The organism is Lentzea sp. NBRC 105346 (assembly GCF_030269605.1).
Classification (GTDB): Bacteria; Actinomycetota; Actinomycetes; order Mycobacteriales; family Pseudonocardiaceae; genus Lentzea.
The window spans coordinates 1-57032 of record NZ_BSTQ01000014.1; the positions used below are offsets into that span (position 1 = coordinate 1).

Below are 57032 nucleotides of genomic sequence, written 5' to 3' on the forward strand. Positions count from 1 at the left end.
AAACAACGCAGGCCCAGCAAACCCAAGACAGCAAACAACAAAACGGGCCGCCGCTCACGCGACGGCCCGTTAGGGAACTCACCCCTGGTTAAAACACCAGCGCTTGGAAAGCTCCCCCCATAGCAACCCTCAGTGCGTGAGCACCGGCACGTGCTCGCCGAAGATCAGCGCCAGCTCGGCGTCCAGGTCGACGACGGGTTCCGGCCGCGGTTCGGGTATGACGGCGTGCGTCGCGACGAACGACCCGTTGATGAACTGCCAGATCTCGTCGCCGGTCCGCTGCGGCGGCGCGACCACCCGGCGTTGCTGCACGGGTTCACCGGTCGGAATCGTTGCCACGAAACGGATCCCGCGGAAGTCGGCGGTGTCGGCGGCCTCCAGCGTGCCCCGATGCCGGGAGGCGATGCGGCGGGCGATGGCGAGGCCGAGGCCCGCGCCGCCCGCGTCGCGCGTGCGGGCGTCGTCGAGGCGGGTGAAGCGTTCGAAGACGCGTTCGCGGTCCGGCTGCGCGATGCCCGGTCCGTCGTCGGTCACCTCCAGCACCGCGAGCGGACCACCGCGCAGCCGCACGGTCACCGTCGACGAGGCGTGGCGTTCGGCGTTGTCCAGCAGGTTGCCGAGCAGCCGCGACAACTGTGCGCGGCGGCCGGCGACGTGCACCGGGCGTGCCTCGACATCCGCGATGAGCTCCACATCGGACACCCGCCGGCGCAGGATCTCGCGCTGCACCACGGCGGTCAGGTCGACGGCGTCCTGTTTCTCGGTCGCGTCGGCGTCGAGCCGGGCCAGCAGCAACAGGTCCGTGGTCAGCTCCTGCAGCCGTTCGGTGTCCTCCAGCGCGTTGCCGACGACGGTCGGCCAGTCCGCGAGCTGCGGGTGCGACACCGCGATCTCCAGCTCGGCGCGCAACGCCGCCAGCGGGCTGCGCAGCTCGTGCGACGCGTCCGCGACGAACCGGCGGGTGTCCTCGACCGCTTTGTGAACCCGGTCGAGCGTCTCGTTCATGGTGGTGGCCAGCCGCGTGATCTCGTTGTCACCGCTGGGAACCCGGATGCGGCGCGTCAGGTTCTGCTCGTTGATGTCGGCCATCTCGCCGCGCATCTCCTCGACCGGTGCGAGCACGCGGACCGCCGCCGCCCACGTCATGAAGCCGACCAGCGTCGTGACCGACAGGGCGATGCCCGCGACGAGCAGGATCGAGCCGTTCAGGGTCTGCTGCGCCCGCTCGACACCAGGGCGGGCGTTTGTGAGCCGTGGCCGGCCGTGCACCTCGTACGTGACGTTCTCCGGGGAGGAGAACGGCCAGGCCGACAGTGCGGGCCGGACTTCGCCGGTCTCGTAGCCGATGAAGCTGATGCTGTGATTCGGCGTGAACCTCTTGCCGTCCTCGACCTCCGTGCAGCCGTCGACCGTGCACACGTAGGAGATCCGCGACTCGTCGATGCTCCGGCGCTCGGCCTGGTCCCGCAACGAGATCGCGACAAGCACGGTCGCGCAGCCCAGCAGCAGTGCCGTCACGAGCGTCGCCCACGCGGTCACCTTGAACTGCAACGACCTCATCGGTCCACCAACCGGTAGCCGACGCCGCGGACCGTGGTGATCGACCGCCGCTCGAACGGCGTGTCGATCTTGCGGCGCAGCGCGCTGATGTAGACCTCGACGAGGTTCGGGTCCGGGTCCTGCGCGGCGTCCCAGACCCCGTCGATGATCTCGTTCTTCGTCACGACCTCGTTCGTGTGCCGCAACAGGAAGGTGAGCACGGCGAACTCCTTCGCCTTCAGGTCGATCGCGGTGGTGCCCCGGCGGCACTCCCGGCTGACCGGGTCCACCACGAGGTCGCCCGCCCTCAGCAGGACGGGCTGACTCGTTCGGCTGCGCCGGGCCAGCGCGCGCAGCCGGGCCACGAGGACGACGTAGGAGAACGGCTTGGTCAGGTAGTCGTCCGCGCCGGTGTCCAGCCCTTCGGCCTCGTCGAACTCGCCGTCCTTCGCGGTGAGCATCAGGATCGGTGTCCACACGCCGGCCTCCCGCAGCTCACGGCACACGTGGTAGCCGTTGAGACCGGGCAGCATGATGTCCAGGACGATCACGTCGTACGGGTGCTCGCGCGCACGCCAGAGCCCGTCCGTGCCGGTCCGCTCCACGTCGACCGCGAACCCCTCCGCGGTCAGCCCGCGCACCAGCAGGTCCGCGAGGCGGCGGTCGTCCTCCACCACGAGCACACGCATGTACAGCAGAGTGCCGTATTCGCCATGATCGAGTCCTGAAATCCGTTTCAGGAACGTTCAGCGTCACTTCAGGTACGGGCTGCCAAGCTTCCGGCCGTGGATGGGGGATCCACGACCGGGGGAAAGAGAGTGCCGGCGCCTGCTTGGGGGAGAGGCGCCGGCGCCCTCTCCGCCGAGGCCTCCGCAAAGATCAAAGTGGCTTGACCCGCCACGTGCCGTGCTCACAGACTGTCGCGGTGTCGCCGACAGAGGACGAACTCGACAAGGACCAGCTCGACCAGCTGCACGCCGCCACGTTGAAGGCCTCGGACGCGTGCTTCGAGATGAAGAAGCTGTGTGCGACGGTCCTGGTGCCCACGGGGACGCTGGTCGCTCTGCTCAGCGACCGGATCCTGAACGCGGCGGTGTTCGTGGCCGCGATCGCGGTGGTCATCACTTTCTGGATGGCCGATTCGGTCGCGTACTACTACCAGCGCAGACTGCGCAACGTCATGGACACCATCTGGTCGCGGCGGGCACAGCGGTGCAACGACTACCCGCACGTCCCGGCCGCGAAGCACATTCGTCCGCTGCGCGCCCTGTTCAACGGGTCGATGTCCTACTACTTCGTGTTGCTGCTGGTCCTGGCGGTCGCCTTCGCGCTGTACGGCATGGGTGTGATCGCACCCGTCGGACGGATCAGCCCGTGAAGGTCTTCGTCAGCTACATCCGGCGCGAGAACCCGATGGACCGGCTGAAATGGGTCGCGGAGATCGCCGCGAGCCTCGGCAGCCCGCATGTGGACGACCTGGTGGACCACCGGGGCGCGGACAGGCACTCGAACGTTGTCGCGGCGCTGCGGACCGCTGACGCCTTCGTCGCGGTCGTTACCCCGAGCTATCCGGCAACGGTGTGGACGTCATGGGAGTTCGGCGTCGCGAAAGCGCGAGGTATACCGCGGTTCGCGCTGCTGCCCGACGGCGAGCTCGTGGCATCCGGCACGTCGCGCTGGCCGTGGACGGAGGCCGAAGAGGCGGCGATGCTCGGGTCGGCGGACGTGACCGAGCCGCCACTCCCCAACCTCTGTGGAAACGCACCTGCGGGCGTTGGCTAGCCTTGACCGCAACACCAGCTATGAACTAAGAGGAGCCACCACCGTGTTGCGCACGCACGAGGCCGGGTCACTCCGGGCCGAGCACGCCGGGCAGTCCGTCACCCTGACCGGGTGGGTCGCTCGCCGGCGTGATCACGGCGGTGTCATCTTCATCGACCTCCGCGATGCCTCCGGCGTGGCCCAGGTCGTGTTCCGCGAGGGCGAGATGGCCGAACGGGCGCACAAGCTGCGCTCCGAGTTCGTCATCAAGGTCGTCGGTGACGTGAGCAAGCGGCCCGAGGGCAGCGAGAACCCGGACCTCGCCACCGGCGCGATCGAGGTCTACGCGACCGAGCTCGAGGTGCTCAACGAGGCGGCGCCGCTGCCGTTCCAGGTCGAGGGCGACCTCGAGGTCGGCGAGGAGGCCCGCCTCAAGCACCGCTACCTGGACCTGCGCCGCAGCGGCCCGGCGAAGGCCATCCGGCTGCGCAGCGAGGTCAGCCGGATCACCCGCGAGGTGCTGCACGGCGAGAAGTTCGTCGAGGTCGAGACGCCGACGCTGACGCGGAGCACGCCTGAGGGCGCGCGCGACTTCCTGGTGCCGGCCCGCCTGCGGCCCGGTTCCTGGTACGCGCTGCCGCAGTCGCCGCAGCTGTTCAAGCAGCTGCTCATGGTCGGTGGCCTGGAGCGGTACTACCAGATCGCCCGCTGCTACCGCGACGAGGACTTCCGCGCCGACCGGCAGCCCGAGTTCACCCAGCTCGACATCGAGATGAGCTTCGTCGAGCAGGACGACGTCATCGCGCTCACCGAGAAGATCCTCTCCACCATCTGGAAGGAGCTGGCGGACGTCGAGCTGCCGCTGCCCTTCCGTCGCATCTCGTACGCGGACGCGATGGCGAAGTACGGCTCGGACAAGCCGGACCTGCGCTTCGACCTCGAGCTCACCGAGCTGACCGAGTACTTCAAGGAGACGCCGTTCCGCGTCTTCCAGGCGCCGTACGTCGGCGCGGTCGTCATGCCCGGTGGCGCCTCGCAGCCGCGCCGCACGCTCGACGGCTGGCAGGAGTTCGCCAAGCAGCGCGGCCACAAGGGCCTGGCGTACGTGCTGGTCCAGGAGGACGGCACGCTCGGCGGACCGGTCGCCAAGAACCTCACCGACTCCGAGCGCGAGGACCTGGCGAAGGCCGTCGGCGCGAACGCCGGTGACTGCATCTTCTTCGCCGCGGGCGACCCGCGGGACGCGCGGGCGCTGCTCGGCGCGGCCCGCGTCGAGATCGCGCACCGCGTCGGCCTGATCGACGAGAACGCCTGGGCGTTCGCGTGGGTCGTGGACTTCCCGATGTTCGAGTCGGTCGAGAAGCTCGAGGCCGGTGACGTCGCCGTCGGCGGCGGCAAGTGGACCGCGCTGCACCACGCGTTCACCTCGCCGACCCCGGAGTGGATCGACCGGTTCGAGGAGGACCCCGGCAACGCGCTGGCGTACGCCTACGACGTGATCCTCAACGGCAACGAGCTGGGCGGTGGCTCGATTCGTATCCACCGCGCGGACGTGCAGCAGCGGGCGTTCAACGTGATGGGCATCGGCGCCGAGGAGGCGCAGGAGAAGTTCGGCTTCCTGCTCGACGCGTTCAAGTACGGCGCCCCGCCGCACGGCGGCATCGCGCTCGGCTGGGACCGCCTCTGCATGCTGCTCGCCGGCGTGGACTCGATCCGCGAGGTCATCGCGTTCCCGAAGAGCGGCGGCGGCTTCGACCCGCTGACCGCGGCCCCGGCGCCGATCACCGCGCAGCAGCGCAAGGAAGCCGGCGTCGACGCGAAGCCCGACCAGAAGTAATGCTGCGGCTGCGGGTCGCCTGTCCGGAGGGGCAGACGGACGCCGCGCTGCGGATCCTCCGGGACCACGTGGGAGCGACGCACGTCGTGCTCCTGCGTGGTGCCGTGGTGGAGCCGCCCGGCGACCTGATCACGGCCGACATCGCGCGCGAGGCCGTCGACGAGATCCTCTGGCGGCTGTGCGAGCTGGACATCGACCACGAGGGCGGCATCACCCTCGAACAGATCGACACGTCGCTGTCCGACGCCGCCGACCGCGCCGAGGAGGCCGCGCCCGGTGACGGGTCCGACGCCATCGTGTGGGAGGAGCTGATCTCCCGCACCGGCGAGGAGTCCAAGCCGAGCTGGACCTTCCAGGCGTTTCTCACCATCGCGTGCCTGCTGGCCGCGGTCGGCGTCGCGACCGACTCACCGGTGACGATCGTCGGCGCCATGGTCGTCGGCCCGGAGTTCGGGCCGCTCGCCGCGATCGCGGTCGGGCTCGTCGCGCGGCGGTGGGAGCTGGTGAAACGGGCCGCGATCGCGTTGGGCATCGGCTTCCCGGTCGCCATGGTGATCACCGCGGTGCTCAGCAAGGTGGGCGACCTGACCGGCCTGTTCGACGCGGACACGTTGTTCACGAAGAACCACCAGGTCGACTTCGTCTACCAGGTCGGGATCTACTCGCTGATCGTCGCGCTGCTCGCCGGAGCGGCGGGCATGCTGTCGATGACGTCCGCGAAGTCCGCGGCACTGGTGGGCGTGTTCATCTCGGTCACCACGGTGCCCGCCGCCGGGTACGCGGCGCTCGCCGCCGTTCTCGGGAAGTGGGACAGGGCGGGCTACTCGCTGCTCCAGTTGCTCATCAACTTGATCGGTATTGTCGTCGCGGCCGCCCTGGTCCTGTTGATACGACGCCGCAAGACAACGGATGGTGTGACCACGCGTCCACTGTCCAGTGGGTGAACGTGCAAATCGAGATACGGAACGAGCCGTTATCAACAAGTGGTCGTGATCGCCGCCTCGGTTGGTTAGCGTCGGCGGGACTCACAAGCAAGGGGAGTAGGGTCGGAGGGGATGAGCGTCGTGGAGATCACCGCTGGCTCCCCTGACGTCGACGGCACCGCTTCCCCCGAGGTCATCGAAGCGGTCGTCGCCGCCGAACAGGTGTTGAGCAGGCGGCTCGGAGCCCAGGTCCGGCTCGCCGATCCCGAGGAGCTCGGCGGAGCAGGACGTTCCGTCGTCATCCGCGTGAGAGTCGCGCAGTCACCGTTCTCGATGCCCCGCACGCTCGTGGTGAAGCGATATCCGCCCGCGACGCACGACCGCGACCCGTGGGCGCACGAGGCGGTCAGCCACCAGCTGCTCACCGCGCTGCCTGCGGAGGAACGGGCGACGCCCGAGCTGTACGCGCACGACGTCGGCTCGCGGCTCGTCGTGCTGGAGGACCTCGGTCGCGCGCCCCGGTTGTCGGAGAAGCTCAACGGCACGGACGCCCGCGCCGCCGAACGCGGGCTGCTGTCGTGGGCGCACGCCATGGGCCGCCTGCACGCGACGACCGCCGGCCGTGACGCGGACTTCGACGCACTCATGCGCCGGGCGGGCGGCCAGTGCTGTCAGGACCCGGTCGCGTTCGACGTGCACGGCGCCATCGCCGGGCTGCCCGACCTGCTGGAGTCCGAGCTGGGCGTGAAGATCCCGTCGTCGGCGCTGGAGTTCGCGCAACAGGCGGCGAAGGCGTTCAGCACCTCGCGCCGCCGCGCGTTCAGCCCGTCCTCGTCGTGCCCGGACAACCAGCTCGTGACCAGCCGCGGCGTGCGGTTCGTCGACTTCGAGGGCGGCTGCGTCCGCGACATCGTGTTCGACGCGGCGTGCCTGCGGGTGCCGTTCCCGTCGTGCTGGTGCGCGTGGGGCCTGCCGCCGGGCATGTCCGAGGCGATGGTCGCCGCGTGGCGCGCCGAGGTCGGCTCGGTGTGGCCCGAGATCGACGACGACGCGGTGCTGTTACCGCGTCTGCTCGAGGCGCAGCTGCTGTGGGTGTGGCTGGCGACGTGGCGGGTGCTGCCCAAGCTGGACGACCATCGTGACCTGGACGCTCCACCGAGGTCCGTCGTGCTCGCCGGCCGGTGGGTGCGGCTGAAGGCGGACGCGATCACGTTGGGCGAGAAGGCGGTTGTGGCGCACGCCGACTGTGTGATTGACGCACTGGTGGAGCGGTACGGTTCGGAGGTCCTCGAACTCCCGCTTTACCCAGCTTTCCGCTGACGCAGCTCGGTGGTGCCGTTAAGGCCACCATCACTGCGTCCAGCGCAGCAAAGGTGGCCATAACGGCACAGGCGGGTACGTTTCGCGGGTCTGCGAAGTTCCTGTTTACCCAGCATTTCGCTGAACCGTTCCCGTGTGGCCATTCGTGGATCACCGGGAAACCCGATGCTGGGCACGTGTTGGTGCTACTCGGAGATTCGACGGCGGTCGGCATCGGTGACCCGGTCCCCGGTGGCTGGCGCGGCTTCGGCCCGCTGCTGGCCGACGCCTTCGGCGGGGACTACCGCAACCTGGCGTTGTCCGGAGCCCGCATCGCGGATCTGCGGCGTTCACAGTTGCCCACAGCCCTGGAGCTGCGCCCCAAGGCGGCCGTCGTGATCGCGGGGGTGAACGACACGCTGCGGTCGGACTTCTCCCCGGCGCAGCTGCATTCCGACCTCGACCACATCGTGGGGTCACTGTCGTCGTCGGGCGCGTCCGTAGTCACCGTGCGGTTCCACGACCAGGGCCGCGTGTTCAAGCTGCCAGGCCGGCTGCGCCGCGTGCTCGGTGAGCGCATCGCGGCGTTGAACTCGGTGATCGACGTCGTCGTCGCCCGGCACGGCGCGCGGTGCGTGGACCTGCACCTTCTGCCTGGGGCGTATGAACTTCCGACGTGGGCGGTCGACCGTCTGCACCCGTCCGAACGCGGACATCGCATGCTGGCCAGGGCATTCGCCGCCGAGCTGCGCGCCGTCGGGCACACCGTGCGGCCCGTGTCGCTGGAGTGCGGCGGCGGCCGTGAACTGACCGTCGCGCACCACATCGCGTGGCTGCTCGTGAAGGGGGTGCCGTGGCTGTGGCGTCGTGGCCGCGACCTGCTGCCTCTACTGTGGAGCCATGACATTCCGGGAGAGGCACGTACGGCCGTTACCGGTGGCAGTGGCGGCGCGGTGGCAGGTGAAGCGCTACGAGCTGACACTGGACGGTGAGGAGCTTCCTCCATCGCTGCGCGCGGCCGCGGACCAGATGATGGAGACGATGGTCGCGCCGTTCGAGCCGGACGGGCCCGAAGGAGCGTTCTCCGTCCTGCACTCCGGCGAGGACGCCGTGTGGCTCAACGTGTACATGTGGTGCCAGGAAGCGATCGTCCGGTGTGTCATGGCCTCCGCGCCCCAGGACGATCCGGAGTCTTTCGAACCGTTGAAAGAACCGCTGATCGGGTGCGTGTGGGAGCTGCCGATCCTGGAGTTCGAGCGGTCTTCGTGGGTGCGCAACATGTTGCTGATCGAGCCTTCGCTCGGCGCTTACCTGCGGGACCGCCGACCGGCCGGGTTGGTCGGCGGTCCCTGACCAGGGTCAGGGCGTGAAGCTGACGATCTTGTCCACACCGCCGCCGTTGGTCGACGAGAACCAGAGGGTGCCGTCCGGCGCCAGCTCGACCGCGCGCAGCTTGCCGTACTTGCCGGTGAACAGCGCCTCGGGCGTGCCGGCCTTGCCGCTCTTCACCGGGATCTTCCACAGGCGCTTGCCGATGTTGCCCGCCATGTACAGGTTGCCCTTGAAGTAACCGAGGTCGCTCGGCGTCGCCTCGGAAGTGCTCCACTGCACGATCGGGTCGACGAAACCGGGCTTGCCGCACTTGCCCTCGCACACCGGCCACCCGTAGTTGCGGCCGTGCTCCACGCGGTTGAGCTCGTCGAACGTGCTCTCACCGGACTCGGACACGAACATCCGGCCTTGCGGATCCCACGTGATGCCCTGCGGGTCGCGGTGCCCGAGCGAGTACACCAGGGTGGAACCGACGGGCTTGCCGGACGGGCGCATGCGCAACACCTTGCCCGCCAACGACTTCGGGTCCTGCGCCAGGGCCGGTTGCTGCGCGTCGCCGGTCGTCGCGTACAGCAGGCCGTCCGGGCCGAACGCCAGGCGGCCACCGACCCGCTTCTGCCCCAACGGAATTCCGGTGACGATGGGACGAACAGTGCCACCGAGCTGCAGCGAGGCGATGCGGTTGTCCGTCTCGGTGGAGTAGTAGATGAAGACGGTCTTGTCCACGACGTACTTCGGGGACACCGCGATGCCGAGCAGCCCGCTCTGCACGCCGTTGGGCTTCGCCTCGGCGATCTTCTGCACCTCGCGGACCACACCGTCGCGCACGGACATGATGCGGGCGCTGTCCCGTTCCGTGAACAGCGCCGAACCGTCCGGCAGGAAACCGATCGCCCACGGATGGGTCAGACCGGTCGCTATCTCGCGTTCGGCCGCGGGTGCCGGTGTGCACACGGACACCGACAACACCGCGGCCAGAACCACATTTGTCACCATGCGGCAGGAGCGAACTCCCGCTCAGGAACCCGCGTCAAGGTCGTAAACCATCTGCCCACCAACAGAAACCGCCTTGAAGTGGGCGGATACCCAATCGGCTATGTCCGAACCGCCGCGACCTGAAACGAAGTATCCGATTTTCCCTTCTGAGACGTAACGCTGGAACTCCTCCAATGTGGGCGCGGGGTCGCCACCGTTCCAGCCGCCGATCGCGATCACCGGCCGGCCCGAACCGAGCTGCAACGCGGCGGCGCTCTGCGCGCCGGTCGTCGCGGCGGCCCACTGGGTGTCCGTCTGCGCCAGCAACGCGTTCAGCTCGCTGCTGGAAACGGCGCCGCCCGGACCGCCCCGCATACCCATGCCGCTCTGCACCGGCCCGGACATCGGGATCGAGCCCGCGTGCGTCTGAGCCGCGGTCGCGAACGAATAGGCGGACGTGCCGAACAGAGCCGCCGCCACGATCGCACCGATGAACGCACTTCGCTTGACACCGAACAACAATGCGAACGTGACCAGGGCCGTCAGCACCAGCAGCGTCCAGCGCACCCACGGCTGCCAGTCCGGCACACGGGCCAGCAGGATGAAGCCCCAGACGCCGGTGAAAGCGACCATCACGGTCAGCGCCACCCGAGCCGGGAAGTGCGCCCGGCCGCGCCACAGCTCCCGTCCGGAGATCGCGACCAGCGCGCTGATCGCGGGTGCGAGCGCCACCGTGTAGTAGGGGTGCGTGATGCCGCTCATGAAGCTGAACACCACGCCGCTCACGACGAGCCAGCCGCCCCACAACACCAAGGCCGCACGTGTGCGGTCAATTCTTCCTCCGCGACGCGTGAACCACAGGCCGGCGATGAGACCGATCAGTGCGGCGGGCAACAGCCACGAGATCTCCGCGCCCATGCTGGCGCCGAAGAGTCGCGTGATGCCCGTGGCGCCACCGAAACCGATGTTCCCGTTGCCGCCCATGCCACCGCCGGGTCCACCGCCACCGAAGATGCGGCCGAGTCCGTTGTAGCCGACGGCGAGTTCCCACAGGCCGTTGTTGTTCGAGCCGCCGATGTACGGGCGCGACGACGCCGGCCACAGGTCGACCAGCGCGATGAACCACCCGGCGGACACGATCACCGCGATGCCCGCGCCCAGCAGGTGCAGGAACCGCTTGCCCAGACCCGTTGGGGCCGCGAGCAGGTACACCGCGGCGAGGCCCGGCAGCACGAGGAACGCCTGCATCATCTTCGTCAGGAACCCGAAGCCGATCGCGACGCCGGCGAGCGCCAGCCAGCGCCACGAAGCCTTTTCCAGCGCGCGGACCGTGCAGTACGCGGCCACGGTCATCAGCAGCACCAGCAACGCGTCCGGCAGGTTGAACCGGAACATCAGCGTGGCCACCGGCGTCAACGCCAGGGCCGCGCCCGCGAACAGCCCGGCCCACTCACCGGACGTGCGCTTCACGGTCGCGTACAGCACCCACACGGCCAGCACGCCCTCGATCGCCTGCGGCGCCAGCACGGTCCAGCTGGAGAAGCCGAAGACGCGCGCGAACAGTCCGCTCACCCACAGGAAGACGGGCGGCTTGTCGACCGTGATCACGTTGCCGGGGTCGAGCGAGCCGAACAGCAGCGCCTTCCAGCTCTGCGAACCGGCCTGCGTCGCCGCGGCGTAGAACTCGTTGCCGTAGCCGGAAGCGGTGAGGTTCCACAGGAAGAGGAACGCCGATCCGACGAGCAGAGCCGCGAGGGCAATTCGATGCTTGGTCACGCGTCGATTGGTAGGCCCTCGGCGCTGATCCTCACGCGGAGGGGCCGCCTCCATGGTCAGCGTCATACCGCGATCCTTCCCAGATGTCCGCGCAACTCCACGACGGGGTTGCGGCCGTAACGAAAACTCCGGCGCAGCCGCGCGATGCCGCGCAGGTCCTCCAGCGCCGTCTTGACGATGTCCACGCTGCTGTTCGGGTCGTCGACCCAGTCGACCGGCACCTCGTGGATGCGCAGTCCCGCGCGGGCGGCGAGCACCAGCAGTTCGGTGTCGAAGAACCAGTTCCGGTCCTCGACGTGTGGCAGCAGCGCGCGGGCCACGTCCGAGCGGATCGCCTTGAACCCGCATTGCGCGTCGGTGAAGCGGACGTTCAGCGCGCCGCGCACGATCACGTTGTAGCAGCGGGAGATCACCTCGCGCTTGACACCGCGGGTGACCCGCGCGCCGACCGCGAGCCGGCTGCCGATCGACAGGTCGGAGTGCCCGGAGAGCAGCGGCGCCACGAGCGGTTGCACGGCGCGCAGGTCCGTCGAGAGGTCGACGTCCATGTACGCCAGCACATCCGCGTCCGACTCCGTCCACACCTTCGTCAACGCGCCGCCGCGCCCCTTGCGCTCCAACCGGATGCTGCGCACACCGGGCAGCTCGGACGCCAGGCGATCAGCGATCGCGGTCGTGTCGTCCGTGCTGGCGTTGTCGGCGATGGTGATGCGGAACGGGTGCGGGAAGGTCGCCGGCAGCTCGTCGCGCAGCCTGCGCACACTCCGTTCCAGGTCTTTCTGTTCGTTGTAGACGGGGATCACCACGTCGAGCGTCGGAGCCATCAGGCACTCATTTCGTAGATGGTGACACCGTCGACGGTCGTCGCGGTGAAGGTGTCGGCGACCCACTGGGCGATCCGCTCGGCGGCGTCACTGCCGCTGTCCGAGGGCATCCGCATCCCGTCACCGACGAAGTACTTGATCTGTCCACTTCGGACGAGTTCCTGGAACTGCTCGAGCGTGGGCGAGGGATCGGTGCCGTTGAACCCGCCGACCGCCATCACCGGCCGGTCGCCGGCGAGCTGCAACCCGGCCGCGTTGTTGGAACCGACGGTGGCGGCGGCCCACTTCGTTTTGCTTTCGCGCAGCAACTCGGTGAGGTTCGCGCCGGGCGTCGTCGCACCGAGCAGGCCGCCCATGCCACCGTTTTTGTTGGGGGCGCGCATCCCGGGGGTGTTCTGCGGACCGGCGACCGGGATCGCGCCGGTGTGCGCGACGGACGCCGTGGCGACCGAGTACGTCGCGGGACCGAGGAGCGCGGCGACCAGGGCGACCGGTACGGCCACCCGCAGCGACAGCACGAGCCCGATCGCGGCGACCAGTCCGAGGACGAGAACAGCGATCGCCAGGGACCGCGCGAAGTTCGCGAGCAGCAGGTAGCACTGCACCGCGCTCAGTGCCGTCGCACCGGACAACGCCGCCGCGCACATCGGATCGGCGCGGCGGGCCCACAGTTCCGTGGCTCCGATACCGATGATCGCCGCGATCGCGGGCGCCATAGCGACGGTGTAGTAGGAGTGGATGATCCCGTTCATGAAGCTGAACACGCCGCCGGTGACGACGAGCCAGCCGCCCCACAGGCCCAGAGCCGCGCGAGCGCGACCCCTGGTCAGGAACATCCCGGCGACGAGCAGCACGACCGCGGTCGGCAGCAGCCACGCGATCTGACTGCCCATCTCGGCGCCCAGCAGGCGGCTCCAGCCCGGTGAGCCCCAGCCGCGGCCACCGCCGACGCTGCCGACCTCGTCACCGGTCAGCCGGCCGAGGCCGTTGTAGCCCAAGGCCAGTTCGAGCACGCTGTTCGTCTGCGATCCGCCGATGAACGGACGGTCGGACGTCAGCTCGACCGCGACGATCCACCAGGCACCCGCGACCACCATCGCGAGCGCCGAACCGCCGAGATGTAGTAGCCGTTTGGGGATGGTCGTTCGGGCCCAGATGAGGTATGAGAGCGCGATCGCGGGCAGCACCAGGAAGGCCTGGAGCATCTTCGTGAGAAAGCCGAATCCGACCGCGACGCCGGCCAGCGCGAGCCACCATCCGTTGCCGCTCTCGATGGCGCGGGTCGCGCAGTACGCGGCCGTGATCAGCAGCATGACCAGCAGCGCGTCGGGATTGTTGAACCGGAACATGAGCACGGCGACCGGCGTGAGCGCCAGGACCGCGCCCGCGATGAGCGCGGCGGAGTGAGAGAACCAGCGCCGAACCGTTGCGTAAAGCAGCCACACGCTGCCGACACCCATCAACGCCTGCGGAACGAGGATGCTCCAGGCGTTGACACCGAAGATCCGCGCGGACAGACCCATCACCCACAGGGAGGCGGGTGTCTTGTCGACGGTGATCGAGTTCGCCGCGTCGCTCGACCCGAAGAACCAGGCCTTCCAGCTGTTCGCACCGGCCTGCGCGGCGGCCGAGTAGTACGCGTTCGCCCAGCCCGAATCACCGAGCCGCCACAGGTACAGGACGGCGGTCGCGCCCAGGAGTAACGAAAGGACGGCGCGGTCTCGTTTCATGCGGCCGAGCCTCGTGGCGCAGCCTGGGTGGCACGTGTGCCGTTCCTGTGCGCAACCTGTGCGCGCACACGACTTTCGTAGCTTCACCCGGCCCGATCGACGGCGATAGGAAGAACGCCATGCGTTCGACACTTCTCAGACTCGTTGCGGCCGTGGCACTTCTGCCCGTCGTAGCGGTCCCCGCGGCGGCCTCGCCCGCCGTTCCGAAGATCGACTGGAAAGCCTGTGGGTCCGAGTACCCCGGCCTCGACTGCGCGACCGTCCCGGTTCCCCTCGACTACGACAACCCGCGAGGCGCGACGACCAAGGTCGCGCTCGCCCGCAAGCCCGCCTCCGACAAGGCGAACCGGATCGGCACACTGTTCATCAACCCCGGTGGCCCCGGCGGTTCCGGCGTCGAGTTCGCGCTCGGCGCGGGCAACGAACTGGACAAGCAGCTCAAGGGCCGGTTCGACATCGTCGGGTTCGATCCGCGCGGCATCGGGCAGTCCGACCCGATCCACTGCTTCGCCAGTGAGGAGGAGCTGAACAAGTTCTTCGAGGGCATCCCCGCCTTCCCCTACCAGGCGGACCAGGAACGGCCGTACTTCGACCGGCTCCGCTCGTTGGCTCCGAAGTGCCTCGCCGCGGACCGCACGATCGCCCGGCACATGAGCACCGCCGACGTCGCGCGGGACATGGACCTGCTGCGCCAGGCCGTCGGTGACAAGAAGATCTCCTACCTGGGCTTCTCGTACGGCACGTTCCTCGGTGCCACCTACGCGAACCTGTTCCCGAACAACATCCGCGCGCTCGCCATCGACGGCGTGCTCAACCCCGAGCTTTGGTCGAGCGGCCGGCAGATCCAGTCCGACCGGATCGCCACCGCCGAGGAGTTCGGCGAGTTCCTGAAGCTGTGCGACGCCGCGGGTTCCGCCTGCGCGTTCCACACGCCGGGCGGCGCGGTGAAGCGCTGGGAGCGGACCGCGGACTCGATTCGCAAGAAGCCGATCAAACTCGGCGACGAGCTGGTCACCTACGACGTGCTGATCAACTTCGTGGTCGGCGCGATGTACGGGCCGGAGGGCTGGGGCGGCCCGCAGGGCGCGGGCGCGGTCCTCGACCAGATCGCTGACGTGGTCGAAGGTTCCGTCTCCGCTGCTTCCGCTCCGTTCACTCGTGAGGCCGACTACGCCAACGGTTTCGACGCCTACAACGGAAACGTGTGCGCCGACATCCAGATGCCGTCGCGGTTCGGTGAGTACCAGGCGATCGGCAGGTACGCCGAGGCCGGCTCCCGGTTCGGCCCGCTGTGGTGGTGGGGCAACGCGGCGTGCGCCGACTGGCCCGTCAACGACGACCGCTACACCGGCCCGTGGAACCACCGCACGTCCGCGCCGGTTCTGGTGGTGGGCAACCACTTCGACGGCATCACGGACTTCCGCGGCGCCCAGGCCGTCGCGCGGCAGCTGCCGAACAGCCGCCTGCTCGCGTACGCGGGCTGGGGCCACACGGCGTACGGTCGCTCCGGCTGCACCACCGAGTACATGAACAACTACCTGCTGACCGGCGCACTGCCGCCCGTCGGCACGGTGTGCGCGGCCAACCCGAACCCATTCCTGCCTTCGGTGGCTTCGGTTTCGGCCGGCCTGCCGGTTGCGCCTAGGCGCTAGTACTGAGCTGGACGGTGAACCGGGTACGTCCCGGTTCACTGTCCACCCGCACCTGTCCGCCGTGCGCGCTGACCACCGCTGTGACGATCGAGAGCCCGAGGCCCGTGCTGCCCGCGGCTCTCGATCGCGAGCTGTCGCCGCGCGCGAACCGTTCGAACACTTCGAGGTCCTTCGGGATGCCCGGCCCGTCGTCCGTGACCGTCAGGTCCACGTGTCCGTTGTGGACGCTCAGTCCGGTGACGACCGTGGTGCCCGGCGGGGTGTGCGTGCGGGCGTTGCTGAGCAGGTTGCCGATCACCTGATGCAGGCGTTGCACGTCGCCTCTGATCGTGACCGGCTCCTCGGGCAGGTCCAGTTTCCAGTTGTGGTCGCGGCCGGCGATCCGGGCGTCGCCCACGACGTCGATGACCAGGCGCGTGAGGTCGACGTCCTTGTCCTCCAGTGGACGGCCCGCGTCGATTCTCGCGAGTAGCAGTAGGTCTTCCACCAGGGACGTCATGCGCGTCGCTTCGGACTCGACGCGGCCCATGGCGTGCTTGATGTCGTGCGGGATGTCTTCCTTGGTGCGCCTGGTTAGTTCGGCGTAGCCACGGATCGCGGCGAGCGGGGTGCGCAGTTCGTGGGACGCGTCCGCGACGAACTGCCGGACGCGCATTTCGCTGGCGTGCCTGGAGTTCAGTGCGCTCTCGACGTGGCCGAGCATGCGGTTCAGCGCGAGGCCGACCTTGCCGACCTCGGTGTCCGGGTCGGCGTCCTCGATGCGTTCCGGGACGGTGACTTCGCCCTCGTGCAGGGGAAGTTCGGAGACGCGCGTGGCGGTGGCGGCCATGTCGTCCAAGGGTTTCAGCGTCCGGCGGATGATTACCCGGCCGACCAGGGCCGCCGCGCAGACGGCCGCGGCGCCGAGCGCGACCAGGAGCAGACCCATCTGCCACAGCAGGTCGGTGACCGAGTCGAGCGGCAGTGCGACGACCGACCGCCCGTCGGAGAGGACGCGGTAGTCGCCGAGGTCCGGCAGCGCGATGGTGTGCCCGCGGGGGCCGGTGTTCGGCACGGACAGCAACGCCTCGATCTGCGCGTCGGTCAGCGGGTCGAAGCCCACGTCGGCCGCCTTGGCCTTCCCGGCTTGCAGCGATCCGTCGCGCAGGTGGTCGACGCGGACCAGGCCTGGCTCGATGCGCATGATGTTGGGCGGTCCGAGGTGCGAGGCGACCCGGCCGTCGAGCTGCCGGAGCGCGGTCTCGTGCAGCGCTACGAGCACGACGGTCCCGATCAGCGCGATCAGCACTGCGAGCAGGAACACCTGGCCCGCGACCAGCTTCGCTCTGAGCGTCCTAGGCCGCCGGCTTGAGGACATACCCCGCGCCTCGCATCGTGTGGATCATCGGCGCGCGGCCGGCGTCGATCTTCTTGCGCAAATAGGAGATGTAGAGCTCGACGATGTTGGCCTGGCCGCCGAAGTCGTAGTTCCAGACGCGGTCGAGGATCTGCGCCTTGCTGAGTACGCGCCGCGGGTTGCGCATGAGGAACCGGAGCAGTTCGAACTCGGTGGCGGTCAACTCGATCGAGTCGCCGCCGCGGTAGACCTCGCGGGTGTCCTCGTTGAGCGTCAGGTCGCCGACGGTGAGGCGGGCGCCCGCGTTCGCCTCGGTGACGCCGGTGCGGCGCATCAACCCGCGCAGCCGCAGTACGACCTCCTCCAAGCTGAACGGCTTGGTGACGTAGTCGTCGCCACCCGCGGTGAGGCCCGCGATCCGGTCCTCGACGGCATCCTTGGCCGTGAGGAACAGCACCGGCACGTTGGGCGTCTCGGCGCGGATGCGTTTGAGGACCTCGAGGCCGTCGATGTCGGGCAGCATGACGTCCAGTACGACCGCGTCCGGCCGGAAGTCGCGGGCGGTCTTCACGGCGGTGAGGCCGTCGAGCGCGGTGCGCACGTCCCAGGTCTCCATCCGCAGGGCCATGGACATGAGCTCGGCGAGTGTGGACTCGTCGTCGACCACGAGCACCCGCACCGGCTGGCCGTCAGGCCTGCGGAGTTCCGCCTTCATCGCGCGCATGGCTCCCATCGTGAACGCCGATCCTGTGTACCACCTGTGAAGCTCTTGCACAGTTTGTGCTGGCCGGGCGCACAGGTAGGGCACAGGAACGGGGTGGAGGTTGGCCGTCATGAGCGACGAACAGCCTCCCGCCCCGGAGTGGGGCGCCCAGCAACCCAAGCCCGCTTCCCCGTGGACGGCTCGGAAGACCATTGCCGCCGTGGCCATCGCCGTCGGTATCACCGCCGCGGGCGGGGTGGCGATCTATGCCGCCTCCAACTCGTCCGCTGCTACCGGGGGGAACGGGCCCGGCGGCATGGGTGGTCCGCCCGGTCAGGACGGTGGCGTGGTGATGCGGGGTGGACCGCTTGCCGATGTTCCGCACGGGTTGTTTCAGACCGGCGAGGTCACTGAGGTGTCCTCTTCTTCGTTGTCCGTGAAGTCCACTGATGGGTACACCAAGACTTACGTGATCGACTCTTCTACCGTCATGCAGGACGTTCAGAAGGGTTCTACGGTCACGGTCATTGCTTCCGAAGCCAATGGGACTGCTACTGCTGAGTCCGTTATGGACTCGGCTCAGCGGGGGCGGCGGGATGGGCAGCCTCCGCAGGCGCCGCCTACTCGGTAGGGGCTCACTGCGGCTTTTGACGCGGCTGCGCCGCGACACGTTGGCATTTTCGCGCACGCCCGGCGCTAGGGCGCCGGTCGTGCGCGAAAATGCCAACGTACCGAAGTCTGTGGCTGGTTGCCGTCGTGCCCCAGACACCGCCCAGACTTGCGTAGCTTTGGTGCGGTTGCGGGCGTTGCCGGGATGTGTGGCTTGAGTTTCGTTGTTTGTTTTTTTAGAACGGCGGATCGGTCGGGAAGCCAGCGAGGACCGGTTCGGGTTCGCGTACGTACACCTTTCCCGACGGTGCCTTGAAGATGAAGTGCCCGGGGATCGGCTGGGTTACCGCCCAGTTGCTCTTGTGCTTGAGCCGATGATGATGCTTGCAGAACGGGCACAGATTGCACGCCGCCGTCGGGCCGTCGGGGCAGGGCACCGTGTGGTCGAGTTCGCAGCGCTGTGCGGGCATCATGCAGCCGGGTTGGCGGCAGGTCTGATCGCGCGCCCAGAGGAACCGGCGTAGATGCTCCGGCGGCCGGTAGGTGCTGGTGCCGACATCCAGCAGCATCCCTGACTGCGGATCGGTCAACAGTCGCCGCCAGGTCGAGTCACCCGCGAGCTCACGGGCCAGCTCGGGCGCTGATCGGGCCGTAGCCCTGCAGCTCACCGGGATGATCATCCAGTCCCATCAGAGTCGTCGAGGAGACCGTGACGTTGAGGTTGACCTTCACGCTCGACGTCTGGTCTGGCGTCGCGAGGAGCATGTCGGCGACCACGTCCGCGCGGCGCTGGCTCAACGTCCGCGTGTCACCGGGGAACTTCGCCGCACGGGCGAGCTTGTCGACCCGGTGCGCAGCCGCAATACCGCGATCCGCCGGGAGCCAGGCAAACAACTTCACCATGTCGTCGACGCGCTCTTCGATCCCCGCGATCCGCTCCGCCTTCCTGGCCTCGCGCCGCTCGGCGCAGCCCTCGGGGTCCACCGCCATCACGATGCGCTGCAGCGACCGGCGCAGCTGGGTGCTGGTCTGTCCCGGTGCCTTGACCAGCGCCCGTTCCTCGACCTCTGCGGCCTGGTCGGCGGTGAGCCGGTGGGTGTAGTTGAACAGGATCTTCGCCTTGTAGGAGTCGATCTCCCCGGCCTGCAGGGCGTCGACCGTGCGGGGCAGCTTGGTGACGGTCTCCCGCGCGACCAGCAACTGATCCTCGGCCCACTTCGAGGTCCACTTCATCGCCGCGACGATCTCGGCCGCCGCGAATTCGTCGTCGGCGGTGCCGATGGCGAAGTCGGCAAGCTGACGCAATAGCTGGGCCTGCCAGTAATCAACTTGCTTTTGTATGAACAGCATATTGTCGATAGCCGCCGCTCGGTCCATGGCACAAATCTACCGCAAGATCACAATTAAACGGCCAACCCCGCAATGGAGACCACTATCGGGTGAAAATAAATCTACGGAACTCCAGCCACCTCATCCCAGCCACGCCCGCAACCGCACCGAACGAACGCAAGTCTGGACAGGATCGGGACCCACCACAAAAGCCAACCACCGTATCGGTACGTTGGCATTTTCGCGCACGACCGGCGCCCTAGCGCCGGGCGTGCGCGAAAATGCCAACGTGTCGCGGCGCAGCCGCGTCCAAAGCAAACAGACAACTGTCAAGTGTGAGCAGTTAGTGTCCCGGCCATGACCAGTAGGAGAACAGTGCTGGCCGGAGCCGCCGCCATCCTCACCACCGCAGGCCTCCAGCCGACCGCGAGTGCCGAGGCGAAGGACGAGAACGTGCGCAGGAAGTTCACGTTGACCGTCCTGGGCACGACAGACCTGCACGGCAACGTGTTCAACTGGGACTACTACGCGAACCGGGAGTTCGACGACGCCGGCCACAACGACATCGGCCTGGCGAAGATCTCCACGCTGGTCAACGCCGTCCGCGAACAGCGAGGCAGGCACACGACCCTGCTGATCGACGCGGGCGACACGATCCAGGGCACCCCACTGTCTTACTACTACGCCAAAGTAGAGCCGATCACGAAGACCAAGCTCCACCCCATGGCCAAGGCCATGAACGCCATCGGCTACACGGCCGCAGCGGTGGGCAACCACGAGTTCAACTACGGCATCCCGATCCTCCGCACGTGGGAGCGCCAACTCGACTTCCCGCTCCTGGCGGCGAACGCCCTGGACCCCCAAGGCAGGCCCGCCTTCCGGCCATACGTCATCAAGACGATCTGGCGAACCGGCGGCCCACCGCTCAAGGTCGCGATCGTGGGACTTACGAACCCCGGCATCGCGATCTGGGACAAGGCGAACGTCGAGGGCAAGATGACGTTCCCCGGCCTCATCGAACAGGCCAAGATCTGGGTCCCGGAGGCACGCAAGCGCGCGGACGTGGTCATCGTCGCGGCGCACTCAGGCGCGGACTTGTCGAGCTCGCTGGGCGACCAGGTCCCGTTCCCGGAGAACTGCTCGGCTCTGCTGGCCGAGGAGGTCCCCGGCATCGACGCGATCCTCGTGGGCCACGCACACGTCGAGATCCCGCAGCGGTACGTGACGAACAAGGCCACCGGCAAGCAGGTCCTGCTCACCGAACCGCTGTTCTGGGGCAAGCGGCTGAGCCTGATGGAGTTCGAGCTTCACTACGACCGGGGCTGGAAACTCCAGAAGGCACAGAGCCAGGTGCTCAACTCGAACACCGCGCCCGAAGACCCGAAGATCGCCAAGCAGCTGAAGGCCAACCACGACAAGGTCGTCGAGTACGTCAACGCGAAGGTCGGCACCTGCAAGCAGGCGATGTCGGCGGCCACGGCGCGGTTCGAGGACACGGCCGCGCTCGACTTCATCAACTACGTCCAGGCAAGCGAGATCAAGAAGTCCACGACGCTGCCGGTGCTGTCGCTCTGCGCGCCGTTCAACCGGGCCGCCGCGATCCCGGCCGGTGACGTGAGCATCCGGGACGTCGCCGGGCTGTACATCTTCGACAACTACCTGCTGGGCGTGAAGCTGACCGGTGGGCAGCTCAAGGACTTCCTGGAGAAGAGCGCCGAGTACTTCAAGCAGGTCAGCGGCCCCGGCCCGTTCACGCCGGACCAGCTGAGCAACGGCGTGCCGGACTACAACTTCGACGTCGCGGCCGGGCTCGACAAGCCGCTCACCTACGACATCGACATCGCGAAGCCCGTGGGGCAGCGGATCACGAACCTCAGCTACGGCGGTGTACCCGTCGGCACCATGGAGTTCGCCGTCGCCGTCAACAACTACCGGCAGTCGGGTGGCGGTGCGTTCCCGCACGTCGCGAAGGCGCCGGTGTTGCACAACGCGCAGCAGGAGATCCGGCAGCTGTTGATCGACTGGGTGAAGGAGAAGGGCGAGATCGATCCCACGGCCTTCCACACGAAGGACTGGAAGCTCACCGCGAACGGAGTACCGGTCCAGGTGAACACCATCGGGTGAACTAGCTGGAACTCGCCTGGCGACATCGGGTAGGCCAGGCGAGTGCAGTTACCACACCGGATCTGGCTCGGTGCGATCCTCGTGCCGCTCCTGATCGCCGGGACGGTCGTCGTCCTGCGCGCCGGTGAACGTCCGGCGCACTCCGAACAGCGGCGCGACGGCCAGGTCGTGTTCGTGGTCCGCGGGGACGAGGTCGTGCTCGCGGGTACCGCGACCGACGACGAACATCTGCTGGTCGTCGACGCCGTGCGGTTCCGCGCGCCCAGGCTCCGGATCACCGACGTGATCCGGCCGGGGGCGTCGTTGCCCGTGGCGGCGAGCCATGTCGGCACGTTCGTCGGAACCGTCCTGGACAACGGCGTGCACGACTTCACCGGTGTCGTCCACGAGGGCCGGCTGACCGCGTCCGCACGGGTCGCCGACGCGGCGCGCGCCGGCATGCTCAGCGACGCCCTGCGCGCGGTCGCCGGGGCGTTGCGCGTCGACGAGGACTTCACCGTCGGGCCGGGGCCCACCGGCGACCTCGACGTGCGCGCGCTCAACGACTCGGTCCAGCGCATGATCGGCGACGGCATCACGTTCCAGCCGTGGGATCCCGCGCTGGCCGAACGCGTGGGCCGGCTGTTGCGGGTGGCGCCGCGGGCCACGGTCACGCTCGTCGCCCACGCACCCCAGCTCGACGTCGCCAAGGCTCGCGCCGCACAGGTGCGCGACGTCCTCGTGGCGCAGGGCGTGTCGCCCGCGCTGGTCGAGACGACGGTCGACGTCGAACCCGCGGACGCGACCGACCAGGTCGACGTCCTCGTTCGCTAGGAGCTTCGACTTGTTGGTGTTCGCCCAGGTTTTCGTCTACTGCGCCGGGTCGTTCGTCTTCGGCGTGCTGCTCACGTGGCTGGCCCTGCGGCCGAAGCTCAAGCGGCCGGAACCCGTGCAGGTATTGGAGATCTTCGAGCAGCCGCCGTTCATCAAGGCCAACTCCCGGAAGATGATCTACCACACGCCCGAGTCGCCCTATTACCAGCGGATGAAGGGCGACGAGTTCTTCGGGTCCGTGGAGGAGGCCGAGGAGGCCGGGTACACGGCGTGGCAACCGCGAGTGAAGGCGGCTTCCTAAGCTGAGGGCGTGATTCCCGACGTCATCGCGCCCGGACTGGACGTTCTGTTCTGCGGCATCAATCCCGGCCTGTTCAGCGAGAAGACCGGTCACCACTTCGCCCGGCCGGGCAACCGGTTCTGGCCCGCGCTGCACCTGGGCGGGTTCACGCCGCGTCAGTTCCACCCGTCCGAACAGGACGAACTGCTCGGCCTCGGGCTCGGCATCACGAACATCGTCGCGCGCCCGTCCGCCCGCGCCGACGAACTCACGGCCGACGAGCTGCGGCAGGGCGGTGTGGAATTGACTGAGCGGGTCGTGAAGTACGAACCGAACGTGGTCGCGATCGTGGGCGTCACGGCGTACCGCACGGCGTTCGGGCGGAAGAAGGCGCAGGTCGGGCCGCAGGATGAGCCGATCGGTCCGGCCAGGGTGTGGCTGCTGCCCAATCCAAGTGGGCTGAACGCCCACTATCAGTTGCCCGCATTGGCCGCCGAGTTCGACCGTTTGCGGCAATCGCTGTAACTGTTTGCCGCCATTCGAGTGGCCTTCATCTGGAAGTGGAACCGACGTCACCCGGATGCGGTCAAACTCTGACAACGCCGCGTGACAGTTGGTGAATCTTCAACACTGGAGGGGGTCGCGGTGGAGGTCAGGATCCTCGGACCGGTTGAACCGGCTTTACCGCCCAAGCCCGCGCAGATACTAGCCGTGCTGGCAACCGAGTGCGGGCGGATCGTGCCGGTCGAACGGCTCATCGACCTCATCTGGGGTGAGGAGCCACCACCGCAGGCCCGCAAGTCCCTTCAGGTGCACATCTCGTGCCTGCGCCGCACCGGTCTCCCGGTCGAGCACCGCGCGTCGGGGTACGTCCTCGCCGCCGACCCGGCCACCGTCGACCTGCACGTCTTCCGCGCTCTCGTGGCAGAGGCAGCGGAGTCGCCCGACCCGGCCGTGCGCAGTGACCGGCTGAAGAAGGCGCTCGCGCTGTGGCGGGGCGCTCCGCTCGTGCACGCGCAGACGCTGGAGGTGCAGCGGCTCGCCGCGATCGAGGCGTGGGTCGACGCCGAGCTCTCGCTCGGCAGGCACGCCGAGGTGCTCGACGCGGTCAGCTCGTACGTCGCCGACCACCCGCTGTCCGAAAAGCTGCGCGGTCAGCTGATGACCGCGCTCGCACGTAGCGGCCGACGGGCCGACGCGATGCGCGTGTTCCGTGAGGCGCGCAGAACGCTGGTCGACGAGCTGGGTGTGGAACCCGGCGCCGAGCTGCAGCAGCTCTACCGCGTCGTGCTCGACGGCGCGACCGACATCCGGCGCAACTACCTGCCGCGCGATCCCGGCGACTTCACCGGTCGGTCCGACGAGCTGGCCCGGCTGCTGGAGTCCAGCGGCGGCAGCGTGTGGTGGATCGAAGGACCGGCCGGGGTCGGCAAGACCGCACTGGCCGTCCATGCCGCGCACCGGCTCGCCGACCGGTTCCCCGACGGCCAGCTGTTCGTGGACCTGCACTCACCGGCCGGCGCGCTGGACGCGTTGCTGCGCGCGATGGACGTGCCGAGCGAGCGGATTCCCGAGTCGCACGAGGAGCGCGCGGCACTGTGGCGGGCGCAGACGTCCGGGCGGCGCCTGGTGATCGTGCTCGACGGCGTGACGAGCGTGTCGCAGGTGCGCTCGCTGCTGCCGGGCAGCCCCGGCTGCCTCACGCTGATCACCAGCCGCAGCCGCCTGTGCGGGCTGGAAGGCGTGCGCCGGCTGCCGATCGACGTCCTCACCTCTGGCGAGGCCGTGACGCTGCTGGCCCGGATCCTGGGCGACGAAAGGGTTTCCGCCGAGCCGGACGCGGCCGCCGAGGTCGCGCGGCTGTGCGGATACCTGCCGTTGGCCGTGCGGATCACCGGCGCGCGGCTGGCCGGACGTGCGCACTGGCCGGTGTCCAAGCTGGTCAGCCGGCTCTCCGACGAGCGCGGCCGGCTCGACGAGCTCGTCGCCGATGACCTGGCAGTACGCAGCAGCCTGGAGTTGACCTACCGCGCGCTGGACGACCAGAGCCGGCACGCCTACCGCATGTTCGGGTTCCTCGGACTGCCCGAGCTGCCCAGCCACCTCTGGGCGCCGCTGCTCGACGAGGACGTGCTCGACCGGCTCGTCGACGCGCGGCTGCTCGACGTCACGGGCAGCGCGCGCTACCGGATGCACGAGCTGGTGCGCCTGCACGCCCGTGAGCTGGCCGAGCGGGAGGAACCCGAAGCGGAACGGCTCAACTTCGTCCGCAGGGCGGTGCTCGCCACGTTGTCCACTGTGGATGGACTGACCGAGCAACTGTTCCTGATGGTGCCACGGATGCAGGATCCGGTCGGGCTCGTGCCGACCGCTCCGCCCGCGGACCGCGACGCTTGGTTCGCCCGCGAGGAGCAGTTGCTGGTCCGGATCGTCGAACGAGCGGCCGAGCTGGACCTCGCCGAGCTCGCGTCGCAGCTCGCCGAGGCGCTGGTCTTCGCTTGGTTCGGGCTGAGAAACCGTTATGAGGCCTGGGAACGAACACACACGGCCGCTTTGGCGGCCGCACAACGGGTGCACGACCTGCGGCTGGAGGCCGTGCTGCGGTGCAGCGCGGGTCAGATGCAGTACAAGCGGGACAACCTCGTCGAGGCACAACGGGGTTTCGACGCCGCGCGCACGCTCTTCGTGGCGCTGGACGACCAGCGCGGTGAGGCCGTCGCGTTGAACGGCAGCGGCATGGTCAGCCGTGATCTCGGCCGGTATGACCTCGCGCTGGCGGCGCTGGGACGAGCGCGGGACCTGCTGACCGGGCTGGACTGGGCGGAGGGCGCCGCGCACGCGTGGTACGGAATCGGCTCCGCGCAACGGGAACTGGGCCTCGACGACCAGGCGGTCGAGTCGCTGCTGCAGTCGGAGGCGGCCTACCGGGCATCGCGGTCCAGACGTGGCGAGGCGCTGGCCGCGCGGGGGATCGGGCTGGTGCACCGGGCGCGGGACGAGTGGGACCTGGCGGCCGAGCACTGCGAGCGTGCCCACGAGATGGTGGCAGGCACCCGCGACGAGCTGCTCACCTGCTACACCGCTCAGGCGTGGGCGAAGGTGTTGCTGCGGCAGGGCTTCTTCGGAAAGGCCGAGCCACTGCTGGACCAGGCTCTCGACGGCTGCCGCGAGGTGGGGGACCGGTTCGGCGTGGCGCTGGTGCGGCGGACGATCGGGGAGCTGCGTCTCGCCGGTGGCGATCTGGCGGGCGCGATGGTGATGCTGCGGACCGCGCTGGAGGAGTGGAACGCGCTCGGGATGTCGTTGTGGCGGGCCAGAACCCTGCGGGACATGGGTGCGGTCCACGCCTGCCGGGGGGATGTGGCGGGCGCGGACCGCTGCTGGGATGAGGCCGCACTGCTCTTCGCTCAGCTGGGCACCAGAGAGTCGGGGGAGGTGCCCCAGTGGGCGACGAGATGGGGCCTGGTCAGGACTACCTGATGTTGCGGTACTTCCAGGGCAGGAAGCCGCCGTTCCTCAGCGTCGCGATCGACACGGTCTCGTGGTCCATGTCGGTCGCGGTGCTGCCCTCCTCGTAGATCCATACGCTGGTGTGCGCGCTGTTCGCCCACTTCTCGAACAGCTTCACGTGACCGTTGCGCAGGATCATGTCACCGGGCTGCAGCGCACCCCAGGAGATGCGGGTGGAGACCTCGTCCAAAGTGGACGTGGTGCGGCTCGTGGTGAGCTTCCACGCCATGGAGACGAAGCCCGAGCAGTCCGTGCGGTACTGCTTGCCGTGGTTGACGTCCCACGCGTACGCGGTCTGGCTGTACGGAACCCTGCGGTCCCACCAGTTCTTGGCGCGTGCGATGACCTCCGACCGCGAGATGACCCCGCCGTAGCTCGCGGCGGACGCGTCAACCTGCTGGATCGTGGTGTCGGGCTCCTGCACGCCCTCCGGCGACGCGTAAGCCGACGTGGCGAACCCTGACAGCAGCCCGACCGACAGCGCGGCCACCGCGGCGGCTTGGCGAATGCGCATCGTTCTCTCCGCTCGTTCAAACGTTGATGCCGCCGGGGACTGTTCCGGGAGGCGCCAAAGATCGGCCAAAGGTCGATTTAGGCGGTCCTTTACCGCTCATACCTAGGTTTGCCGCACCCTGTAGTGAAGGAGAGGACATGTTCGCTCGCGCACTGTCCGCGCTGGTCCTTGCGGCGACCGCGCTCGTGCTCGGCACCTCGGTGGCCTCCGCGGCACCGACGAAGCTCACCCACGCCGACGCCGCCGCGCGGTTCCGCGCCGCCGGCATCACGTGGTCGTCCAGCGGCGGGTGTTCCGACTGGAACAACCGCACCTGCACGTCGTTCACCAACATCAACCTGACCACCGTGCAGGGCGCGATCACGTTCAAGCGCGCCAGCGGCTGCGCGGTGAACATCACCGGCGGCACCGAGGTCGGCCACGCGGCGGGCACCTACAGCCACCGTAACGGCTACAAGGTCGACTTCTCGCTGAACTCCTGCGTCACCAACTACATCACCAGCCGCTTCGCCTCCATCGGCGGCAGCAAGTGGAAGTCGAACTCGGGCAACATCTACTACCGCGAGTCGAACCACTGGGACGTCACGTACTACAACTGCGGCGGCTGCTGAGTGCTATGGGGGGAGCTTTCCAAGCGCCCAGCGCTTGGAAAGCTCCCTTCATAGCGGTAGGAAGATCCACGTGACTTCCATCGGCGCGGTGTTCCGGCCCCAGCTCCCACCCGAACGGCTGCGCGCCGTGGTGACCGCGGCGGAGGAGGCGGGCCTGGAGCAGCTGTGGCTGTGGGAGGACTGTTTCCTGGAGAGCGGCATCGCCACCGCGGCGGCCGCTCTCGCCTGGTCTTCGAAGTTGCGGGTCGGCGTCGGCCTGCTGCCCGTGCCGCTGCGCAACGTCGCGCTGACCGCGATGGAGGCCGCGACGCTGCACCGGCTGTTCCCCGGCCGCGTGGTGCTCGGTGTCGGGCACGGCGTCCTGGAGTGGATGGGCCAGGTCGGCGCCCGCGTCTCCTCGCCGCTGACACTCCTGGACGAGTACGTGACCGCGCTGCGTGCTTTGTTGCGCGGAGAGCGCGTGACCACTTCGGGCCGGTACGTCCAGCTCTCCGACGTGGCCCTGGACTGGCCGCCGCTGACGCCGGCTCCGATCCTCGTGGGTGCGCGTGGTCCCAAGTCGGTGCGGCTCAGCGTGGAACGTGCTGACGGCACGATCCTCGACGCGATCGCCACGCCCGAGATCGTCCGGCGGACCCGCGAGATCTCCGACAAGGAGATCATCGTGTACGCCGAGACCACGTCTGTCGATCTTGTTCGGGAGCTCGCCGACGCGGGCGCGTCCACGGTCGTGCTCCAGCAGTCGGCAGACGCGACCGACGCCGAGGAGTTCATGCGCTTCGTGGCGTCCGTGACCCTTTCCTAAACCTCAATTCATCCGTTCGTGTAAGTCCACTCGGCTTGGATAACAGCACGTCTCGGCTTCCGCGATGGACAGAGTGAGAGCCTGTCGCACCATCGGGGAGGTCCGCATGTTCGGGCGCAAGCAGCGGAGGATCGACGAACTCGAGAAGGTCGCGACCGGCCTGCAGTCGATGCTGGCCAAACTCGGTGGCGAACGAGGCGAGGTCGCCCGCGAACGCGCCGCGTTGCTGCACATCCGCCGCCAGATCGACGACGCGCGCGAGGAGCTCGCGCCGCTCGAGGATTCCCTGAAGGTCCAGCGTTCCGGCGTGTTCCGGTATCACCACCCGCTCTCGTCCTCGTCGGAGTACCAGACCCATCTGGATCTCGCGCAACGCGAGATGGCCGAGCTGATCAAGGAGGGCGCGGCCGTCGAGGGCGGCAGCGAGTGCACCTTCAACGGGTCGGTCGGCCAGGGCGGTGGGCTGGTCGAGGACTGGAGCATGTTGATGCTGCGGGCCTACAACGCCGAGGCCGAGAACTGCTTGCTCATGGTGCGGGCTTCTTCAGGGCGGGTGGCGTTGAAACGGTTGGAGCGGGCGGCCGATGACGTGAATCGGCTCGGAGCGCGGCTGGGGTTGAAGATCTCGCCGCGGTACAGCGCGTTGCGGACCTATGAGCTGGAGCTGACCGTGGATCACCTGCGCAAGAAGCTCGAGGAGCGCAAGCGCAGGGCGGCCTAGTAGATCGCGCGGTGCGCGCCCTGGATCAGCATCCGGTAGGCCTCACCCGCCCGCCCGTTGCGAGCCAACGCCGCGCGAGCCGCGTTCGCCCCGGCGGCACCGTGCACCCCGCCGCCGGGCCACGCCGAGGCATTGGCCAGGTAAAGCCGATCGAACGGTGTGTCCGCGCGCCCGAGACCGGGCACGGGCCTGAACACCAGCTGCTGGTGAATAGCGGCGGTCCCAGCGTTGATGGCGCCCTCGACCAGCGACGAGTTGCCCTCTTCCAGCTGCGCGGGACCGGCGATGTGCCGGCCGAGGATCAGCGAACGGAAACCGGGCGCGCGTTCCTCGATCAGCTGCTCGACCCGGTCGGCGCGGCGGCGCAGGCGGTCGTCGGTCCACTTGCCGCCGTTCGGGACGTGCGTGTACGCCCACGCGGCCTCGGTGCCCGCGGGCGAGCGCGACGGGTCCGACGTGGTCATCTGGCCCATCACCAGGAACGGGGTGCGCGGCAGCTTCTGGCACGCGAGCTCGTGCGCGGTCGCGGCGAGGCCGTTCAGGTCGCCGCCCAGATGCACCGTGCCCGCACCCGCGGCCTCCGGGTTCGTCCACGGGATCGGGCCGGACAACGCCCAGTCGACCTTGATCGTCGCGTGGTCGTACTGGAACCGGGACAGATCGTCCACCAAGCGGTCAGGCAACGAGGAAGCGCCCACGAGATCCAGGTACAGCTTGGGAGCGGGCACGTCGGCGAGCACAGCACGACGGGCACGCACCAACTCCGAACCGACACGCACACCCACGGCGACACCGCGGGCGTGCAGCACGGACGTGACGCGAGCGCCGCACACCACCCGGCCGCCGCGCGCCTCCAACCGCCGGACCAGGGCTGACGTCAACGACGAGGCGCCGCCGGCCGGGACCGGGTTGCCGACGTCCTGGCCCAGCATCGCGAGCAGCCAGCCGAAACCGGCACCGCCCGCCTGGTCGGGGCCGAGGTCGGTGTGCATCGTGTTGCCCGCCAACAGGATCCGGGCGCCCTCACCGGCGAAGAGCTCCTCGCCGAGCCGGCGCACCGGCAGCGTCAGCATGCGGGTCAGTCGAAGCGCGTCACCGGGTCCTGCGGTTCGTAACAACGACAGGGCTCCGCGAACCGGCGGGAACGGTCGCAGCAGTGAGTCCAAAATGGACGAACGAACCCGTTGGAACCGGGCGAACTCCTCCTGCCACGCCTCCGCATCGGAGTGCGCGAACGACCCGACGGACTTCGCGGTCACGTCGGCGTCGCGCGACAGCAGTGCGACCCGGTCGTCGGGGAAGACGTGTGCCAGTACGGCGGGTGCGTGCGACCACTCGAGGTCCAGGTTCAGTACGTCGATGACCGGAGAACCGAGGCCCAGTGGGTAGAACGCGCTGTAGAGGTCGTTGCGGAAGCCCGGCGCGGTGATCTCCGCCGTGCGCACCGCGCCGCCGGGCTCGTCCTGTGCCTCCAGCACCAGGACGTCCCAGCCGGCGTCGGCGAGCAGGTTCGCGGCGACGAGCCCGTTGGGGCCCGCGCCGATCACTACGGCGTCAGCGTCCGAGTTCACGCGTCCACCATTCCAGATCTTGCTGGGTTGTTCATCCACTTACCTTGCGGATCATGTCTCGCGCGCGGTCCACCACGGCGAGCATCGGACCGGTCAGCAGGTTCGCGATCGGTCCCTCCACGCCGGGGTGCGGCCTGGTCGGCGCGATCGTCTCGGCGGTGCGCACGGCCGACGCCATGGCCTCCAGGCGCTCCTGACCGTGCACCTTGCGCAGCAACGGGAACTCGGCCTGTTCCTCGTGGTCGGCGTGGGCGAGCACGTCGTCGCGCAGCTGCACGAGCAGCGTGTCGAACCCCTCGGCCTGCGGGCCGATGCCGTCCATGGTCGACAGCAGTTCCTTGGCGCGGCGCTCCTCGGCGAGGCGCGCGTCCACGATGGGCGTTCCACCGTTCACGCGCTTCACGGCGGGGTGGACGATCTCCTCTTCGGCGGTCTCGTGGATCGAGAGCAAGCGGACGAGGCGGTACCACGCGTCCTTGCGTTCGTCGCCTGCGGCGCTCTCGACCTCTGCGAACAACGTACGGATTTCCTCGTGCTGCCGGTGCAGCACAGTGATCACGTCGTCAGCCATACCGCCTGAGTACCCGGCCGTCTAGCCGTCAAGCGTCTCAATTCGTTCGAGACCATACGGCTAGCACAATCGTTATTAGTACGGAAGTCTCATGAACCATTGGGTTCTGTGTTCCGTACCACATAAGTAGGAGTTTGATGATGACTCAACGAATACTGAGCTACCGCTTAGTATGTCGCTGATCAAGACAAGGATGTCTGCATGCCGTTCCGCCGCCGTGTCGTCCTGCCAGCTGTCTTGGCCCTGACGGTCGTCGTGGCCGCCTGTGGTGCGAAGGATCAGCAGGCGAGCAAGCAGGACGTGAAGACGGGACCCGGTGTCACCGCCGACACGATCTCGCTCGGCGTGCTGACGGACATGACCGGTCCGTTCAAGGGATCCGCGCTGTTGCGGATCAAGGGCTACGAGCTTTACCTCAGCCAGCTCAACGAGCGCGGCGGCATCTGCGGCCGCAAGGTCGAGCTGAAGCTCAAGGACCACGCCTTCGACGTGCAGAAGGCGCTCGACGGCTACTTCGAGCTGGAGCCGGAGATCCTCGGTCTGATGGAGCTCGCGGGCGCGCCGATGACGGCCGCGATCGAGCCCGACCTGATGCAGACGCGCGTGCTGACCGTGCCCGCCTCGTGGGCCGCGTCGCTGCTCGGCAACCCGCAGATGATGATCGTCGGCACGACGTACGACCTCGACATCATCAACGGCATCGACTACTACAAGCGCCAGGGTGTCATCAAGGAAGGCGACACCATCGGGCACGTCTACATCGACGGCAGCTACGGCGGAAACGCCCTGGAGGGCACCCAGTTCGCGGCGAACGCCTGGAACATGAAGGTCTCCGAGCAGAAGATCGGCGAGACGACGGCGGACCTCACCCAGCAGATCGGCGCGCTGAAGGCGGCCGGCGCCAAGGCCGTCATGCTGAGCACCAACCCGCAGCAGACGGCGATCGCGGTCGGTGTCGCCGCGGCGCTGAAGTGGGAGGTGCCGTTCATGGTCAACGTGGTCGGCTTCGACCCGGCCCTCATGCAGTCGCCCGTCGCGCCCGCCGTCGCCAAGCAGGTGTCCGTCGTGACGTCGGTGGCGCCGTACACCAACGGCCAGAACGGGCCGAAGGAAGTGGCGAGCGCGTTCCAGTCGAAGTACCCCGGCGAGAAGCCCGCGCTGTACGTCGACCACGGCTACGCCGTCGCGATGGCCTACACCGCGGTGCTCGAGAAGGCCTGCCGGGACAACGACCTCACGCGTGACGGCGTGCTGAAGGCGTTCCACGACACCAACGGCCTGGAGATGAAGGGCCTGACGGGTCCGCTGCACTTCTCGCTGGTCGGCCGCCCCTCAACCACCCAGTCGATCATCACCAAGCCGGACCTCAACGCCCCGGGCTCCCTCACCACCGTCGAGGAACTCTTCGAGTCCGACCTGGTGAAGCAGAAGGGCACCCGCGCCAAGTAATGAGGTGCCGTTAAGGCCACCTTCACTGCGCTGAACGCAGTAAAGGTGGCCTTAACGGTGTCAGCTACTTGCCGAAGCCGGCGCGCCTGAGGGCGTCGGCCATCGAGCCGGACGCCGGGGGTGGGGAGTTGCGGCGATCCTGCTGCTGGCGTTGCGGACGACCGCCGCCACCACGGTTGCCGCCACGATCCCGGCCACCGCCGCCCTGCTGGGGCTTGGGCTTGCCGGGCTCGTCCTGCAGCCGCAGCGTGAGGCCGATGCGCTTGCGCGCCACGTCGACCTCGAGCACCTTCACCCGCACCACGTCACCGGACTTCACGACGTCGCGCGGGTCCTTCACGTAGTTGTTGGACAGCGCGGAGATGTGCACGAGACCGTCCTGGTGCACGCCGATGTCGACGAACGCGCCGAACGCGGCGACGTTCGTGACGACACCCTCCAGCACCATGCCCGGCCTGAGGTCGGCGATCTTCTCGACGCCCTCGGCGAACGTGGCGGTCTTGAACGCCGGACGCGGGTCGCGGCCGGGCTTCTCCAGTTCCTTCAAGATGTCCGTCACGGTCGGCAGACCGAACTTCTCGTCCACAAAGGACTCGGGCCGCAGCTTCGTCAGAACAGCGGTATTGCCGATCAGCTCGGCACCGGCCGAGTCCTGCATCCGCCGCACCACGGGGTAGGCCTCGGGGTGCACGCTGGACGCGTCGAGCGGCTCGTCGCCGCCGCGGATGCGGAGGAAGCCCGCGCACTGCTCGAAAGCCTTGGGGCCCAGGCGGGACACGTTCTTCAGCGCGTCCCGCGTGCGGAACGGGCCGTTCTGGTCGCGGTGCAGCACGATGTTCTCCGCGAGACCGGCCGAGATGCCGGACACGCGGGTCAGCAGCGGCACGGACGCCGTGTTCAGGTCGACCCCGACGGCGTTCACACAGTCCTCGACCACCGCGTCGAGCGAACGCGACAGCTTGGCCTCCGAGAGGTCGTGCTGGTACTGGCCGACGCCGATGGACTTCGGGTCGATCTTCACCAGCTCGGCGAGCGGGTCCTGCAGGCGGCGCGCGATCGAGACCGCGCCGCGGATCGACACGTCCAGGCCGGGCAGTTCCGACGAGGCGTAGGCGGACGCGGAGTACACCGACGCGCCGGCCTCGGAGACGACGACCTTGGTCAGCTTGAGGTCCTCGTGCCGCTTGATCAGGTCGGCGGCGAGCTTGTCCGTCTCACGTGACGCGGTGCCGTTGCCGATCGCGATCAGGTCGACGTTGTGCTTCTTCGCCAGCACCGCGAGCTTCGCGATGGACTCGTCCCAGCGGTTCGCGGGCACGTGCGGGTAGATCGTGTCGAACGCGACGACCTTGCCGGTCGCGTCGACGATCGCGACCTTCACGCCGGTGCGGAAGCCGGGGTCCAGGCCCATCGTGGCGCGCGTGCCCGCCGGGGCGGCGAGCAGCAGGTCGCGCAGGTTCGAGGCGAACACCTTCACGGCCTCGTCCTCGGCGAACTGACGCAGCCGGCCGCGCAGGTCGATGCCCAAATGCACGAGGATGCGCGTGCGCCACGCCCAGCGGACGGTGTCCGTGAGCCACTTGTCGCCCGGCCGGCCCTGGTCGTCGACGCCGAACCGGGACGCGATGCGGACCTCGAACGTCGACGGGCCGTCCTCGTTCGGCTCCTCCGGCTCCAGGACGAGGTCGAGGACCTCCTCCTTCTCGCCGCGGAACAGCGCCAGGATGCGGTGCGACGGCAGCTTGGTGAACGGCTCGGAGAAGTCGAAGTAGTCGGAGAACTTGGCCCCGTCCTCCTCCTTGCCCTCACGGACCTTCGACACGACCCGGCCGCGCGTCCACATCTGCTCGCGCAGCTCGCCGATCAGGTCGCCGTCCTCGCCGAACCGCTCGACCAGGATCGCGCGGGCGCCCTGCAGCGCGGCCGCGGCGTCCGCGACCTCCTTCGCCGGGTCGACGAACTTCGCCGCTTCTTCCTGGGGGTTCAGGTTCGGGTCGCCGAGCAGCGCGTCGGCCAGCGGTTCGAGGCCGGCCTCCTTCGCGATCTGCGCCTTGGTGCGCCGCTTCGGCTTGTACGGCAGGTAGAGGTCCTCGAGGCGCGCCTTCGAGTCGGCGGCGAGGATCTGCGCCTTCAACGCGTCGTCGAGCTTGCCCTGGCTGTCGATCGACTCCAGGACGGCCGCGCGGCGCTCCTCCAGCTCCCGCAGGTAACCGAGCCGCTCCTCGAGCGTGCGCAGCTGCGCGTCGTCGAGTGCGCCGGTCGCCTCCTTGCGGTACCGGGCGATGAAGGGCACGGTCGCGCCACCGTCGAGCAGGTCGACGGCCGCGCTCACCTGGTGCGCACCGACGCCGAGTTCGTCAGCGATCCTGTGGTGGATGAGCGTGGTCACAGCGGGTCATTGTGCCCCTCGCGTGATGTCCGGCCGCAGGGGGCCGGGCGCTACGGTGGGTCGATGGAGTTCCGGATCTTGGGGCCGCTCGAGGTGCGCTCGGGTGCGGTCCGGCTCGAAGTCGGCGGGGTCCGCAACCAGAAAGTGCTGGCAGCACTGGTGCTCTCGGCCGGGCGTGTCGTCACGCTGCCGCACCTGGTGGACGTCGTCTGGGGCGACCGGCCGCCGTCGACGAGCAAGCACCAGATCCACAAGAGCATTGCCGAGCTGCGGATGGCGCTGTACGCCGGCGGAGACCTGATCCAGACCGACACCGCGGGGTACCGGCTCGCCGGGGGCGAGGTCGACCTGCGGACGTTCGAGAACCTGGTGGCCGAGGCGCAGGACAAACCGGCCGAGCAGGCCGTCGCGAAGCTGCGTGCCGCGCTGGCGTTGTGGCGCGGCAAGGCGCTGGCGGGACTGGAGAGCCCGGCGCTGCACGCGGAGGCCGACCGGCTGGAGGAACGGCGGGTCGAGGTGCTCGAGCAGTGCGTCGGGCACGAGCTCGCGCTCGGCCGGCACCGCGAGCTCATCCCGGAGCTGACCGCGCTGGTGACCGACCATCCCTTTCGTGAGCGGTTCGCCGAGCTGTTGATGACGACGCTCTACCGGTCGGGACGGCAGGCCGACGCGCTGGCCGTCTACCAGGAGACGCGGACGCGGCTGGCCGACAACCTCGGGGTCGAGCCGGGCGCGAGCCTGCGCGCGGCGCACCAGGCCGTGCTGAGCCAGAAGCAGGAGCCGGGGAAACAGCCGACCGTCGCCCCGCCGGTGAGCACGCCCGCGCAGCTCCCCGCCGACCTGCGGACGTTCTCCGGCCGGGCGGACCACCTCGCGCGGCTGGACGCCATGCTCGATCAGGGTGCGGACACCGTCGTGATCACCGCCATCGCCGGGGTCGCGGGTGTGGGCAAGACCGCGCTGGCCGTGCACTGGGCGCATCGCGTGCGCGACCGGTTCCCGGACGGCCAGCTGTACCTCAACCTGCGCGGGTACGACGAAGCACCGCCGACCTCGGCGGCGGACGCGCTCGGGCAGATCCTCCGTTCGCTGGGGGTCGAGAACGACCGCGTGCCGCGCGAGCTCGACGAGCGGGCCGCGTTGTACCGGTCGCTGCTCTCGCAACGGCGGGTGCTGCTCGTGCTGGACAACGCGGCGTCGGAGTCGCAGGTCCGGCCGCTGCTGCCGGGGACGGCCCAGTGCGCCGTGGTGATCACCAGCCGCAACGATCTGCGCGGGCTGGCCGCGCTGGACGACGTGCACCAGATGGAGCTGGACGTGCTGGCGCCCGCGGAGGCGGAGGAGCTGATCATCCGCGCGCTCGGGTCCGCCCGTGCCGGCGCCGAACCCGAGGCGGTCGCCGAGCTGGCGCGGCTGTGCGGGCACCTGCCGCTCGCGATCCGCATCGCCGTGGCGGAGCTGGTGCGCCGGCCGCACGACCCGATCGCCGACGTGGTGGACGAGATCGCCGGCGATCGCCTGGCGCGGCTCGCGATCCGCGGCGACCAGCGCGCGGCCGTCACCGCCGCGTTCGACCTCTCTTACCGCGCGCTGCCCGACGACGCGCGGGTGCTGTTCCGCAGACTGGGTCTGTTGCCGCGCACCGACTTCACCATCGAAGCGGCCGACGTGCTCGTCGGTGCGCCGGCCCGGAACCTGATCACGTTGCTGGAGTCGGCGAGCCTCGTGGAGGCGCACACGTCCGGCCGGTTCCGCGTGCACGACCTCGTGTGGCTGTACGCGCGGGAACGCATGCGCGACGACCCGGACCACGAGGCGGCCTGGCGGCGGCTGCTGGAGTTCTACCTGGACACCACCGACGCGGCCGGGCGCATGCTGGCGCCGGACATGTTCCGGCTCGAACGCGCTACCGGCGCCTGCGGTTTCGCCTCACGGGGTGACGCACTGTCCTGGTTGGACAGTGAGCGGGAGGCCGTCGTGGCGCTGGTGTCGCAGTGCGCCAAAGAGGGGCCGGTCCCGTTCGCCTGGCACCTCACCGATGCTCTGCGGCCGTATTTGTGGCTGCGTAGGAATGCGGCCGACTGCATCACGACGGGCCAGGCCGCACTGCGCGCCGCGACGGCCGCGGGTTCGCTCGAGGGACAGGGCAGCGCGCACAGCACGCTCGCGACCGGCCGCATGGAACAGGCGGGTCCGCAGGTCGAGCACTGGCTGGCGGCACGCGAGGCGTACCGCGCGGCCGGTAACCTGCGCGGCGAGATCCACGCGCTGCACAACCTCGGCAACGTGCACATCCAGTTCGGCAGCCCGGCACGCGCGACCGAACTGCTCGGCCAGGCGCTCGCCCTGGTCGACGACGCGCCGCGCAAGTCGTTGACGCTGACCAGCATGGGCGTGGCGGACGGCTTCGCGGGCCGGCTGAGCGCCGCACTCGGCCACTTCGAGCTTGCCCTGGTGTACGCCCGCTCGACCGGGGACGAGCTCCGCGAGGTTCCCGTGCTCGGCGGCCTGGGCGACGTCTGCTGCCAGCTCGGTGACGTGGACCGGGCCCGAGTCTGCGCGGGCCGGGCGCGCGTGCTCGCCGAGAGTTCCGCGTCGCGCACGTGGCGGCTGAACACGTCGCGTTCGATGGCCATGCTCGAACGGGACACCGGCCGCTCGTCCGTCGCGCTGGCCACCGCGTCGACGCTGCTCGCCGCGGCCGAGGAGACCGCCACCAGCCACTACGTGCTCGCGGCTCTGGTCGTGCTCGGCCAGCTGCACCTGCACGCCGGGCGGTACGAGGAGGCCGTCTCCGTCCTGGAACGTGGCCTGGCGCTGGCCCGGTCGGCGGAGAAGGCCTACTACGAGGCGTCGCTGCTCGTCGAGCTGGCGCGGGTGCCGGGCGGGGAGGCGTACGGGCCTCGTGCGCTGGAGCTGTCCCGGCAGCGCGGGTTCCGGGTGCTGGAGGGTCGCGCGCTGGCGGGCGTGGCCTGGCAGGACTCGTCGAAGTCGGCGGCCGCGGAGGCGTTGGAGACGCAGCTTGCCACCGGGCACCGGCTCGGCCAGGCGGAGGCGTTGGTGCTGCTGGGACGGGTGGACGAGGCCCGCGAGATCTTCGCTGTCTACACCGGGGACGGCGACCACGCTCCCGCGGGCACGCTCGGCTTCGAAGGAACTAACGTGTGCTCATGCCATCGGTCCTGATCACCGGAGCCGCCCGCGGTATCGGCCGCGCCAGCGCGCTGCACCTCGCCGCCGCGGGTTGGAACGTCTACGCCGGGATGCGCGTGCCGGAACCGCTCGGCGACCGGATCACCCCGGTCCGGCTGGACGTCACCAACGACGACCACATCGAGCAGCTGGGCGACCTGCCACAGCTGGACGCCGTGGTCAACAACGCGGGCATCTTCGTCGGCGGGCCGGTGGAGACGCTCGACCTCGACGAGCTACGGCACCAGCTGGAGGTCAACGTCGTCGGCCAGGTCGCGGTCACCCAGGCCGTCCTGCCGAAGCTGCGGGCGCGGCGCGGGCGGGTGGTGTTCGTGTCGTCGGCCAACGGCCGGGTGTCCGCGCCGATGACCGGTGCGTACGGCGCCTCGAAGTTCGCGCTGGAGGCGATCGCGGACGCCATGCGCATCGAGCTGCGGCCGTGGCACATCGGGGTGTCGCTGGTCGAGCCCGGCGTGATCGACACCGACATGTGGCGCAACAGCGACACGACGCTCAAGGAGACGATCGCGGCGCTGTCGCCGGCCCACCGCACGCTCTACGCCCGGCACATCACCGGTCTCACCAAGGCCATGGTCCGCATGCGGCGTGGCACTCAGCCGGTGTCGATGGTCGCGCAGGCGGTGGAACGAGCGTTGACCGACAAGAATCCGAAGGCCCGGTACCCGGTTGGCAAGGACGCGCGGGCGCAGGAGGTGCTGCGCGCGATCCTGCCGACGCGGGTGATGGATGCCCTACTCGCTCGCGTTTTCGGGATCTAGCTTCGGGCGCCGGACGACGCCCGAGGTGAGGTTGAGCGGGCCGGTCGGTGGAACGGGCGTTGACCGACAAGAATCCGAAGGCCCGGTACCCGGTCGGCAAGGACGCGCGGGCGCAGGAGGTGCTGCGCGCGATCCTGCCGACGCGGGTGATGGATGCCCTACTCGCTCGGGTCTTCGGGATCTAGCTTCGGGCGCGGGGCGAGCCGGACGATGCCCGAGGTGAGGTCGAGCGGGCCGGTCTCCTCGTACTCCTCGCCCGTGCCCGACTCATCCGACTCTTTGCGCAGCTTGCGTCCCGGAAACATCTCGCCCAGTTGACCCATGCTCCGACAATACGTCCCACATCCGGGCGTAGAGGCCGTCGCGCAACAGCAACTCGGCGTGGGTGCCGAGCTCGGCGACCCGGCCGCCGTCGAGCACGGCGATCCGGTCGGCGCGCGCGGCGGTGGTGAGGCGATGCGCGACCACGAGGGTCGTGCGCCGGCGGGTCACCGCGTCGAACGCCCGCGCGACGAGTTCCTCCGTCGCGAGGTCCAGGGCCGCCGTCGCCTCGTCCAGCAACAGGATGTCCGGGTCGACAAGCTCCGCACGTGCCAGGGCGAGCAGTTGTCGTTGTCCCGCGGACAGGTTCCGGCCGCGTTCACCGACCGGCTGTGAGTAGCCGAGCGCCTCGACGACCGGTCCGGCGCCGACCGCCCGGACCGCGGCGGCGACCTCCGAATCGGTCGCGTCCGGCCGGCCGTAGGCGATGGCGTCGCGGACGGTGCCGTTGAACAGGTGCGCCTCCTGTGGCACGAAACCCAGCCGGTGCCGGTAGTCCGCCAGCGACAACGAACGCAGGTCGTGGCCGTCGATCGACACCGCCCCGGACGTCGGATCGTAGAACCGCGCCACCAGCTTCACGATCGTCGACTTGCCCGCACCCGTGCGACCGACCAGGGCAAGCGTCTCGGCGGGCCGCACCCGCAACGAGACACCGCGCAGCGCCTCCCGGTCGTCGGTGTACGCGAAGTGCACGTCGGAGAACACGAGCTCGCCGCGCAACCGGCCGACCGGGAGCGAGCCGGACGGCGTGGACGTCGGCGTGCGCATCAGGTCGCGCAGCCGGGACAACCCGATCACGGCCTGCTGGTAGCCGTCGAACACCTGCGGCAGCTGTTGCATCGGCGCGAAGAACAGCTCCACGAGCAGCAGGAACGCGATCAGCGTGCCCACCGAGTCCGCCCCGGCCAGCAGCACGAGCGCCGACGCGACGGCACCGAGCAGCTCGACGAACGGGAAGTAGGTCGCGATGTTGCGCTGCGCCCGCAACCGGGCGACGACGAACCGGTTGCCCAGCAAGGAGAACTCGGCCTCGTTCACCGGTGAACGCCGGAACGCCTGGGTGACCCGCAGCCCGGCGACGCTCTCCTGCAGGTAGGCGTTCACCGCGCTGATCCGCTCGCGCGCCTCCATGTACGCGGGCACCGACCGGCGCCGGAACAGCACGGTCGCGAGGACCAGCGCCGGCAGCACCACGAGCATGACCAACGCCAGGGACGGGTCGATCACCAGCATCGCCACGAGCACACCGGCCACGGTCAGCACCGCGACGAACGCCGTCGCGACCCCGGTCTGCAGGAACGCCGACAGCGCGTCCACGTCCGTGGTCATCCGCGTCATGATCCGGCCGCCGAGCTCGCGCTCGTAGTAGTCCAGGCCGAGCCGTTGCAGCTGCGCGAAGGTCTTGACGCGCAACGTGTACAGCAGGCGTTCGCCGGTCCGCCCGGTCACCCGCACCTGCCACACGCTCAACGCCCACGCCGCCAGCACCACCACCAGCGCGGCCGAGGCGGCGAGCGCCACGCCGTTCTCCACGCCCTCGCGGATCAGCACCGGCAACGCGATCTGCGCCGCCGCGTCCAGTGCCACCAGCAGCAGGCCGAGCAGCAGCGGAGTCCGAAGTGGACGGAGTAGTCGGCCGAGACCGAACGACGGGTCCGCCGCCCGTGCCTCGGCCACCGGCACATCCGGCAGATCGCGCACCGGAGTCAGGTTCTCCAGCAGGGACAACATCTCCGTCGAGGGCGGCGCGGACGCCATGAGCCCGCCGCCCGCGTGCGGGGGACTGCTCGCCGCGGCGGCGAACGCGTGCGCCGAGTGCGCGGACATCGACGTGACCGCCCGGCGGAGCACCGGCCGCGCGCGCAGTTCGAGTGTGCCGTCGTGGTCGACGATCGCGCCATCGTGCACCGCGACCACCCGGTCGGCCAGCGCGAGCGTCGACGGCCGGTGCGCGATCACCAGGACGGTTCGGCGCCGCTGCGCGACGAGGTTCGCGTGGATCTCCGCCTCCACCCGCGGGTCGATCGCCGAGGTCGCGTCGTCCAGGATCAGCACCTGGGGGTCGTAGAGCAACGCCCGTGCCAGCGCGATCCGCTGCCGCTGCCCGCCGGACAACGTCAGGCCCTGCTCGCCGATCACGGTGTCGTAGCCGTCCGGCAGCGCCGAGATGAACTCGTCGGCGCACGCGGCCCGCGCCGCGGCGCGCACGTCCGCCAACGACGCGTCCGGCCGGCCGTAGGCGATGTTGGCGCGCACGGTGTCCGACCGCAGCGAGGTGTCCTCGAAGACGACACCGATCCGCGTTCGCAGTGAGTCGAGGTCCAGCGCGCGCACGTCGTGTCCGCCGACTCGCACGACGCCGGAGGTGGGGTCGTAGAACCGGTTGAGCAGCAACGCGATCGTCGACTTGCCGGATCCGGCGGCCCCGACCAGCGCGACCGACTCACCGGGCTGGACCCGCAGCGACGCGCCGCTCAGCACCGGCGTCGCGCCGGGGTACGCGAACGTCACGTCGAGCAGCTCCAGCGACGGCGGGACGTCCGGCAGCACCACCGTTCCGGACGACGCTTCTGGTGCGGCGTCGATGATCTCGAGCACCCGCGTGACACCGGCGCGGGCCTGCTGGCTGATCGTCAGCAGCATCGCGAGCTGCCGCACCGGGTTCACGAAACCACCGAGGTACGTCGTGAACGCCAGGAACGTGCCCAGCGTGAGCGAACCCCGCGCGACCATCAGCCCGCCGAACGCCAGCACCGCGACCTGGCCCAGGGCCGGCACGGCCTGCATGGCCGGGTTGTACCTGGCGGTGAGCCGGTTGACCCGCATCCGCGACCCGAACAGGCGCCGGGCCCGCTCCTCCAGACCGGCCTGTTCGCGCTCCTCCTGGCCGAAACCCTTCACCACGCGCACACCGGTGACCGCGGCCTCGACCCCGGTCGCCACCTCGGCGGCCTCCTGCTGCGCGTGCCAGTTCGCGGGGAACAGGTCGCGCCTGCTGCGGTACGCGATGAACCACAACGCGGGCCCGACGGCCAGCGCGACCAGCGTCAGCGCGGGGGAGAGGACCGCCATGACGACCACGGAACCCAGGAACATCAGCACGTTCCCGGTGATGTTGGGCAGGAAGTTCAGCAGCGTCTGGATCAGCGTGACGTCCGAGATCGACCGGCTGACGACCTGCCCGGTCTGCAGGTCGTCCTGGCGTTCGCCGTCCAGCCGGTGCAGCGCGGCGAACACGTCGTCGCGCAGATCCTGTTGCACCGCCAGGGAAAGCTTGCCGGACCGGTAACGGCGGACGTACCCGGCACCGAACCGGACGAGCGCGACGGCGAGGAACCCGATGATCCAGCCGTCCACGCCGTGGTCGACGAGATGCCGGAGCACCAGGGGAAGTGAGGCGGTGGCCACCGCGGCGACGAACGCCGCGCCGAAGGCGAGCGCGAGGTCGCCGCGGTGGCGCAGACAGTACCCGAGCAGGCGGTTCAACTCAGACCGCCACCAGCTCGAACTGGTTGGCGGGCCGGGGCAGGCCGTAGTGCTCGCGCAGGGTCGTGCCCGTGTACTCGGTGCGGAACAGACCGCGGGCGCGCAGGATCGGCAGCACTTGGTCCGCGAACACCTCCAGTCCGGACGGCAGCACGGCGGGCATGATGTTGAACCCGTCCGCCGCGCCCGAGCGGTACCAGTGCTCGATCGTGTCCGCGACCTGTTCCGGTGTGCCCGCGAACGTCTTGTGCCCGCGTCCGCCGCCGAGCCGCCCGATCAGCTGGCGCACGGTGAGGTTCTCGCGCCGCGCCAGCTCGACGATCAGCGTGTACCGCGACTTGGCGCCCTCGATCTCCTCCTCGGTGGGCAGGTCGTCCGGCAGCGGCCGGTCCAGGTCGAGGCGTTCGGCCGGAACCTTCAGCAGCTTCGCGAGGTTGGCACGCGCGTACTCGGGAGCGATCAGCCGGTCCAGTTCCTCCTCCGCCGCAAGGGCTTCCGCCTCGGTCGACCCGATCACCGGCACCAGGCCGGGCAGGATCTTGACGTGGTCCGGATCCCGCCCGAACGCCACCGCGCGGCGTTTGACGTCCTGGTAGAACGCGATCGCGTCCTCCAGCGTCTGCTGCGCGGTGAACACCGCCTCGGCGTGCTTCGCGGCGAAGTCCTTGCCGTCCTCGGACGATCCGGCCTGCACGAGCAGCGGGTGGCCCTGCGGCGAGCGCGGCGCGTTCAACGGCCCCTGCACGCTGAAGAACCGGCCCACGTGGTTGATCGGGTGCACCTTGTCCTTCAACGCGTGCACGCCGGACGCCTTGTCGGCGACGATCGCGTCGTCCTCCCAGGAGTCCCAGAGCTTCTTGGACACCTCGACGAACTCCGCGGCCCGCTCGTAGCGCTGGACGTGCGCCGGTTGTGCGTCGAGCCCGAAGTTGCGGGCGGCGTCGTCGCCCGCCGTGGTCACGATGTTCCAGCCCGCCCGGCCACCGCTCACGTGGTCCAGCGAGGAGAACCGCCGTGCGAGGTTGAACGGTTCGTTGTACGTCGTGGACGCCGTCGCGATCAGGCCGATCCGGGACGTCACCGCGGCGAGCGCGGTCAGCAGGATCGTCGGTTCGATCCGGCCGGACGGCCGCCGGCCGGGGTCGCCGAACTGCGCCGGGCTGTCGGCGAGGAAGACCGAGTCGAACTTGGCTCTCTCGGCGATCTGCGCGATCCGCTGGTGGTAGGCGATGTCCAGGTGGGACAACGGATCGCTCTCCGGCAACCGCCAGGACGCCTCGTGGTGCCCGGTGTCGATGATGAACAGGTTCAGGTGCAGCGTCATGCGGCGACTCCGATGCCGAGAGCGGACAACAGGTGGGTGCGGTCGGCGGAGTGCGCCGGGATGTCGAGGCCGATCCGGCCGTCCTGGAGGATGACGATCCGATCGGCGAGATCGATGGCCTCGTCGACGTCGTGCGTTACCAGCAGGACGGCGGGCCGGTGCCGCGCGCACAGCTCGCGCAGCAGGTCGTGCATCTTGATGCGGGTCAACGCGTCGAGCGAGCCGAACGGTTCGTCGGCGAGCAGCACGCGCGGTTCGCGGACCAGGCAGCGGGCCAGCGCGACCCGTTGCTGTTCACCGCCGGAGAGCTCGCTGGGCCACGCCTTCTCGCGGCCCTTCAGCCCGACCTCGGCCAGCGCGGCCCTGCCGTTGCCGGGTTTCACGCCCAGCTCGACGTTGTCCAGCACCCGCAGCCACGGCAGCAGCCGCGAGTCCTGGAACGCCACCGCGACCTCGTCCGGCACGTTCAGCTCACCGCTGCCCTTGACGTCGTAGTCGAGTCCGGCGATAGCCTTGAGCAGCGTGCTCTTGCCGGATCCACTGCGGCCCAGCAGTGCCACGAACTCGCCTGGCGCGATCGTGAGGTCAAGACCGTCCAGGACGTTGCGGTCGCCGAACGCGCGGACGAGGTTGTTCACCCGGACAGCGTGCGTCGCCATGACAGCGCCCTCCGTTCGACGAGCCGCAGCACCGCGTCGGACAGGAACCCGAAGAGGCCGTAGACGACGAGCCCGACCACGATCACGTCGGTCTGCCCGTAGTTCTGTGCCTGGAACATCAGGTAGCCGATGCCGCTGGTGGCGTTGATCTGCTCCAGCACGATCAGGAACAGCCACGACCCGGTCACGCCGAGCCGCAGCCCGAGGAACCAGCCGGGCAGCGCGCCGGGGAAGACCACCTTGCGGATGAACTGCGCGCGGCTCAGCCCGACGACCTCGGCCAGCTCGACGTAGCGGCTGTCGATGCCGGTCAGCGCGGTGTAGGTCTGCAGATACATGATCACCGCGACGCCCAGTGCGATGACCACGATCTTGAACTCCTCGCCGATGCCGAGCCACAGGATCAGCAGCGGGATCAAGCCGAGCGACGGGATCGCGCGTTTGACCTGCACGGTGCCGTCGATCAGCGCCTCGCCGACGCGGCTGAGCCCGGCCACGATCGCGAGCACCGTGCCGGCGATTCCGCCGAACAGGAACCCGAGTGCCGCGCGCCGCAACGAGGTCGGCACGCTGTCCGGGAGCTTGCCGCTCTGCGTGAGGTCCCAGCCGGTCTGCAGCACGGTCCACGGCGAGTCGAGGATCCGCGGGTCCAGGGCGCCGGTCGCGGACGCGACGCTCCAGATTCCGATGAGCAGCAACGGTCCGAGCGCTCGCCCGTACGGGATGGGCTTGCCGACGCCGAGCCGTTTCCGGGTCGTTTTCGGTGGTGCTTGAGGAAGTGCGGCGACCGGATGGTCGAGTACGTGTGTCATGACTGGCTCCGGTACTTGGCGTCGACCGCCTCGAACGCGATGTGCTCGAAGCGGCGGTCGAACAGCTCGTCGGCGTTGATCTTCGGTGTGAAGCCGCCGTCGGCGAGCAGGTCGGCGGTCTCCTGCTCCCACCTGATCGCCCGGTCCCAGCTGCTGGGGAACACGAGCTTCGGCGTGGCCTTGACGATCCGGTCGCCGTCGGCCTTGCTGACGTTCTGGTCCTTGACGTAGTAGTGGTCGACCCACTTGTCCGGGTTGTCCTGCGACCACGCATGGCCACGGGCCCAGAACGGGATGAACGCGCGGATCGCCTTGAGCTTCGCCTCGTCGTTCAGCACGCTCACCGGCGCCCAAAGGATCGTCAGCAGGTCGACCGCGTTCATGTCGATCGCGTGTGCGTCCGGGTACTGGCCCAGATACTTGGTGAGCTGCGGTTCGGCCAGCACCGCGACGTCGACCTGCTTGGCCTGCAACGCGGTGAGGAACTGGTTGCTGGTCAACGACACCAGCTCGACGTCGGTGTTCTTCAGGCCCAGTTCCTTGATCGTGCGCAGGAGTACGACGCCCTGTGCCTGTCCCTGGGAGAACGCGATCTTCTTGCCCTTGAGGTCCTTGAGCTCCTTGAGCGCGAGACCGGGTGAGCCCGCGAACTTGTAGAGCGGCTGCTCGCGTTGGGCGACCGCGACGATCTTCGCGTCGAACCGGTTGGCCTTCGCCTGGATCGGCGGGATGCCGGCGTTGCTGGCGAGGTCGACCGAGTTCGCGCGGAACGCCTGGATGACGTCCGGTCCCGCGCTGATGTTGGGCCAGTCCGGAACCTGGAACGGCAGCTTGCTCAGCTCACCGTTCGCCTCCAGCTGCTTGAGCGTGCTGCGGATGGAGATCGTCAGCTTCGTTCCCGCGGGCGGCGGATCCGCGGGCAGCGTGCCGACGACCTGCGTCGTGGCTTTCGTCGTGGAGCAGCCGACCACACTCAGGGCCCCCAACCCTGCGAGACCGGCGAGAAAAGATCGTCGTTGCATGGCGGCTTCCTAAGGGATCGAGTGATATGTGCCGTCGTGATAGAGCAGGGGCGGACCGTCGTTGTGCAGGTCGCTCTGCAGCACCTGCGCGACGACGATCGAGTGGTCGCCGACCGGGATGACCCGTTCGACCTTGGCGCGCAACCAGTTCGTGTCCGTCAGCACCGGCTCGCCGCTGGGCAGCCGGTGCCAGTCGCGTTCGGCGAACCGGTCGATGCCGCTCGTGGCGAACCGGCGCGCGACGTGTTCCTGTTGTGCGGTCAGGAAGTTCACGATGACGGTCGGCGCTTCTTTGACGTGCGGCCAGCTGGAGCTCGCCGTCGAGATGCCGAACGAGATCAGCGGCGGCCGCAGCGACAGCGACGTGAGGCTCGTGGCGGTGAAGCCCATCGGCCCGCGGTCGGCGTCGACCGTGATCACCACGACGCCCGCTGCGTGCCTGCGGAACGCCCGTTTGAACGTGTCCGGTGAGAGCGTGGCGGCCGTCATCAATCCACCACTACGGCGTGGTCGGCTGTGAAGGGCCTGCCCGCCACGAGGGTCGACTCGCGGCCGTCCGGCCCCTTGGGCGTGTCGCCGATGACCGTGACGCGGTGCAGCGTCCGCTGGACGTCGAGGTGCTCCAGGTCGCGCGGCGCGAGGTGCGCGGTGGCCCGGTTGTCCCAGAACGCGACGCTGCCCGGCTCCCAGCGGAACCGCACGGTGTACTCGGGGCGGGTGAGCTCGCCGTAGAGCAGGTCGAGGATCGCCTTGCTCTCACTGGCCGAGACACCGACGATGTGGCTGGTGAAGCCGGGGTTGACGAAGAGCCCCTTCTCGCCGGTCTTCGGGTGCACCCGCACCACGGGGTGCTCGGCGACGAGCAGGTTGTCGTTGACGCGCTTGGAATACGAGTCGCCGTACGTCTGGTACCGGTGCTCGGCGCGCAGGGTGTCCACAAAGGACTTCACCTGGTCGCTCAGGCCCTCGTACGCCGCGACGAGGTTCGTCCACGTCGTGTCGCCGCCGATCTCCGGCACGACCTCCGCGCGCAGGATCGACGCCGCCGGCGGGTTCACCGCGGCCGTGACGTCGGTGTGCCAGCCGGAGAAGTAGCTGTACTGGCGCTTGCGAGCCTGTTCCTTGAAGTCCTTGCCGTAGCGCTGCTCGTAGCGCCGCGGGTCGATGGTGAAGATCTCCGGGTAGCCGGTCGGTGGCGCCTCGTCGTGCGGGTGCGCGTAGGTCAGCTCGCCGAACTGCCTGCCGAACGCGATCTGCGTCGCGTGGTCCAGCTCCTGGTTCCGGAAGAAAATCACCTTGTACTGATAGAGCGTCGCTTCCAGTGCCTCGACGACGTCTTTGTCGAGTGGCTTGGAAATGTCGATGTCCGAGATATTCGCGCCGGTGTGCCCGGCGATCGGCTGGACGGTGAATGTCTTTTCCTGGACAGCAGTCATCGCCAATTCCTAAGAATCGTTGGTGTGAGTGAACGTGCAGGTCAATCCTCTGTCAGGTGACCTGCAGTGTCAATTTTGCTCGGTGAGAAAATAAAGCGGGCTGCCGTAGATCTCGTGCAGCGTCACGGAACCGGCCGCGACACTGAGCACGTCGCGGCCGAAACTGGTCCCGATGATTCTGTCGCCCGCGGTATCCCGTATTTCGTCGAGGCAGTCCGGAAAGTGCATGCTGCCGGCTTCCACAACGACGAGCACTTCCGGGTTGATCACGTCGAGCAGCAGCCGGGCGGCCTGCCCGACCAACCGGGCCCGCTGCCGGAAGAGGTTCCTGGCGCGCGGATCGTGGTGGGCCTTGTCGATGAGGAGCCGGAGATCGGGCCTGGGAATCAGGCCCGCGCGGGTGGCGCGCTCGGCGAGCGTCCGGTCGGCGACCGCGGCCTGCAGACATCCGTTCTTCCCGCAGGGACAAGGGGTTTCGTCGCCGTAGAGCTTGAGGTGCGCGATCTCGCCGGCCTTCGCGCCCGGCCCGTGGTGCACGGTGCCACCGGTCGCGATCGCCGCGTCGACGACGTTCCCGACGAACAGGTGCACCACGCTCGTACGCGTGCGCTCGTCGCCGAACAGCTGCTCGGCCCGCGTCAATGCCCGCGAGTGCGACTCGACGTGGACGTCGGTCCCGAGCGCGTCACTCAGGAACCGTTTCGCTTGGACTCCGCGCCAGCCGAGCTGACTGTGCTCGACGATCGTGCCCGTGTCCGGGTCGATCACCCCGCCCGTGGCGACGCCGATGCCCACAGGTGCTCTTCCGTCCAGGAACCGGGGGAGCCGTTCCGTGATCCTGGTCAGAACCCCTTGGGGCGTCTTGGTTTCGTGCGGCTCGCGCTCCTGTGCGATCACCTGGCCGCGCAGGTTCATCAGTGCGAGCGTGGTGTGCCCGTACGCGATGTGAACCCCCGCGACGACGTGCCGGTCGATGTCGATGTCGACCGGCACGTGCGGCCGACCCAGCGTGACGCGCGGGATCCGCGTGTCGACCTCCCGGACGAGGCCGTGCGTCTTCAGTTCGGCGTACTGCTTGGTGACCGTGGCCGGGCTCAGCCCGGTGAGGCGCGCGATCGTGCTCTTGGCGACCGGGCCGTGGTCGAGGACCGTTTTGAGGACAGTGCTGGCGGTACCGCTCATCGGGGTGTCCCTCGTGTTGTCTGTTTCCTTGGGTGGGTCAGACGAGACGAGCGGGCACCGCACAGATCGCGCTCGCCTGCCGACGGAGGTCGACGTGGCGGCGCGTGCTCAGCACGGATGCCTGGGACATGGCTTGATGCTGACATCCGGGTCTGACGTGGCCAAGACCGTTCAGGATGTGGGACTTGTGGCCCCTGGTCCGGGATCGGGCCGGGGCGTTCACTTTGGTGATGAAGGCTTCCAACTCGATCGTGGGCGGGCTCGCCGCCTTCTACGACGCGTTCAACAGCGGGTCCGTCGACCAGTTCTCCGACGCCCTGGCCGACACGGACGGAACCTCCGTGATCGGCTCGGCGCCGGGCGAGGGGCATTCCGATCGGGCTTCGTGGATCAAGACCTACGCCGAGATGATCACGCCGGCCGGGGTGCGGCTGCGGGGCGGCCCCTCGGCCCGCGGGTTCGCTCACGACGGTGCGGGGTTCGTCGTGGACGAACCCGCGTTCGTGCTGCCGGATGGGAGCCGGTTGGAGACGCGGCTGACCGCCGTGCTCATCGAGGAGGGTGGGCGGTGGCGGGTCGTGCACCTCCACTTTTCGGTGGGAGTGCCGGACGAGGAGGCGATTCGACCGCCCGAGTGATCATGATCTGAGGACGTGTCGTCCGGCCGAACGGGTGAACCGTGCTAACGCGTCGTGCTCGTCGCCGAAGTACTGGACACATCTGAAACCCGATCGTGCCGGCGGCACGCACTCTGGCGCCTCCGTGTCGGATTGCAGTGATGCGATCATGACGTGGGAGAGATCATGGACTCTCGCAGCGACCGGAGCGTGCCCGAAACGCTTCTGTTCCAAGCCCTCAGACGCAACGGAAACATCAACCACTCCGCTGACAACGCGGACATCCGGGCGGAGGTTCTCGCCGAGATTCTGCTGCAGGGCAAGGACAGCGCCGTGCTGCCGCGCAAACTGTGCCTGTCCGACGCCCGCATCGTGGGCGACCTCGACCTGGAAGCGGGTGACATCAACTTCGCGGTCCAGTTCGTGCGTTGTCGCTTCACTGGCGTGCCGTGTCTGCAGCAAGCGCGGTCGTCGGCGTTGTACTTCGTGGATTGCGCATTGCCCGCGTTGAGAGCAGCCCAGCTCACAGTCGGCGGAAGCCTGGTCCTGCAACGGTGTGCGGTGTCCGGTCCGGTCGTACTGACCGGGGCGCACGTGTTCGGCCAGTTCGACCTGCAAGGAAGTAAGATCAGAAACCTGCCCGGCGTGGCGATCCAGGCGGACGGCCTGCACGTGGAGCAGGACATGCGCTGCTCGGACAAGTTCCTGGCAGAGGGCGTCACGAAGATGGTGGGCGCTGCGATCGACGGCCAGTTCATCTGCGGCGGCGCCTGCTTCTGCAATCCGGGCAACGTGGCTCTGGAGCTCAGCGGCCTGATCGTGAAGGAGCACGTGTTCTGGCAGGACGGGTTCACCGTCGACGGACAGGCATCCCTGCGGGGCGCGCGCGTTGAAGGCCGGTTGGACTGCTCCGGGGCGACGTTCCGCAACCCAGGCAAGGTCGCCGTGGAGGCGGTGGGACTCACGGTCGACCAGAAGGCGAAGTTCTCGAACGGGTGCCGGGTCGAGGGGCAGTTGAACCTGACCGGCTGCAAGATCGGTGGCTGGCTCGACTTCGCCGGAGGCCGATTCCTGCACAAGGGAGGCAAGGCGCTCGATCTTGCGCGTGCCTCGGTCGCGCAGAACCTCATCTTCCGTGATGGGTGCTTTGTCGAAGGCCAGATCCTGCTGGCGGGTGCCGAGGTCAGCGGCAGCATCTGGGCCGAGGGCGGTCACTTCGAGAACGTGACGGGCACCGTGCTCGACGCGACCGGACTTCGCGTTGGCCGGGATGCGTTGTTCCGCGTGAAAGGCGACAGGTTCGTCGCGTTGGGGCAGATCGTGCTCAACGATGCCAGGATCGAGGGCCGCCTCGACTTCACCGGTGCCAGCCTGGAGAAGCGGTCGGACGCGCTCAAATGCGACCGCGTCAGGGTGGGCCAGTCAGTGATCTTCGACAACGTCACCTCCGACGGTTCCGTCCAGATGTCTCGCGCGATGATCGCCGCTGATCTTTCGTTCGTCGGCGCCTCGATCGCCGGTGAAGTGTCGCTCAAGGGCACCTGTATCGACGGGGCGTTGAAGCTGAGGTTCCAGGAGAGGAAGCCACCTCGCCTGCTCAACCTGTGCCGTGTCCGCGTGGCTTCGTTGGACGACCGTCAGACGGCGCTGCCCAAGAAGATGGAACTGGACGGGCTCGTTTACGGAACTCTGCGCGACACGGAGGATGCGAAGACCCGCATCCTCTGGCTGCACAAGAACCACAAATACGTCCCACAGGTGTACCTGCAGCTTGCTTCGTCCTACTCGGCTGCCGGGCGACACGATCTGGCGACCAAGGTGCTGATGGCACGGGAGGATGCGCGTTTCGCGAGCGGGACCGGACAGCTGGCCTGGCTGAACCGGTTGTTCGGCCGGGTTTTCAAGGCAACCGTGGGCTACGGCTACAAGCCCTTCCGAGTGCTCTGGTGGTTGGTCGCGCTCCAGGCGGCTGGTTGGGCGATTTTCTCGTTGCTCAACTTGAACGACAGCAACTTCACTCCGGTGCGAAATGACATCGACAACAGATGGTTCAACCCCTTCCTCTACACGACCGACCTCCTGCTGCCATTGGTGAGCATCAGGCATCGGGACCTCTGGATACCGCACGGCGGCGGCGCGGTGGCTGCGGTGGCGTTCACCGTGATGGGCTGGATCCTTGCCATCTGCCTGGTGACAGGTGTCGGCCGGTTGTTCAAGCGGGACACGTGATCCCGACTTAAGATCGGCACTCGTGACGATCAACCTTCCCGGTCCAATCGGGTTCGTGCTCGGCGGTGGAGGCAGCCTCGGCTCCAGCCAGGTCGGCATGCTGCGCGCCCTGGCCGAGCACGGCGTGCGCCCCGACCTGGTCGTCGGCACGTCCGTGGGATCGGTCAACGGTTCCCTGCTAGCACTGGACCCCGACAAGGCCGCCGACCGTCTCGCCACACTGTGGGAAGGCATGACCCGCCAGCGCGTCTTCCCCGGAGGGCCGATCGCGCAGCTGAGGTCGTTGCGCACCAACAAGACCTACCTGTTCCCGAACACCGGCCTGAGGGACGTCCTCGACGAAGGCCTCGACGGCACAAGGGAGTTCGGGCAGCTGTCCCTGCCGTTCGGCGCGGTGAGCGTCGACTGTGTCACCGGCGAGGCCGTCAACATCACCGAGGGCGAGCTGATCCCCGCCATCCTCGCCAGCGCGGCGATCCCGGGGGTGTACCCGCCGGTGCGGATCGGGGAGCAGGTGCTGTACGACGGGGGCGTCCTCGCCAACGTGCCGATCCGGCAGGCGCTGGCCATGGGGGCGAAGAGCCTGGTCGTGCTCGACTGCGCGTTCCCCGGCCACCTGCCGACGGTGCCGGAGACGCTCGCCGAGACGTTGCTCTTCTGGGCGACGCTGGGGATGCGGAACCAGGCCGTGCTCGAGGTCGAGCTCGCCAGCCGCGAGGTGCCCGTGCTCTACCTGCCGGGGCCGCCCGTGCAGCAGGTGACGCCGCTCGACTTCACGCACACGCAGGAGCTGATCGCGGCGTCGTACGAGGCGTCGGACGCGTTCCTCAAGGTGCTGGAGTTGAAGGGCGCAGGGCTCTACGGGCACCCCAGTCACTAGCAGACATCGGCTCGTTCGGAGCCTTTACCGATTAAGTAACCTGAGAAACGTGCTCAGACATCGGATCTCCTCTTGAAGTGTTCATATCTGTGGAGTACATCTCTGCGCGAGTGATATCGAGCACGTCTTCTTCCGCCGCGGAAGGCGTCCCGGCATGGAGGCTGGCTCGTGCGTGCAAAGTTGCGTCGCATCGGCGTGTTGATAAGCGCCGCTCTACTCGTGGTCGGACTGAGCCCTGGGACGGCCAGCGCCGAAGTGATCCACCCCCGGCAGGACTGGTTGCGCGCGTCCACGGCGGGTCTCTTCCTGCACTGGGGCATGCGCACCTCGCCCGGCTACACCAGCTGCTCGGCGTGGGAGAGCGCCGTCACCGGCGGCGGCTGGAACGCCAAGTACTGGGTCGACGAGGCCAAGAAGCTGCACGCGCAGTACCTCGTCCTCGCGTCGTTCCACAGCCGGCTCGGCTACGCGCGGGCGTGGCCGTCGAACGTGCCGGGCAGCTGTGCGACCAAACGGGACTTCCTCGGTGAGCTGATCACCGCGGCCGACGCCCAGGGCCTCAAGGTCATCAACTACATGACCGACGACCCGCAGTGGCACGCCGAGGGCGGCCACGAGTGGCTCGACTCGGCCGCCTACTCGAAGTACAAGGGCAAGAGCATCGACCTGACGCAGCGCCCCGGCTTCGGGCAGTTCAGCTACGACAACTTCGTCGAGGTCATGCAGCGGTACCCGAAGCTCGCCGGGTTCTGGATCGACAACGACAACGCGTACTGGGAGCAGAACGGGTTGTACGAGCGCATCCGCAAGGAGCGCCCGGACATGGTGCTCAGCAACAACAACGAAGACACGCCGATCATGGACACGATCAGCAACGAGCAGAAGACCGGCATGACGCCGAACTACGACTACCCGCAGGCGGTCTACACCGCCGCGCCGCGGTTGATCGAGGCCTGCTTCAAGCTGCCCAGCAGTGGTCCGTGGTGGTACGGCGGGTCGAACTCGGGCGTCGACTACAAGCTCACGCTGGGCCGGTTGATCACCAACGCCGGGTCCGACGTCAAGGCGCTCATGGCCGAGACGGCGATGGTCAACGGCAAGTTCCCCTCGAACCAGCAGAACTTCAACAACTTCGCGGCCGGCTACCTCGACCAGATCAAGGAAGGTCTGCTCGGCGTCTCCGGTGGCGGGTACAACAACGGCGGCCTCAAGCCGGGGTTCTGGAACGACGGCGCGCACGGCATCACGACCGTCAGCAAATCGAACGCGAACAACCACTACATCCACGTGATCACCAAGCCGTCCGGCAGCACGCTCAAGGTGCGCGACAACGGCTACAAGGTCTCGAAGGTGACCAACCTGCGGACCGGCGCGGCCGTGTCGTGGACGCAGGGCGGTGGCACGCTGACGCTGTCGGGTGTGTCCAACTGGGACCAGTACGACACCGTGTTCAAGGTGGAGACCGCCGGGCGTGAGGGCATCATCCCGCAGTCGAGCTACACGATGAGCGCGTCGGCCTCCGGCAGCGGCCACCCGGCCTCGGCCGCGGCGGACGGCAACTACCAGACCTACTGGGACGCCACCGGCGCCGGCACCGTGTCGCTGCGGTTCGACCTGGGCTCCGCCAAGAAGGTCTCGTACGTCGCGATCAACCAGCGCGAGGACTCGACGACCTACCCGTCGTCCGGCTCGGCGCGCATCAAGAACTACAACGTCTACACGTCCAACGACGGGTCGAGCTGGACGAACGTGAAGTCCGGCTCGCTGCCCAACCACCGCGGCGTGCAGTTCATCGACCTGCCCGCGAACACCACCGCGCGGCACATCCGGGTCGAGAAGACCTCCACGCAGGGCAAGGCGCAGCTGCGCGTCGACGAGGCGTGGCTGGGCAGCGCGTACGCGAACGGTGGCGGTACCCCGACGCCCGACCCCGGCCGTTACGAGGCCGAGAACGCCACGATCACGCAGGGCGTCGTCGAGTCCAACCACGCCGGGTTCTCCGGCACCGGCTTCGTGAACTACGACAACGTCGTAGGCAGCGCGGTCGAGTGGAAGGTCAACGCCGCGCAGGCCGGTCCGGTCACGCTCAAGCTGCGGTATGCCAACGGCACGACGGCGAACCGGCCGCTGGACATCAACGTCAACGGCGCGCTGGCGGCCGACGAGCTGGGCTTCGCGGCGACCGGGGCCTGGACGACGTGGCAGGACGTGACGGTCACGGTCAACCTGAACGCGGGGGAAAACGTGATCCGGGCGACGGCCACCACGGTCAACGGCGGTCCGAACGTCGACTACCTCGAGGTCGGAGCGTAAAACTCACGGGGCCGGACGGTAAGACTCACGGGGCCGGAGCGTAAAACTCGCGCGAGTTTTACGCTCCGGCCCCCTGTGTCTTACCTTGGCGCATCACTCCGAGCCCGCGCTGCGCCTCGCGATGTGGAAGTCGGTGCGGTTGTCGTCGGTGTCGGTGCCGAGCACGTCACGGGACAGCGACCCGCCGAGCGGCGAGGTGCGAGCCGGTCTGCCCTCCCCAGGGCACGTCCCGAGCTGTGGCGGCGCCCATGCGACGGCGTCGACCCGGCTGTTCCCGGTGAACAACGTCGCGGAACCCCGAGCCGGGAGCAGCTCCACCCCCAGCGACAGCACCTGCGCATCGACATCGACGGTGCTGCTGAAGTCCGGTCCGGTGAGCACCAGGAAGTCGCCAGGGCTGCCCGCCCGTGCCAGCACGAAGCCGTCCAGCGGTAGCACCAGCACCACCTGGCACGACGGTATGGCCGTCTGGACCCGCACCCTCACCCCCGTCAGATCCTGTGGCACCCCGCTCACGTTGCGGATCTCCAGGAACTCGTCCAGGGCGCCGTTCGGGCCGTCCGGGGACAGCTCGTTGATCACGACCGTCGTGGACACCTGGATCTGGATCTGGCCTGCCGCCGTTCCCTGCGTCACACCGAGCACGCAGGCGCCTGCGACCAGGGTCGCGAGAATTCGTTTCATCACGAACATCGATGCTGCTCCGCAGCGAACACGCCTCCAAGGGGCCAGTGCGGAGACCGGAAACACCCAACGGGGCCTTGTTTGAGACGGCGTTGCCAACATACTGGTTGGTATGACGACCGTTGCGAACTTCGGTGGGACCAGCCACCACGCGGACATCGACGGGCCCGTGCACTGGGTCGACTTCGGAGGACCGGCCGACGGTCCGAAGATCGTCCTGGTGCACGGGCTCGGCGGTTCGCACCTCAACTGGGCGCTGCTCGCGCCGAAGCTCACGCACGTCGCGCGGGTCGTGGCCGTCGACCTCGCCGGGTTCGGGCTGACCTTTCCGGAGGGACGCGCGACGTCGATCTCGGCGAACGTGAAGCTGCTCGGCCGATTCCTCGAAGAGGTCGTTCAGGAGCCCGTGATCCTCATGGGCAACTCCATGGGCGGCCTGATCTCGATCCTGCACACGTCGAAGCAGCCCGACGGTGTGCGGGGGCTGGTGCTCGTCGACCCGGCGCTGCCGATGGTGCTCGGCACGCGCCCGGACCCGACGATGCTGACGACGTTCTTCATGTACTCCGTGCCCGGCCTGGGCGAGCGGTTCCTGGCCAAGACGAAGAGCGCGCCGGCGCGCGCACAGGTCGACCGGGTGCTCGAACTCTGCTGCGCGAACCCGTCACTGGTGCCCGAGGAGCTGAAGCGGGCCTCGGAGCACCTGCTCCACACGCGAGCGAAGGTCAAGGGGCTGGACGCGGCGTTCCTGGCGGCCGCGCGCTCCACGGTGTTCGCCGTGTCGCGGCGCGGCCCCTACTTCGGCGCCATGGCGGGCATCAAGGTGCCGGTGTTCCTGATGAGCGGCGACAAGGACCGCCTTGTGAACGTGGCGAGTGCGCGGTACGCGGCCCGCAGGCACCCGCACTGGCGCTACGACGAGTTCGCCAACGTGGGTCACGTGCCGCAGTTGGAGATCCCGGACGTGGTGTCCGAGCGCGTGCTGGACTGGCTGGAGACCAACCGGCTCAACAGTTCCGCGAGCTGAGCGACGCTGAGCCGCTCCCGGATCACGGGAGCGGTTCCCGTCAGCACGAACTCGTCGCCGTCGTGCTCCAGCCCGGTGAGCTT

At 68.7% G+C, this 57032-nt stretch carries 51 protein-coding genes and 1 pseudogene (1 of these 52 running past the window's edge); 26 read left to right on the forward strand and 26 right to left on the reverse strand.

The window, feature by feature from the left end:
• Positions 1 to 129: 129 nt before the first annotated feature.
• Together QSK35_RS27225 and QSK35_RS27230 are read right to left on the reverse strand one after the other, a co-directional pair.
• Positions 130 to 1560 carry a sensor histidine kinase gene (locus QSK35_RS27225; protein ID WP_285750369.1) on the reverse strand — a complete coding sequence of 477 codons (1431 nt, stop codon included), beginning with the start codon at positions 1558 to 1560 and terminating at the stop codon, positions 130 to 132.
• Complete coding sequence (locus tag QSK35_RS27230; RefSeq protein WP_285750370.1) at positions 1557 to 2228, reverse strand: response regulator transcription factor; 672 nt, start codon at positions 2226 to 2228, stop codon at positions 1557 to 1559. Before QSK35_RS27230 ends, QSK35_RS27225 begins: the two co-directional genes overlap by 4 nt.
• Before the next feature lie 236 nt (positions 2229 to 2464).
• On the opposite strand from QSK35_RS27230, the gene QSK35_RS27235 reads away from it, so the two are divergent.
• The 7 genes from QSK35_RS27235 to QSK35_RS27265 all read left to right on the forward strand — a co-directional run bounded on the left by QSK35_RS27235 (position 2465) and on the right by QSK35_RS27265 (position 8712).
• On the forward strand, positions 2465 to 2917 hold the full coding sequence (locus QSK35_RS27235) for a hypothetical protein (RefSeq protein ID WP_285750371.1): 453 nt from the start codon (positions 2465 to 2467) through the stop codon (positions 2915 to 2917).
• Positions 2914 to 3321 (forward strand): TIR domain-containing protein, encoded by a 408-nt coding sequence (locus QSK35_RS27240; protein WP_285750372.1) that lies wholly within the window; start codon positions 2914 to 2916, stop codon positions 3319 to 3321. Before QSK35_RS27235 ends, QSK35_RS27240 begins: the two co-directional genes overlap by 4 nt.
• A 43-nt stretch (positions 3322 to 3364) precedes the next feature.
• On the forward strand, positions 3365 to 5137 hold the full coding sequence (aspS, locus tag QSK35_RS27245; protein WP_285750373.1) for an aspartate--tRNA ligase: 1773 nt from the start codon (positions 3365 to 3367) through the stop codon (positions 5135 to 5137).
• Complete coding sequence (locus tag QSK35_RS27250) at positions 5137 to 6081, forward strand: DUF389 domain-containing protein (protein ID WP_285750374.1); 945 nt, start codon at positions 5137 to 5139, stop codon at positions 6079 to 6081. The genes aspS and QSK35_RS27250 overlap by 1 nt, the downstream gene beginning before the upstream one ends.
• A 111-nt stretch (positions 6082 to 6192) precedes the next feature.
• The gene (locus QSK35_RS27255; protein ID WP_285750375.1) at positions 6193 to 7380 is read left to right on the forward strand and encodes an aminoglycoside phosphotransferase/kinase family protein; all 1188 of its coding nucleotides are present in this window, start codon (positions 6193 to 6195) and stop codon (positions 7378 to 7380) included.
• Between the two features lie 176 nt (positions 7381 to 7556).
• The gene (locus QSK35_RS27260) at positions 7557 to 8351 is read left to right on the forward strand and encodes an SGNH/GDSL hydrolase family protein (protein ID WP_285750376.1); all 795 of its coding nucleotides are present in this window, start codon (positions 7557 to 7559) and stop codon (positions 8349 to 8351) included.
• Positions 8320 to 8712 (forward strand): hypothetical protein, encoded by a 393-nt coding sequence (locus tag QSK35_RS27265; protein WP_285750377.1) that lies wholly within the window; start codon positions 8320 to 8322, stop codon positions 8710 to 8712. The genes QSK35_RS27260 and QSK35_RS27265 overlap by 32 nt, the downstream gene beginning before the upstream one ends.
• A gap of 6 nt (positions 8713 to 8718) precedes the next feature.
• Here the strand turns inward: QSK35_RS27265 and QSK35_RS27270 are convergent, their stop codons facing one another.
• The 4 genes and pseudogenes from QSK35_RS27270 to QSK35_RS27285 all read right to left on the reverse strand — a co-directional run bounded on the left by QSK35_RS27270 (position 8719) and on the right by QSK35_RS27285 (position 13996).
• A complete protein-coding gene (locus QSK35_RS27270) occupies positions 8719 to 9687 on the reverse strand; it encodes a PQQ-dependent sugar dehydrogenase (protein WP_285750378.1) in 969 nt (322 codons plus the stop codon).
• Between the two features lie 21 nt (positions 9688 to 9708).
• Positions 9709 to 11508 carry a glycosyltransferase family 39 protein gene (locus QSK35_RS27275; protein WP_502881724.1) on the reverse strand — a complete coding sequence of 600 codons (1800 nt, stop codon included), beginning with the start codon at positions 11506 to 11508 and terminating at the stop codon, positions 9709 to 9711.
• 8 nt (positions 11509 to 11516) lie between these two features.
• Positions 11517 to 12266, reverse strand: a pseudogene (locus tag QSK35_RS27280) (dolichyl-phosphate beta-glucosyltransferase); the annotation flags it as partial.
• Positions 12266 to 13996, reverse strand: a complete 1731-nt coding sequence (locus tag QSK35_RS27285) for an ArnT family glycosyltransferase (protein WP_285750380.1) — start codon at positions 13994 to 13996, stop codon at positions 12266 to 12268. The pseudogene QSK35_RS27280 and the gene QSK35_RS27285, both read right to left, overlap by 1 nt.
• A gap of 119 nt (positions 13997 to 14115) precedes the next feature.
• Between QSK35_RS27285 and QSK35_RS27290 the strand changes: the two genes are divergently transcribed.
• The gene (locus QSK35_RS27290) at positions 14116 to 15648 is read left to right on the forward strand and encodes an alpha/beta hydrolase (protein ID WP_285750381.1); all 1533 of its coding nucleotides are present in this window, start codon (positions 14116 to 14118) and stop codon (positions 15646 to 15648) included.
• Here the strand turns inward: QSK35_RS27290 and QSK35_RS27295 are convergent.
• Positions 15638 to 17005 (reverse strand): sensor histidine kinase, encoded by a 1368-nt coding sequence (locus QSK35_RS27295; RefSeq protein WP_285750382.1) that lies wholly within the window; start codon positions 17003 to 17005, stop codon positions 15638 to 15640. The genes QSK35_RS27290 and QSK35_RS27295 overlap by 11 nt on opposite strands.
• Positions 16983 to 17708 carry a response regulator transcription factor gene (locus QSK35_RS27300; RefSeq protein WP_285750383.1) on the reverse strand — a complete coding sequence of 242 codons (726 nt, stop codon included), beginning with the start codon at positions 17706 to 17708 and terminating at the stop codon, positions 16983 to 16985. Before QSK35_RS27300 ends, QSK35_RS27295 begins: the two co-directional genes overlap by 23 nt.
• 109 nt (positions 17709 to 17817) lie before the next feature.
• On the opposite strand from QSK35_RS27300, the gene QSK35_RS27305 reads away from it, so the two are divergent.
• Positions 17818 to 18318 (forward strand): hypothetical protein, encoded by a 501-nt coding sequence (locus QSK35_RS27305; RefSeq protein ID WP_285750384.1) that lies wholly within the window; start codon positions 17818 to 17820, stop codon positions 18316 to 18318.
• Between the two features lie 214 nt (positions 18319 to 18532).
• On the opposite strand, the gene QSK35_RS27310 is transcribed toward QSK35_RS27305, so the two are convergent.
• Both QSK35_RS27310 and QSK35_RS27315 read right to left on the reverse strand, forming a co-directional pair.
• Positions 18533 to 18886, reverse strand: coding sequence for an HNH endonuclease signature motif containing protein (locus QSK35_RS27310; protein WP_285750385.1), 354 nt, complete (start codon positions 18884 to 18886; stop codon positions 18533 to 18535).
• Positions 18887 to 18917: 31 nt separating this feature from the next.
• Entirely contained in the window at positions 18918 to 19646 is a 729-nt protein-coding gene (locus QSK35_RS27315) for a DUF222 domain-containing protein (protein ID WP_285750386.1), read from the reverse strand.
• 336 nt (positions 19647 to 19982) lie between these two features.
• Here QSK35_RS27315 and QSK35_RS27320 point away from each other — a divergent pair, with 336 nt between their 5' ends.
• The 5 genes from QSK35_RS27320 to QSK35_RS27340 all read left to right on the forward strand — a co-directional run bounded on the left by QSK35_RS27320 (position 19983) and on the right by QSK35_RS27340 (position 26322).
• The gene (locus tag QSK35_RS27320; protein ID WP_285750387.1) at positions 19983 to 21749 is read left to right on the forward strand and encodes a bifunctional metallophosphatase/5'-nucleotidase; all 1767 of its coding nucleotides are present in this window, start codon (positions 19983 to 19985) and stop codon (positions 21747 to 21749) included.
• A 42-nt stretch (positions 21750 to 21791) separates the two neighbouring features.
• Positions 21792 to 22562: a hypothetical protein gene (locus tag QSK35_RS27325; protein WP_285750388.1), complete on the forward strand. Its 771-nt coding sequence runs from the start codon at positions 21792 to 21794 to the stop codon at positions 22560 to 22562.
• Positions 22563 to 22578: 16 nt separating this feature from the next.
• Complete coding sequence (locus tag QSK35_RS27330) at positions 22579 to 22863, forward strand: sunset domain-containing protein (protein WP_502881726.1); 285 nt, start codon at positions 22579 to 22581, stop codon at positions 22861 to 22863.
• A 9-nt stretch (positions 22864 to 22872) separates the two neighbouring features.
• Positions 22873 to 23367, forward strand: a complete 495-nt coding sequence (gene mug, locus QSK35_RS27335) for a G/U mismatch-specific DNA glycosylase (protein WP_285750390.1) — start codon at positions 22873 to 22875, stop codon at positions 23365 to 23367.
• A 120-nt stretch (positions 23368 to 23487) separates the two neighbouring features.
• Complete coding sequence (locus QSK35_RS27340) at positions 23488 to 26322, forward strand: AfsR/SARP family transcriptional regulator (RefSeq protein ID WP_285750391.1); 2835 nt, start codon at positions 23488 to 23490, stop codon at positions 26320 to 26322.
• On the opposite strand, the gene QSK35_RS27345 is transcribed toward QSK35_RS27340, so the two are convergent.
• Complete coding sequence (locus QSK35_RS27345) at positions 26315 to 26866, reverse strand: NlpC/P60 family protein (RefSeq protein WP_285750392.1); 552 nt, start codon at positions 26864 to 26866, stop codon at positions 26315 to 26317. The two genes, QSK35_RS27340 and QSK35_RS27345, sit on opposite strands and share 8 nt — an antisense overlap.
• Positions 26867 to 27003: 137 nt before the next feature.
• Here QSK35_RS27345 and QSK35_RS27350 point away from each other — a divergent pair, with 137 nt between their 5' ends.
• From QSK35_RS27350 to QSK35_RS27360, 3 genes are all read left to right on the forward strand, one after another.
• Positions 27004 to 27477 carry a hypothetical protein gene (locus QSK35_RS27350; RefSeq protein ID WP_285750393.1) on the forward strand — a complete coding sequence of 158 codons (474 nt, stop codon included), beginning with the start codon at positions 27004 to 27006 and terminating at the stop codon, positions 27475 to 27477.
• Positions 27478 to 27547: 70 nt separating this feature from the next.
• The gene (locus QSK35_RS27355; RefSeq protein WP_285750394.1) at positions 27548 to 28282 is read left to right on the forward strand and encodes an LLM class flavin-dependent oxidoreductase; all 735 of its coding nucleotides are present in this window, start codon (positions 27548 to 27550) and stop codon (positions 28280 to 28282) included.
• Between the two features lie 106 nt (positions 28283 to 28388).
• Positions 28389 to 29003, forward strand: a complete 615-nt coding sequence (locus QSK35_RS27360; protein ID WP_285750395.1) for an SNIPE associated domain-containing protein — start codon at positions 28389 to 28391, stop codon at positions 29001 to 29003.
• Here QSK35_RS27360 and QSK35_RS27365 read toward each other — a convergent pair.
• Positions 29000 to 30574 carry a phytoene desaturase family protein gene (locus tag QSK35_RS27365; RefSeq protein ID WP_285750396.1) on the reverse strand — a complete coding sequence of 525 codons (1575 nt, stop codon included), beginning with the start codon at positions 30572 to 30574 and terminating at the stop codon, positions 29000 to 29002. The genes QSK35_RS27360 and QSK35_RS27365 overlap by 4 nt on opposite strands.
• Before the next feature lie 31 nt (positions 30575 to 30605).
• Positions 30606 to 31145: a hemerythrin domain-containing protein gene (locus tag QSK35_RS27370; protein ID WP_285750397.1), complete on the reverse strand. Its 540-nt coding sequence runs from the start codon at positions 31143 to 31145 to the stop codon at positions 30606 to 30608.
• 201 nt (positions 31146 to 31346) lie between these two features.
• On the opposite strand from QSK35_RS27370, the gene QSK35_RS27375 reads away from it, so the two are divergent.
• A complete protein-coding gene (locus tag QSK35_RS27375) occupies positions 31347 to 32594 on the forward strand; it encodes an ABC transporter substrate-binding protein (RefSeq protein WP_285750398.1) in 1248 nt (415 codons plus the stop codon).
• Positions 32595 to 32658: 64 nt separating this feature from the next.
• On the opposite strand, the gene QSK35_RS27380 is transcribed toward QSK35_RS27375, so the two are convergent.
• Complete coding sequence (locus QSK35_RS27380; protein WP_285750399.1) at positions 32659 to 34983, reverse strand: Tex family protein; 2325 nt, start codon at positions 34981 to 34983, stop codon at positions 32659 to 32661.
• A gap of 63 nt (positions 34984 to 35046) precedes the next feature.
• Between QSK35_RS27380 and QSK35_RS27385 the strand changes: the two genes are divergently transcribed.
• Genes QSK35_RS27385 through QSK35_RS27395 form a run of 3 tightly spaced genes read left to right on the forward strand, consistent with a single transcriptional unit; the run spans position 35047 to position 39139 of the window.
• Positions 35047 to 38169, forward strand: coding sequence for an AfsR/SARP family transcriptional regulator (locus tag QSK35_RS27385; protein WP_285750400.1), 3123 nt, complete (start codon positions 35047 to 35049; stop codon positions 38167 to 38169).
• Positions 38154 to 38954: an SDR family oxidoreductase gene (locus QSK35_RS27390; RefSeq protein WP_285750402.1), complete on the forward strand. Its 801-nt coding sequence runs from the start codon at positions 38154 to 38156 to the stop codon at positions 38952 to 38954. Before QSK35_RS27385 ends, QSK35_RS27390 begins: the two co-directional genes overlap by 16 nt.
• Before the next feature lie 59 nt (positions 38955 to 39013).
• The gene (locus QSK35_RS27395; protein WP_285750404.1) at positions 39014 to 39139 is read left to right on the forward strand and encodes a hypothetical protein; all 126 of its coding nucleotides are present in this window, start codon (positions 39014 to 39016) and stop codon (positions 39137 to 39139) included.
• Between the two features lie 82 nt (positions 39140 to 39221).
• Here QSK35_RS27395 and QSK35_RS27400 read toward each other — a convergent pair whose 3' ends face one another.
• The 9 genes from QSK35_RS27400 to QSK35_RS42770 form a co-directional block, all read right to left on the reverse strand.
• Positions 39222 to 42764, reverse strand: coding sequence for an ABC transporter ATP-binding protein (locus QSK35_RS27400; protein WP_285750405.1), 3543 nt, complete (start codon positions 42762 to 42764; stop codon positions 39222 to 39224).
• A gap of 1 nt (position 42765) precedes the next feature.
• Complete coding sequence (locus tag QSK35_RS27405) at positions 42766 to 44088, reverse strand: LLM class flavin-dependent oxidoreductase (protein ID WP_285750406.1); 1323 nt, start codon at positions 44086 to 44088, stop codon at positions 42766 to 42768.
• Complete coding sequence (locus QSK35_RS27410) at positions 44085 to 44747, reverse strand: ABC transporter ATP-binding protein (protein WP_285750407.1); 663 nt, start codon at positions 44745 to 44747, stop codon at positions 44085 to 44087. The genes QSK35_RS27405 and QSK35_RS27410 overlap by 4 nt, the downstream gene beginning before the upstream one ends.
• Complete coding sequence (locus QSK35_RS27415; protein ID WP_285750408.1) at positions 44723 to 45559, reverse strand: ABC transporter permease; 837 nt, start codon at positions 45557 to 45559, stop codon at positions 44723 to 44725. The genes QSK35_RS27410 and QSK35_RS27415 overlap by 25 nt, the downstream gene beginning before the upstream one ends.
• Positions 45556 to 46581: an ABC transporter substrate-binding protein gene (locus QSK35_RS27420; protein ID WP_285750409.1), complete on the reverse strand. Its 1026-nt coding sequence runs from the start codon at positions 46579 to 46581 to the stop codon at positions 45556 to 45558. The genes QSK35_RS27415 and QSK35_RS27420 overlap by 4 nt, the downstream gene beginning before the upstream one ends.
• A 9-nt stretch (positions 46582 to 46590) precedes the next feature.
• Positions 46591 to 47070, reverse strand: coding sequence for a flavin reductase family protein (locus QSK35_RS27425; RefSeq protein WP_285750410.1), 480 nt, complete (start codon positions 47068 to 47070; stop codon positions 46591 to 46593).
• Positions 47070 to 48017, reverse strand: a complete 948-nt coding sequence (locus QSK35_RS27430) for a TauD/TfdA dioxygenase family protein (RefSeq protein WP_285750411.1) — start codon at positions 48015 to 48017, stop codon at positions 47070 to 47072. The genes QSK35_RS27425 and QSK35_RS27430 overlap by 1 nt, the downstream gene beginning before the upstream one ends.
• A gap of 69 nt (positions 48018 to 48086) precedes the next feature.
• Positions 48087 to 49199, reverse strand: a complete 1113-nt coding sequence (locus QSK35_RS27435; protein ID WP_285750412.1) for an ROK family transcriptional regulator — start codon at positions 49197 to 49199, stop codon at positions 48087 to 48089.
• Between the two features lie 37 nt (positions 49200 to 49236).
• Positions 49237 to 49329 carry a putative leader peptide gene (locus QSK35_RS42770; RefSeq protein WP_352244151.1) on the reverse strand — a complete coding sequence of 31 codons (93 nt, stop codon included), beginning with the start codon at positions 49327 to 49329 and terminating at the stop codon, positions 49237 to 49239.
• Positions 49330 to 49429: 100 nt separating this feature from the next.
• Here QSK35_RS42770 and QSK35_RS27440 point away from each other — a divergent pair, with 100 nt between their 5' ends.
• Positions 49430 to 49837 carry a nuclear transport factor 2 family protein gene (locus tag QSK35_RS27440; RefSeq protein WP_285750413.1) on the forward strand — a complete coding sequence of 136 codons (408 nt, stop codon included), beginning with the start codon at positions 49430 to 49432 and terminating at the stop codon, positions 49835 to 49837.
• Here QSK35_RS27440 and QSK35_RS27445 read toward each other — a convergent pair whose 3' ends face one another.
• The gene (locus QSK35_RS27445) at positions 49838 to 50434 is read right to left on the reverse strand and encodes a hypothetical protein (protein WP_285750414.1); all 597 of its coding nucleotides are present in this window, start codon (positions 50432 to 50434) and stop codon (positions 49838 to 49840) included.
• Here QSK35_RS27445 and QSK35_RS27450 point away from each other — a divergent pair.
• From QSK35_RS27450 to QSK35_RS27460, 3 genes are all read left to right on the forward strand, one after another.
• Positions 50411 to 52045 (forward strand): hypothetical protein, encoded by a 1635-nt coding sequence (locus QSK35_RS27450; protein ID WP_285750415.1) that lies wholly within the window; start codon positions 50411 to 50413, stop codon positions 52043 to 52045. The two genes, QSK35_RS27445 and QSK35_RS27450, sit on opposite strands and share 24 nt — an antisense overlap.
• A gap of 22 nt (positions 52046 to 52067) precedes the next feature.
• Positions 52068 to 52925: a patatin-like phospholipase family protein gene (locus tag QSK35_RS27455; protein WP_285750416.1), complete on the forward strand. Its 858-nt coding sequence runs from the start codon at positions 52068 to 52070 to the stop codon at positions 52923 to 52925.
• Positions 52926 to 53093: 168 nt separating this feature from the next.
• A complete protein-coding gene (locus tag QSK35_RS27460; protein ID WP_285750417.1) occupies positions 53094 to 55238 on the forward strand; it encodes a discoidin domain-containing protein in 2145 nt (714 codons plus the stop codon).
• Positions 55239 to 55331: 93 nt separating this feature from the next.
• Here the strand turns inward: QSK35_RS27460 and QSK35_RS27465 are convergent, their stop codons facing one another.
• Positions 55332 to 55922: a lamin tail domain-containing protein gene (locus QSK35_RS27465; RefSeq protein ID WP_285750418.1), complete on the reverse strand. Its 591-nt coding sequence runs from the start codon at positions 55920 to 55922 to the stop codon at positions 55332 to 55334.
• Between the two features lie 112 nt (positions 55923 to 56034).
• Between QSK35_RS27465 and QSK35_RS27470 the strand changes: the two genes are divergently transcribed.
• Positions 56035 to 56949, forward strand: a complete 915-nt coding sequence (locus QSK35_RS27470; protein WP_285750419.1) for an alpha/beta fold hydrolase — start codon at positions 56035 to 56037, stop codon at positions 56947 to 56949.
• Here the strand turns inward: QSK35_RS27470 and QSK35_RS27475 are convergent.
• On the reverse strand, positions 56859 to 57032 hold the 3' portion of the coding sequence (locus tag QSK35_RS27475) for a hypothetical protein (protein WP_285750420.1). 384 nt of this gene lie beyond the right edge of the window; 174 of the gene's 558 nt are visible here — the last part of the coding sequence; the start codon falls outside the window, past its right edge — the gene reads right to left on this strand; its stop codon occupies positions 56859 to 56861. The genes QSK35_RS27470 and QSK35_RS27475 overlap by 91 nt on opposite strands.

What these genes read in the sequence shown, in the direction of transcription:
- QSK35_RS27225 (WP_285750369.1), bottom strand. Translation starts at nt 1,560, where the DNA reads ATGAGGTCGTTGCAGTTCAAGGTGACCGCGTGGGCGACGCTCGTGACG.
- QSK35_RS27230 (WP_285750370.1), bottom strand. Translation starts at nt 2,228, where the DNA reads ATGCGTGTGCTCGTGGTGGAGGACGACCGCCGCCTCGCGGACCTGCTG.
- QSK35_RS27250 (WP_285750374.1), top strand. Translation starts at nt 5,137, where the DNA reads ATGCTGCGGCTGCGGGTCGCCTGTCCGGAGGGGCAGACGGACGCCGCG.
- QSK35_RS27255 (WP_285750375.1), top strand. Translation starts at nt 6,193, where the DNA reads ATGAGCGTCGTGGAGATCACCGCTGGCTCCCCTGACGTCGACGGCACC.
- QSK35_RS27270 (WP_285750378.1), bottom strand. Translation starts at nt 9,687, where the DNA reads ATGGTGACAAATGTGGTTCTGGCCGCGGTGTTGTCGGTGTCCGTGTGC.
- QSK35_RS27275 (WP_502881724.1), bottom strand. Translation starts at nt 11,508, where the DNA reads ATGACGCTGACCATGGAGGCGGCCCCTCCGCGTGAGGATCAGCGCCGA.
- QSK35_RS27285 (WP_285750380.1), bottom strand. Translation starts at nt 13,996, where the DNA reads ATGAAACGAGACCGCGCCGTCCTTTCGTTACTCCTGGGCGCGACCGCC.
- QSK35_RS27290 (WP_285750381.1), top strand. Translation starts at nt 14,116, where the DNA reads ATGCGTTCGACACTTCTCAGACTCGTTGCGGCCGTGGCACTTCTGCCC.
- QSK35_RS27295 (WP_285750382.1), bottom strand. Translation starts at nt 17,005, where the DNA reads ATGTCCTCAAGCCGGCGGCCTAGGACGCTCAGAGCGAAGCTGGTCGCG.
- QSK35_RS27300 (WP_285750383.1), bottom strand. Translation starts at nt 17,708, where the DNA reads ATGCGCGCGATGAAGGCGGAACTCCGCAGGCCTGACGGCCAGCCGGTG.
- QSK35_RS27305 (WP_285750384.1), top strand. Translation starts at nt 17,818, where the DNA reads ATGAGCGACGAACAGCCTCCCGCCCCGGAGTGGGGCGCCCAGCAACCC.
- QSK35_RS27315 (WP_285750386.1), bottom strand. Translation starts at nt 19,646, where the DNA reads ATGCTGTTCATACAAAAGCAAGTTGATTACTGGCAGGCCCAGCTATTG.
- QSK35_RS27320 (WP_285750387.1), top strand. Translation starts at nt 19,983, where the DNA reads ATGACCAGTAGGAGAACAGTGCTGGCCGGAGCCGCCGCCATCCTCACC.
- QSK35_RS27345 (WP_285750392.1), bottom strand. Translation starts at nt 26,866, where the DNA reads ATGCGCATTCGCCAAGCCGCCGCGGTGGCCGCGCTGTCGGTCGGGCTG.
- QSK35_RS27350 (WP_285750393.1), top strand. Translation starts at nt 27,004, where the DNA reads ATGTTCGCTCGCGCACTGTCCGCGCTGGTCCTTGCGGCGACCGCGCTC.
- QSK35_RS27360 (WP_285750395.1), top strand. Translation starts at nt 28,389, where the DNA reads ATGTTCGGGCGCAAGCAGCGGAGGATCGACGAACTCGAGAAGGTCGCG.
- QSK35_RS27370 (WP_285750397.1), bottom strand. Translation starts at nt 31,145, where the DNA reads ATGGCTGACGACGTGATCACTGTGCTGCACCGGCAGCACGAGGAAATC.
- QSK35_RS27375 (WP_285750398.1), top strand. Translation starts at nt 31,347, where the DNA reads ATGCCGTTCCGCCGCCGTGTCGTCCTGCCAGCTGTCTTGGCCCTGACG.
- QSK35_RS27385 (WP_285750400.1), top strand. Translation starts at nt 35,047, where the DNA reads ATGGAGTTCCGGATCTTGGGGCCGCTCGAGGTGCGCTCGGGTGCGGTC.
- QSK35_RS27390 (WP_285750402.1), top strand. Translation starts at nt 38,154, where the DNA reads ATGCCATCGGTCCTGATCACCGGAGCCGCCCGCGGTATCGGCCGCGCC.
- QSK35_RS27405 (WP_285750406.1), bottom strand. Translation starts at nt 44,088, where the DNA reads ATGACGCTGCACCTGAACCTGTTCATCATCGACACCGGGCACCACGAG.
- QSK35_RS27410 (WP_285750407.1), bottom strand. Translation starts at nt 44,747, where the DNA reads ATGGCGACGCACGCTGTCCGGGTGAACAACCTCGTCCGCGCGTTCGGC.
- QSK35_RS27415 (WP_285750408.1), bottom strand. Translation starts at nt 45,559, where the DNA reads ATGACACACGTACTCGACCATCCGGTCGCCGCACTTCCTCAAGCACCA.
- QSK35_RS27420 (WP_285750409.1), bottom strand. Translation starts at nt 46,581, where the DNA reads ATGCAACGACGATCTTTTCTCGCCGGTCTCGCAGGGTTGGGGGCCCTG.
- QSK35_RS27425 (WP_285750410.1), bottom strand. Translation starts at nt 47,070, where the DNA reads ATGACGGCCGCCACGCTCTCACCGGACACGTTCAAACGGGCGTTCCGC.
- QSK35_RS27430 (WP_285750411.1), bottom strand. Translation starts at nt 48,017, where the DNA reads ATGACTGCTGTCCAGGAAAAGACATTCACCGTCCAGCCGATCGCCGGG.
- QSK35_RS27435 (WP_285750412.1), bottom strand. Translation starts at nt 49,199, where the DNA reads ATGAGCGGTACCGCCAGCACTGTCCTCAAAACGGTCCTCGACCACGGC.
- QSK35_RS42770 (WP_352244151.1), bottom strand. Translation starts at nt 49,329, where the DNA reads ATGTCCCAGGCATCCGTGCTGAGCACGCGCCGCCACGTCGACCTCCGT.
- QSK35_RS27440 (WP_285750413.1), top strand. Translation starts at nt 49,430, where the DNA reads ATGAAGGCTTCCAACTCGATCGTGGGCGGGCTCGCCGCCTTCTACGAC.
- QSK35_RS27465 (WP_285750418.1), bottom strand. Translation starts at nt 55,922, where the DNA reads ATGAAACGAATTCTCGCGACCCTGGTCGCAGGCGCCTGCGTGCTCGGT.
- QSK35_RS27470 (WP_285750419.1), top strand. Translation starts at nt 56,035, where the DNA reads ATGACGACCGTTGCGAACTTCGGTGGGACCAGCCACCACGCGGACATC.